The organism is Pontibacillus chungwhensis BH030062 (assembly GCF_000770675.1).
Classification (GTDB): domain Bacteria; phylum Bacillota; class Bacilli; order Bacillales; family BH030062; genus Pontibacillus; species Pontibacillus chungwhensis.
Genome location: NZ_AVBG01000003.1, coordinates 57175 through 114845, shown reverse-complemented (window position 1 = coordinate 114845; position 57671 = coordinate 57175). Strand labels below are relative to the sequence as shown.

Genomic DNA, 57671 nt, shown 5'->3' with positions numbered 1-57671 from the left:
TTCTGCCATCATTGCTCTTGTCGAAGCCATGTTTACTATTCTTCCATGAATGCCATGATCTCTCCAGTACGTTGCTGTTACCTGAGATAGTAAAAAGACACTTCGTAAGTTTGTAGATTGCACATCATCCCATTCAGATAAAGACATGTCGAAGAAATTTGTAAACCGACTTACTCCGGCATTGTTAATTAATATAGTAGGAGAATATCCATCTTCTAAAATAGAAGCAAAGCAAGATCTTACTGAGGATTCATACCGTACGTCACAAAAATAGAACGCAGCCTTTCCTTCCGTATCACATATTTCATTTACGAGTTTCTCCCCATTACCTTTGTCATTATCCATCAAAATCACAGTTGCGTCTTCTTTTGCATATGCATGAGCTAAAGACTTTCCAATTCCATGACTAGCTCCTGTAATGATTACTGTATCCTTTTTAAAATGATACTCCACATTTTTCATCTCCTCGTCCTAACTACTACATTCCTATAATACCATCACGGAGTCTCCCTTAAACGAGGTATTTTGTTTATCATTTGTTCAATCAGGTAAAGAATATAAGGAGGATTGTATGTACGAGAATCGTGTGGTATATTATTCTGAAAACAATCGGAGGGATTACGATGAGGAACGTAACATTAGTAGATCTATTTAAACACCATATCACTCGGAAATACCTTCGTCGCTCAGGGGTTCATCATGCGGTAACGGCCGCAAATTATGCCTTTGAAATTGCGCTTGAACGAGGCGTAGATGTGGATCAGGCCTCTAAAGCAGCACTTCTTCATGATATAGGACATTACGAATGGTACACAAATGATGGCGAATGGGATTATGATGACTATCGTCAAAATGATATTCACGCCATAAAGGGTGCAGAACGCGCTCATAAGTTATTGATAAGATTAGGAGAAGATCGGGTAGCTGCTAAGCAAATATCGGTGGCCATCCTTCTTCATACAGATTCTTATCTGCCGTTTAAGTTAGACGGGAAACAAACGCCTCTACAAGAAGTGGTGACCCTAGCTGATAATAAAGATGAGCAACCTAAAGGGATGCACCATTATAAACAAATGGAGATCAGCGATGCAATTCAAGAGCTTCATCAATTGGACCAAAAAATCGATGTCGTTTTTGCCAAACAGAATATCCCTAATGAACAATCAAGTTAAAAAAAAGATGCTCCGAAACCTTGGGCATCTTTTAAATTACCCAGTATAAGAGACAATTCGTAAAACGTGTTGACTACAAGGCTAGATAAGGGTAACAAGCCCGGAGGGAGTACAAAGTTCATACTCCCTAAAAACTACATATCAGTGGGGAGATAAAACTTTTTCAAGGAACACACCTGTCTATGGAAATAATGTGGAATGTTTGTTATGTTACATGTAAGAGAATGTAGATTCGCCTAGACTATTCGTTTTACATAATATTTACTATAGATTAAAAAAAGAGAGGGGGTTCTCTTATTGAAGACGTTCAAGTTGATTAAATTAAACATCCTTAAAGAAAGTGGAGAAGATTTTCAGAAAAGGTCTATACCACTTATTGATGGGTTAATTATAAACCGTGAAGACGAACAAAACCGTTGGATCATCGAAGCTTATTTGGACAAACAATACCTTGATGAATTCTTACGTTTTCGACAGAATGAAGAGGAAATGGTGTTAGAAGCTAAAATCACCAAGAGTTCTAACCATCCTGCTGTTTTCTTAGTTAAAGTTCTGGATGTAAATGAAATTGGTGAACATTTCAATGTGCTTTTCATGGGGAATATTGTTGATCATAAAAAGGATCAAGTCGAACACATGCTTCGTCGATTAATTGAAGAGGGATATCAAGGTGAAGAGCTTCTTGAAGAATTTAAAAATAGAGTAGAGCAAGCTGAAGCCGAGAACTCTGTATAAGTGAACTGGGATACCCACTAAAATGAGTGGGTATTTTTTGTCTTCTGGGAAACTATAGAATTCGTTTGCTCTGGTAAACAAATTAGGGTTAGTGAAGTTCGTTATTTCTGCGAAAAAGAAAACTTCTTATACATATACATTGGTCAGTGTTCAGTTTGACATGAGTCTGAAAATTAAAATTTACTCTTAGACACTTGATGTAGCATACAAAACCGCTAAAATAATAGTTGCTCTTTCCTTAGGGAGTAAGAAGTTTTATCTCTTCAGATTATATTAAATAGGAAAGTAGTAAAAACTAAAATATATTTTAAAAAAGAATGGGAATCCTTCAAAAACCAACAAATGAACCGATATTAAAAAAGAATTCTCCTTTTCGTATTGGTATAATGGTATAAAATGTTGGTTTAGTAAGGATTCTTGTAAGAAAAGGAGAAATTTGAATGTGGATTAGGCATCATAGCTTGCGCTGGCTTAACAATTTATCTCCCGTTCAAATCATTGTTCTGTTCTATGGATTTGCTGTCTTAACAGCTTGTATTTTGTTAGGGCTTCCAGTCGCTCATCAGGAGGGAGTTACGATATCATTTATTGATCTCGTGTTTACTGCTGTAAGTGCGGTGGCGGTTACAGGACTCAGTGTTGTGAATATCTCGGAAACGTTTAGTGTAACAGGCGTATTTTTACTCGCTTTTGTACTTCAGTTTGGTGGTATTGGCATTATGACATTGGGTACGATGATTTGGATCTTGTTAGGGAAGAAAATTGGTCTAAAAGAGCGAAGGCTAATCATGACGGATCATAACCAAACTACTTTCCAAGGCATGGTTCGTTTAATTAAACAAATTTTATTCTTAATATTTGTTATAGAATTTATAGGCTTTATTATTTTGGGAGTATACTTTATGCAGTATTTTCCCACCTGGTATGAAGCTTTTTATCAAGGATTTTTTGCCTCTATAAGCGCTACAACAAATGCAGGTTTTGATATAACGGGACAATCCCTTATCCCTTACAGGGATGATTATTTCGTGCAATTTATTCATATGGGATTAATTGTACTAGGCGCGATCGGCTTCCCTGTTCTCATTGAAGTTCGAGAGCATTTGTTTGCTTCTAACGAAGAGCGTAAATTTATGCGATTTTCATTGTTTACAAAGTTAACGACCTTTACATTCCTTGCTCTCATTATTGTAGGAACGTTAGTGATTATATTGCTTGAAACGAATTATTTCTTTGCAGGTAAACCATGGCATGAAATTTTGTTTTATGCACTGTTTCAATCTGTAACGACACGAAGTGCTGGTCTTACAACAATGGATGTTAACATGTTCACGGAACAAACTCATATTTTTATGTCTGTTCTAATGATAATAGGAGCATCTCCAAGTAGTGTAGGTGGTGGAATAAGAACAACTTCTTTTGCGTTAGTCATCATATTCTTGCTTACATATGCTAGAGGCCAGCAGCGCATACGCATATTTAGGAGAGAAGTGCACGATGATGATCTGATTAAGGCCGTTGTTGTTACGATGTTTGCATCCATTTCAGTGTTTGTAGCTGTAGTTATATTAACAATTGCTGAAGATTTCAGTTTAACCCAAATTTTCTTCGAAGTTAGTTCTGCATTCGGTACCACTGGACTCTCTTTAGGGATTACACCATATTTAACAACTGTTAGTAAAATTGTTTTAATGGCTTTAATGTTTATCGGAAGAATTGGAATCTTGTCATTCCTGTTCACCTTTAAGAAAGAAGAGAAAAAAGGCAACTATCACTATCCAACGGAACGCATTATTATTGGATAGACCTAGACCTATAGTTTGCAGGGTTAAGTTTTGGGAGGAATAAGACATGTCGAATCCATGTGATCACTCATCCCTTCCTATCCATAAGAAGCTCCTGGATCATCTCCGGGATGCCCTTCTTTTTGTGGATGAGAGGGGTGAGATAGTGGAGTGGAACCAGCCAGCTAAGGAGCTCCTGGATATTTCTGTTGTACAACCAACTTCTATTTATTCTTATTTTGACTTTGATCAATTGATAGTAGATGAAGATGTACAAAGGTTGATGAAAGTTATTGACGGTTCAGGTCGCCAACTCAGTGTGAAAGTACTTGGGCTCAACTGCAATAATAAGAAGCTTTACTGTTTATCCCTTCAAGATTCATCATTTTATGATCGGATTAAGGAATTGAGGCAACAGATACATCAGTTCATGGATTCTAGTCTTGAAGGAATGGTCCTTCATGATAATGGGATTATTGTAGAATGTGATGATACCTTTGCTGAAATCCTAGGTTATGAAAATGAAGAGCTCCTACATAAGAGTGTGTTTGATATCGTAGACCCTCAATATTCTAGGGCCTTAAAAGAAAAAATAGACATAATCCCAAATGAACCTTATGAAATCGCTGCTGTAACCAAAAGTGGCAAGCGAATTCATCTCGAAGTTATGGCTCACCCGTATCCGTATGACAATAAGATCCTTAGAGGTGCTGTCATTCGTGATATTACAGAACGCGTTGAGAACGAAAAGCGGATCGAATTTATGGCTTATTTTGATGAGTTAACAAACTTACCAAATCGTACATATTTCCTTCAAGAACTTATGGATGTTATCAATCAAGCTCAAGCAAGCGGGGAAATGTTTGCTGTATATTTTATGGATATTGACTATTTTAAACAAATTAATGACACGATGGGGTACGTATTTGGAGACAAATTACTTCAATCGTGTGCCCGCCGTTTAAAGTATTTACAAAATGAGCATACGTTCTTGGCACGGATGGGAGGAGACGAATTTCTCATTCTGCAACGCTATGTGAAAACGAAAGAAGAAGCAGAGGCGTTAGCACAAGAGATCATAGACCAGTTTCAAGAACCTATTCATATTGATGATTTTGAATTGTTTACCTCAGTAAGTATTGGAATTAGCTTGTATCCAGATGACGGTCAAGATGCAAATGAATTGATTAAGCATGCTGATTCTGCAATGAACGTGATTAAAGAACATTATAGAAATGATTACAAGATGTTTGAATCCTCTATATCGAAGGATTTTAAGAGCATTTTGACGATGGAAACAGAACTCCGCAAAGCACTAAAGGAGGGTCAATTTGAACTCCATTATCAGCCTCAGAAGAATATTGTAACAGGCAGAATAGTAGGGGTAGAGGCTTTGCTACGATGGAACCATCCTAAGGAAGGCTTTATATCTCCGGGAACGTTTATCCCCCTTGCTGAAAAAACAGGTCTCATATTAGAGATTGGGGATTGGGTTATGTATGAAGCATGTCGTCAAAATAAACAATGGCAAGATGAAGGATATGATCCAATTATCGTAGGGGTCAACTTGTCAGCTAAACAATTCCATCAAAGTGATCTTGTAGAGCGCGTGGCATCGATTTTGAACAAAACGGGCCTTCAACCTTCCCATTTAGAGTTAGAAATTACTGAGAGTATGGCAATGAGTAATGAGGAAGATATTATACAAACGCTAGAAGGATTAAGGGATTTAGGTGTGTATGTATCTATTGATGACTTTGGAACAGGGTACTCTTCTTTAAAATATTTAAGCAGATTTCCAGTTAATAAACTCAAAATCGATAAAGTGTTTATTCAAAATCGCAAACAAAATGAAGCCATTGTGAAGTCGATTATCCATATGTCCCACTCATTAGATATGAAAGTAATTGCAGAAGGGGTGGAAACAGAAGAGCAACTTACATTTCTTAAAAACGAACGGTGTGATGAGATGCAAGGATTTTTCTATAGTAAGCCACTTCCACCTAAACATCTTAACGAAATGTTTCAAAAACAAACCGTCTAATGAGAAAAAGGCAGTCCAGAAAGGGCTGCCTTTTTCTTTATAAATCTTATAAGAGGTTAGCAATAAAAAGCTGCACCAACGATGATTAAAAGGATGAATAGTACAACAATTAACGCAAAACTGCCTCCGTAGCCATAGCCGCCTTGGCCATATCCGCAACAATACATCCAAATCACCTCCTATCTAGTTATATGTATATGTGATAAGAGCTGATTTGGTATAGACGAGTGCCTAGTTCTATGTATTTGTTTTCATCCACACCTCCTTATACTGAAGTTTCGAAACTGGGAGAACGTTTCCGTTTGCTTTACTGGAGCGTAAGATGGGCCTTGAAACCACTCGCTTTCCGCGGGGGAAGGAGCCTAGGGACGACCCCGGACGGAGCGTCAGCGAAGGAGGAGGCTTCCAAGCTCCCCGCAGGAAAGCGAGTGGTCCAAAAGCCTGCCCCAACCGCACACGATACGGGCCTATCTCCATTTATGAGTCTCAACCTTACTAATCTCAAACAAATTTTCTAATAAACAACTGATTAGCTAGTTGCTTGAAGAGGCAAATGAGAAGGATACTTTTTGATTACTTGGACTGTATATAGCCATTAAGATATCAGGGGTTTCTTCAATCTCTCCTGTGTCTAAATAATGTTTTACATTAAAGGGAACAGCGTCGATCATGGAGTGCTTATGGAGATCACGCTTTGTGTAGCCTTTCTCACCATAATTGAGCTCATTCCATAATGAGTCATACATGGATTGCTTCTCCTGTTTACTCCACTGATCACTGTGCCATGTAGTCCTGGGCTTCTGTTTGAAATTCCCATAATAATCTAAATTCATTAACCCTTTGATGATGGCTAAGTGGCTAGGTGCTACTTCTTGTAAGAATTGGTATAGACGTTTAAATAAATCTGTTAATTGATGACCAATCTTGTCCCAATTTTGAAGGTGCCAGTATTCACCAAAGGATTGGAAAAAATCAAACGGACTTTCAAACACTTCCTTTGTAAGGTAATCAACAGTATGATCCATAAAGTGTTTGTTCCAATACTTCTCTAGTATATCTTCGACCCGTTTTATCGCTGATACTTCTGAAAATGATAATACATGGTTTGAAAGCATCTCATAAGGAGCGTTATCCATAAATTGATACTCCCACTTATGAGCGTCGTTTCGTAGCCCCGTTCCCCTCAACATTTTCAAGAAGCCTAATTGCAGCTCTTCTGGTTTCATAGCGAATACATCATTGAAGGTTTGTTTAAACGAGGGATAGTCTTCCTCGGGTAACCCAGCAATAAGGTCAAGATGTTGTACAACTTTCCCGCCTTCTTTAACCATTGTAATCGTTCGTTTCAGCTTCTTGAAGTTCTGTTTTCGCTTGATTAATTCATTTGTCTGTTCATTAGTAGATTGTACCCCAATCTCAAATCGAAACAATCCAGCAGGAGCATTTTCGTTGATAAATGTTAATACCTCAGGTCTCATAATATCGGCTGTGATTTCAAATTGAAAAACCGTCCCCGGGCGATGGTGATTAATAAGAAAGTCGAACATTTCAAGGGCGTATTTTCGGTTTATATTAAATGTTCGGTCTAAAAATTTTATAGTCTTCGCTCCATTGTCCATTAAATAGGTAATTTCGTCCTTCATTCGATCAATATCAAAGTAGCGAACGCCAAACTCAATTGATGAAAGACAAAACTGGCATGTAAAAGGACATCCTCGGCTTGTTTCTACATAAGTTATACGTTTTGCTAATTCCACTTTGTCTTCTTCAAACCGAAAGGGGGAGGGGATTTCATTTAAAGGGAATTTAGGTGCTGGTCCTGTTTCCTTAATGGTCATTCCTTTCTCTCTGTAAGTAAGGCCGTGTATAGAATGGAGCCCCTCTTTAGCGTCCAAAGCTTTCAGTACTTTTTTAAAGGTTTGTTCACCTTCACCTCGGACTATAATATCGACTTCTGGAATTCGTTCCATCCAATAGTTGCTATCGTAACTTACCTCAGGCCCACCAAGTATAATGGTTACATTTGGTAACACTTTTTTTAGGATCGATAGAACTGGAATAGTTTCTTCTATATTCCATATGTAACAGCTAAACCCAACAACGTCAGGGTTTTCAGCATAAATTGCGCTTGCAATGGATAGGGCGGGGTCATTAATGGTGAATTCTTGTATGAGCACATTGTAATCAGGCTCAGCAGCTGCTTTTAAATATCGTATAGAAAGGGACGTATGAATATATTTCGCATTTAAAGTAGAAACCATTACTTTCATTTTACGAACACTCCTTAAAATTTTCCTATTCAAATTTTACCATATTTTACATAAGGGAGGGAGAGAGCGAACTCAATATTGTACAAGTGTAAATAGAGAGAGCCTAACTTTTAAGATGAAGCAGAGTTTAAAATTGCGGTCTAAGGGAACTAGTTGTATAATTAATGTACAATAAATGTATAACGGTGGGTGAGAATATGAAGAAAGTTGCCGTAATTGGTGCCGGGCCAGGTGGATTAGCCTCAGCTATGTTGCTAGCAGCCAAAGGATATGATGTACATGTGTTTGAAAAAAACAGTGTCATCGGTGGAAGAAACGCAAAATTAACATTAGGAGAATATCAATTTGATGTAGGTCCTACGTTTTTCAGTATGCCACATATATTAGAAGAGTTATTCGAAGCGGCTGGTCGAGACCTCCATGATTATATGGATCTAATTGAGCTTGATCCTATGTATAACCTTATATTTGAAGATCAAAAGGTCACGATGTACAGGGACCCTGAGCGCATGACTTCCGAACTGAGCGAGCAATTCCCCGGTAGTGAAGAGGGGTACCATCGGTTTATGAATGAGACTAGAAAACGCATGAACGCTTTAATGCCCATGCTTCAAAATCGTCATCACCGACTTATAGATTATGTCCGTCCCAGAACGCTAAAGGCGCTTCCTCATTTAGCTTTAGGCAAATCTCTTCATGGGGTATTATCTCAATACTTTAAAGATGAACGGTTAAAGCTCGCTTTCACATTTCAAGCGAAATACTTAGGAATGTCTCCGTGGGAGTGTCCTGGTGCATTTTCAATACTCTCCTATATGGAGCATGAATATGGAGTATTTCACCCTATCGGCGGCGTGAATCAAATCTCCAATTCTATGGCGAAAGTTGTTCAGGAATATGGAGGTCACATTCATTTAAATAGAGGTGTATCAAAGTTAATAACAAACGGAAAAACCGTAACTGGACTACAACTAGAAGATGGTGAAGAAGTTCAAGCAGATGAGGTTATCGTAAACGCGGACTTTGCTCAAGCTATGGATCAGCTTGTGGATCAGGCCTCTTTAAAGAAATACAAAAGTGAGAAGCTCGAAAAGAAAAAATACAGTTGTTCGACTTTTATGATGTACTTAGGAATTGATGGAGAGATAGACCTTCCGCATCACAGCATAATCTTTTCAGACGATTATAGAAAGAATGTCGAAGAGGTTACCAAATCTCTTGATCTATCAGAAGACCCCTCAATATACGTTCATAACGCATCTGTTACAGACCCAACATTAGCTCCCAAAGGGAAGACAGCTCTATATGTATTAGCACCTGTCCCTAATAATTTCTCAGAAATTGATTGGGACCAAGAAAAGGGCACATTTAGAAATCTTGTCTTAGATGTGTTAAAAGACAAAGGTGGTATTACCATTTCAGAAGACCAAATTGAGGAAGAGAAGATCTTAACACCTAAAGGGTGGGAACAAGATTATAACGTTTATCGCGGAGCAACGTTTAATTTAGGCCATCAATTATCTCAGATGATGTATTTCAGACCCCACAATCGTTTTAATGAATTAGATCATTGCTGGATTGTCGGAGGAGGGACTCATCCTGGGAGTGGCTTGCCAACGATATTAGAATCTGCACGTATTACAGCGAACTGGCTATCAGAAACAGGGGAGGTGAAGCAAGCATGAAGCGAAAGATAGGTATTGTAGGAGGAGGAGTAGGAGGTCTTGTGACAGCTCTTTTACTATCTAAAGACGAACGCTATGATATTACCGTATACGAACAAAAAGATCACTTTGGGGGACGCCTCCAATTTGTTGAACATGAGGGATATAAAGTGGATGAAGGTCCCACGATTGTTCTTTTGCCTGAAATGCTTCTGTCTATCCTTGAAGAAGGTGGATTAACAAGAGACGAAATTCCACTGGTTGCTTGTGATCCTTTGTATTCTGTAGATTATACAAATGGTGAACAAATGCTTAAATTTCGTGACATTGAAAAACAAAAGGAAGAAATTGAACGACTTTTCCCTGGTGATGGTGAAGGCTTTGAACGTTTTATCCAAGATATGAAGTGGAGATTTCACATGGGACAGCAACATTTTCTTGAACAACAATTTGTGAAGAAGCGTCAATTCTTTACACCTAAAAACATTCAGATGCTCGTAAAACTCAGAGCGTATCAACATGTAAAGAGAATGATGAAAAGTTATTTTAAAAGTGAACAGCTTCAAAATACCTACGCCCTCCAAACCCTTTATATCGGTGGTCACCCTGGAGAATCTCCGGCCTTGTATTCTCTTGTTTCTTACAGTGAACATGAACATGGTATATGGTATTTAAAAGGTGGATATGCTAGTTTAGTAGACATTTTGCTTCAAAAATTGTCAGAGCGGGGGGTTACTTTACAAGCAAATAGCTCAGTAGAACACATTGGTGTACAACATAATCACTGTGATGGAATTGTTGTAAATGGAGAGTGGAAATCCTTTGATGACGTTGTATTAAATGGTGATTTTCCAATTATGGATAATCTCTTACCAAAAGAGAAGAAGCTTAACCGTACCTATACACCGTCTTCTGGTTGTTTCCTGGTTTATATGGGATTAGATCGTAATTATGATCAACCATCCATTCATAAATTCATTATGAGCAATGATTTCGACCAGCACATGTCTGATGTATTCCAACATAAAAAGTTGCCTGATGATCCGAGTATCTACACTTTTCACCCGTCCTTAGTGGATGATTCCCTCGCACCGGAGGGGAAAGGTGTGTTATATACACTCGTACCTGTACCTTCAGGGGAAGAATATGACTGGGACCTTTATAAGGAATCATTTACGGAGAAGATATTAGATCTTCTTGAAGCTAGAGGGTACCAAGATTTGCGTAAACATATCGAGTGGATCAAGGTCAAGACGCCGCAAGAGTCAATGAGAGAAGGGTTATTCGGCGGAGGCAGCTTTGGAATTGCACCCACATTATTCCAATCAGGTGTTTTTCGTCCTCAGCTCAAACCTTATGAAGTTGACAATGTTTATGCAGTAGGGGCATCGATTCATCCAGGGGGTGGTGTTCCAATTGTCATGCAAGGAGCCAAACTCTTATCAGATTACCTAAAGGACCATCATATGGTATACTACAACGTAAGTGAGGTGGTCGAGGGTTGAGACATATAAACAATGCATATTCCCATTGTAAGAAGATTATAGAAACACATTCTAAAACGTTCTCAAAGGCCTTCTCTTTATTGCCAAAAAAGCAAAAAAGAGCCGTATGGGCGATCTACGCTTTTTGTCGCAAAGTTGACGACATTGTAGATGAGGGAAGTGCACCTAAATCAGAATTAGATGAATTTGAAATGAATTTTCACAACTTTTTAAAAGGTGAAATACCAGGAAATGATCCAATGTGGATTGCGTTAGAGGATGTTTTTTCATCGTTTTCTATGGACCCAGTTTATTTCCAAGAAATGATAGATGGCCAGCGAAAAGACATTAATTCCCACGTAGTAGAAACAGAGGAGGAACTGCTTCTTTACTGTTATCAAGTAGCGAGTACCGTCGGACTTATGTTACTTCCGGTCTTAGCACCAGGGAAAGAAGCTGAACTAAGGCAAGGTGCGATTGATCTTGGTAAAGGGATGCAGTTAACAAATATACTAAGGGACGTAGGGGAAGATATAGAAAGAGGACGAATTTATATCCCCAAGTCACTTTTAGATACTTATGGCTATTCATATGAGCAATTACGTAATCATGAACGAAACGAAGCCTTTATACAATTGTGGGAAGATTTGGCCAGTAAAGCTGAGAAATTTTATGAATCATCCCTAATGAGCATTCATGAATACCCTCTATATTCCAGAACACCGGTAAAAGGTGCTGCCTACCTTTACAGAGCAATCCTGCCATCTATTCGTGATAATCATTACCAAGTCTTTCATGAACGTAATTTTGTTAGTGATCAAGTGAAAAAAGATATCTTATCTGATATTCAATTAATGAAGGCGTAAACCACAAAATGGTTTACGCCTTTGCTGTTAATCATACTTATTTATTGTGAATCGCTCTAGCCACATTACGACCGCTTAGTACGACCATAGGACTTCCGCCTCCTGGGTGGGTGCTTCCGCCTGCAAACCAAATGTTTTCAAGGTCCTGTGAGCGATTGAAAGGCCGTAGGAAGGCGTCTAGCTTCTTATTAGCTGCAGGACCGTATATAGACCCTCTGAAAGCTCCGAAATCAACTCGAATATCTTCAGGTGTATAAATTTGTTCAACCTTTACTTTATCTTTTATTGGAATACCGAATCGTTCTAGCTTGTTATAAATCACTTGCTTGTAGGCTTCAGGATCGATTGGCTCTTTATCCTTACTGGTTGCTGGGGCATTCACTAAAATAAAACAGTTATCTCCATCAGGTGAGACAGTTGAATCACTCTTGGAGGAGGTGCAAATATAAATGGTAGGATCGTCTGGATACTCTCCGTTTTGGAGCTGTGTGAACTCCTTCTTATAGTTTGTGGAGAAGAAGAGGTGATGGTGGTGGAGTTGATCCACTTTTCCATCAAGACCTGCTAGAATAACGAATCCAGAAATAGAAGGTTCGAAACCTCTTACTTTCTTATTAGGAAAGTTAGGGCGATCTTGTTCGCTTACGAGGTCAGGATAAGCTTTTAACAAATCCCCGTTTATCACAACCTCATCAGCTTCTACATACTCCCCAGATTCCATTTGCAGACCAGTTGCTCTACCATTTGAAGTTATGATTTCCTTTACTTTTGAGTGATTGTGTAACTCGACGCCTACATGTTTAGCTGCTTTCACAAGGACCTCGGCAATTCTTGTATTACCCCCTGGTACGTAATAAACGCCATCAGTAAGTTCTAGGTGTGCAATCATAGCAAATGTTGCAGGGGCTATATATGGATTGGATCCAATATAAGTTGCGTACCTATCAAGTGCCTGTATGGTTTTCGGGTTTTCGAAGTATGTATGAAAGAAATCGTGCATCGTTTGGTTTGGTCGTACTTTTAAAAATGCTTTACCTAATGAGGGAGATAAATAATCCTTCCAACTAGTAAAGGTACGATGTAAAAAATGTTTATGAGACAATTGGTACAATGATTCAATTTTATTGAGGAACTCGTCATATCTAGAAGCTCCTTTAGGATCTAGTCGTTTGAGTTGATCCTTCATAAAAGTAGAAGAGGAAGAGAAATCTAAAACAAACCCATCAGGGAAAGCATTTCTAGTATGGTGTTCAATTTTTTCAAAAGTAATATACTCTTCAGGGTCTAGACCGGCCTTACGAATCGTTTCTACAAAGACCTGCGGCATTGTGATGGTATTAGGACCAAAATCAAAATGATAACGATCTATATCTATAGATTTCATCTTTCCCCCGAAATGTTCGTTCTTCTCAAATACTTTAACGTGATGCCCATCAGCAGCAAGATGAATAGCAGCTGATAGACCACCTAAGCCTCCTCCTACGATTGAAATCTTCTTCATGAGTAAGACCTTCCTTTCCATGTGTAAGCTTTTCCTTTTATTGATGTGTACATAGAACGAGTTAAGACGAACACAAAGAGCAGAGCCGAAAAAGGCATAAAGAGACAATACACTAGAGACGTCTTATTCTTGTAATCTACTAATCCCTTCTGAAGCACGATTAGCAATAATGGGACTGCATAAAGAATTTGTCCACTTGTTATACTGATCATCAATAAGGCTACAGGCAATATATACAACAAAATATACCAAGTAATTAGTAATAGAGCTAGTCCAACGGATTTGTTAATTCCAATAAAAATATTTTTCGTAAAGCCTTCAATCGCTTCTTTTAGAGATTCATACATATAACAACTGACAGATGATGAAATGTTCATTAGCTTCATTGTATGGCCGCTCTTTTTTGTTTCACGAGCTAAGTGAACATCTTCTAAAAGGGAAGAGGAGACAGCTTCATGCCCTCTGATCGCATCATATGTTTTTCTAGTAAAACCGATAAAACCTCCACAAGCTGCAGTGAAGGAAGGATGATTGGTTGTGTTCGCTATGGAAATAGGAAGATGGGCGTACACAACGAAGTGTTGAAGTGTTACAAGGAATTGGGATAAGTGGCTTCTATCCGCGTAATGAGGGAAGCCACTTATCATCCCGGCTTCTTCCTTATTAAATGTTGCGACGGTTCTTTCAACGGTGTCAGGTGCTAACCGTACATCCGCGTCAATAAACAGAAGAAGTTCTCCTTGTGCATGTTGGCTAAGCTGGTGACAGGCATGAACTTTCCCATTCCATCCTTCTGGTAGAGATTTCCCTATTATAAGAGAAAAACGCTCATCATCCTTAATGGCTTCATTTGTGAGCTTTTTCGTTTGGTCTGTTGATTGATCATCTAATAAGATGCACTCAAATGAGGGATAGGTTAATGCTTGTAAAGACTGTATGAGTTCTTTTATATTTCGTTCTTCATTCCTCATCGGGATCAATAAAGAAACAGTTGGATTGGAAGCATCGTCTAAAGGGTTTGCTAATGGCTTTATAAACGTACTATTTAATAAGATCCATAGGAGGCAGAAGGCTTCTAGGCCGATAAGTCCCCATAAGTAAATTGACATATGTATGGCCTCCTTTAAAAAAGTTTATAGAAAGAAGTCTTCTCTATTACTTGTTTCTTCAAATGGTCTAATTGAGCCGTACATGTACTCTCTAGGAACTGAGTACGTTTATGTCGGTCTTGTTCCGGGGGAACTTGTGGCCAAAGATCTCCACCGATGCTGACATAAATGTTTGGTTTTCTCTGTTGTTCGAAAGCATAGTATAGCGAAACAGGAATGATTTGTATTTGCTCGCTTTTTTCAATGATATAAGACGCTCCCGCCTGAAATTGGAGGGGGCGTTGTTCTAACGGACGCTCATCTCCTTGGGGGAAGATCCAGACTGCTTTGCCCTCGTCAATACGATCCTTGGCATAATTTAAAGAGGCAATAATATCTTTTGGGTTTGAACGATTAATAGAAAAGGTACCTATCTTTCTGAAAATCGGAAACGACTTTAACCCCTCTTCATGCATCATGCCATATCCATTTGCTTTGAATAAGTGTTTGTTTAAAAGAAAAATAATTAGTGGATCCCACCAAGTGCTATGATTAACGAGAAATAGTGTATGTTTCGTTGAAGAAGGAAGTGTTCCTGTATAAAATAGGTTGTTAAATTGAGATTTGAACATCCGTTTTAATACAAGGTGAAATCCCCATTCCCAAAATGGGCTTTTGTTTGCTGGTATCATAGTAATCTCCTTTTCTGTATGTACCATCTGATGGTAATGACCATAATGATTCCTACTAATGTAGCTGCAAGCCAAAGGTTTCCAATAATAGCTAGCCAGACAAACATTCCTTGTACACCCTCAAACACAAGAAACATACGATATCCCCATTGAGGATCTGATTGGCTTTTTCTCATAACTGAATATCCAATTAAGTGAAAGAATAAGCTCAAGAAAAACCAGCCTGTGAAATTTGAAAAAGGGATGCTATAATACATACCCGGTTCATCCCAGATCCAATACTCTTTTACATGGAAAGCAACAGGATCTAAAATTAGATCAATAGATACAGCGAGAGCACTTCCGATTAATAAGAAAGAAATAAAGAAATATCGTCCGTGTGGAGATAAAACTCTAGCAATCTCATGTGAACCAGCAATTACCATTAGCCATGCAAAACCGATTGAGATGGGAACACCACTTACCATGGGCCCAAAATCTTGTTCATAATGATAACTTCCGAACCACAAATTATATTGAACCCCGTAATGCTCAACAGCTATAGAAAAAACCACAATAAATAAGCTATATAAGAAACCAATTGTTATTCCAAAGCGTTTAACGAAATAAATTCCACCTATTAATCCTGCCACGATTAAAAAGACAGCGTTAGCCCATTCAAGTGCCGGGGGGATTAAATCAAAGGTAAGCAGGAAAAACCCACAAACGTACCAAAATACAAAAAAGCGAAATATCCAAACCAAATCTCTTCCTCCTTTTAACCTAAACACTTCATGATCGTTTATATTTAACATATACATGATATAGGTGTGTTTACTTGATTGTATTATAAAACATTGATCCTGTAGAATAATTATGCTTTTCTGATAATCTGGGGAGTTATAAGGTTATTGCCTATCAGCCTTAACAAGAATTATGATACTATTAATATGAGACTTTCAAAGAAAAAGGATTGAATAGAGCGAGGGATTTGCATGGAAAAATTCCTTCAAAACTTTCACACTGCTCAGCTTCAGACACTTAAGCAATTTGCTGAAGTCCTAACAGACGGTATATTTATTATGAAAGTAAAAAGGAAGGAAACACAACAACAGTACCTCTACGAATATTTAAATGAAGCGGCTATGGACATAGCTAGGCTTTCATCATTTTACATAGGCTCATCCATTCAGGATTGTATGATTGAGGAAGATGCGAACTTTTTGCAAAAAAAATACGATCAAGCTTTTACTACTCAAAGATCTGTGACCTATTCAGATTACGTTATCTTACCAAATGGGCAATTCAAAGCCGAAACTTTTTTGTATCCAGTTCACAATAAAAACGATACGCTTACCCATATTATTGGAATCACGAGGAATTTGAGTCATTTGTCGATTAAGACGAGTGAAGTGCGTCATGTTGATCGCCTGTTTCGATCTTACATTGATAACACTGAAGAAGCACTAGTCATGTTTGATATGAATCAACATATTCTAAACGTCAACCATTCCTTTTACCAAATGTTTGGTTATAGTAAAGAAGAGTTATTGAATGTGAAATTAGAAAGAATACAACCTCAGTTAACAATGACTATTCGTTCTCATTTTGATTCTTTAAACGAGGGAAAAAACATTTCTCGGTTTTCTTCAAAGTGGAAAAGAAAAGACGGATCATCTGTGTGGATATCAACAAACTTCACAACACTACCGAATGAGTCCGGAGACCAAGTTGCTGTGGTAGCATTCATACAAGATATTACAAAGGAAAAGATGGCAAAGCAAGCATTAGTGGAATCTCAGGAGCGGTATCGATTGATTGCAAATAACACCCAAGATCTGATTCAAATGTTAGATTGTAATGGGACGATTACTTATGCATCCCCCTCACATGAAATTGTACTTGGCATTGGTCCCTTTCGTATGATTGGGGGCAACTTGTATGAGTATGTATACTCAAAAGACCGGGAAGATGTAAAGGCTGCAATTGATTATTCTATCCGATCTAAAAAAGGACAACGAATTGAATATCGTATGCCCAGATCATCCTCTAATGCGCTGATATGGATGGAAGCGAACGTAAAACCGGTTTCTGATGAAGAGGGGAATGTGGCAAAGCTCATTTTCACAGCCAGGGATATTACAAAGAGAAAAGAAGCAGAAATGTCATTAAAAGAAATGGCTTATACAGATTATTTAACCGGACTCACGAATAGAAGGGTATTTGAAGAATTCCTTCATAAAGCGATGGCTCGAGTGAAACGGTCTGATGATTATCATTTTGGACTTATGTACTTGGATGGGAATGGGTTTAAGAAAGTGAATGATACGCTAGGCCACGATGTAGGTGATGAATTGTTAGTTTCGTTATCTAATAGACTTTTATCTATAGTGAGGGAAGAAGATCTTGTCTCTAGAATAGGTGGAGATGAATTTGCTATCCTCCTTCCTGATATTGAAACACAGCAACAACTAGAGAAAATTGCTACTCGTGTAATAAATAAGATGAAAGAGCCTATTGCTGTAGACGGTCAATTCATTCATTTCAGCTTTAGTATCGGTATTGCTATGGCTCCTGATGATGCAACAAGTGAATCTGAATTGTTGAAGAAAGCGGACCAGGCTTTATACTGTGCTAAACAAAAAGGGAGTACCGGATATATGTTCTCATCTTGGTTTAATGGCTAGCAATATGAATGGGGGAGTGCTATGGCTGGATTTAAAGAAATAACAATGGAGCATGATTACGTATCTTCAGTTATTCTGAATGTCACGAATCAAGAAGTACATCTCACGCCAGACGTAGCCCTTAAAAGTGGAGAGTATCAAATGGTTAGAAGTGAAGAGGAGAAGGAAGATTGTGAGCCTTTATTTCACATTATCCATCCTTTTATGGAATCAACAATAGCTGTGACGCTATTTACCATTCCTTTAAGGGAGCCACCTATAGGAGAAACGTACTTTCAATTCCTTCATTTAAATCCTTCTAAACACCCAGTCATTGTGAAAGCCAGGTTTGGAGACGTATTACACAAGAGCCTTGATTACAAAAGCGCAATAGGACCTATTCTTTTGTATACCCCAATGGATGTGCCAATCGACATTAATCAAAGTAAGGAACTGAATACTGTTTCTCTTGAGGGTTATGTGACACGACCAAATGTTTACACAATAGGAATCTATGTGGAAGATGAAGCGGTCCCTTATTGGATCGTTCATATAAAAGGCGCAAGGTCAGATTGTTGACCTTGCGCCCTTTTTTATATTAACGATATGCTTCAGCAGTTTTGTGATGTATTTTTTTATCTACACTTTTACGTAAGAATGGAATTGCGTAGCGGTCTAATCCATACTTTCCAGCGTTGTATCCCGCAACAAGGATAAAGATGGTTAAGATCACCATTTGGGGATTTGTGCTGGTTGTTCCACTTAATAAGAAAGCGAAATTCATGGTTATTCCCATAAGCGCAGCGAATGTAGTAAAGATACCTAATATAAGGGCAGCCCCTACAAGAATTTCTCCCCACATAACAAGGAAAGTGAACAATCCGCTATTAGGGATAGCGACCGTATCTAGAAAAGCAGCCCACCAGCCTTGAACGGCAGGATGTTCACCACTTGCTTTTCCAACAGCCCCTTGTAAGTAACCGTTGGCGTCAAAACCTGGACCAGTCAATTTGTGTATACCTGCCATAAACCATGTGTAACCTAAATATACTCGTATAATAGTTAATAGTGCAGCTACAATATTGTTCTCACGCAATACTTTGTTAAACATAAGAACCACTCCTTGGGTACAATATAGTACCATTCATTTTTTGGTCACTCAGGATGCGCCGGCTGTTGGTGAGTGATGTTTTCTCTACACTTATAATATATCATTAAAATAGCTTAAACGAACGGGATTGTGAATCAGTTCACAAACTGTTCAAGGTTTTATGACTAATGTGTGACAGGAGGATGGAGCGAGTAACAACCCCTTAATATAGTTATGATTTTTAAGGAAGTGAGGAGAGAAAAAAGTAGAAAAGGATATACCTTTTCTACTTAGAGGCTTGAGTAGTTATTTTATCTTGACGTGGTTTTCTCTTTAGTTCCTTTCAATAACTTTAATTGATCATTTTCATAGCCTATAAGGAATGTGACATCATATGTTTTAGTTATACGTTCTTTGGTGTTGCTGTCTTGATGATTCTCTTGGTTCTTCTTATGAACTGTCTCTTTAGCTTCAAGGGTTGCATTGACCTGATTATTTGCATTCACGTTCAAAGAAAGATCTGACAAATCAATATCTATAGTATGAATGTATTGATCTCGGAACTCTTGATAAGATTGTTTAGATTGCCATGTACTTCCAAGCATAGAGTATGCACTAATGTAATCTCGCATGAGGAGGCTCTCGTGGAAGTAATGAACTAAGTACTTAGCGTCTTCTTTTAATTGTGACTCAGTAAGGTTGCGATTTTCTGAAAAGCTTTCATACGTTAGATCCTTCGAGTCAGCATCCTTTGACCACTTATCTAACTGGTCTTTAACGTTTTGCAAGGGAAGGCTGAAACCAATAGCTCCTTGTTCAGCACCTGCTGAGTTGATCGCGAGAACTTCCCCAGTTTTTTGGTGGATTAAAGGCCCACCGCTATTCCCGTGAGTTATCGGTGCAGAAATCTGATAAGCATCATGATAAGTGAAGTCATTAATGGTGAATTCTCGATCTGTTCCAGAAATTGTACCCATGGTGACCGTGTTCTGCAATCCAAGTGGACTTCCTACGGCAATAATATCATCACCGATCTCACCACTTTCCTTTAAGTCCATATTCATAGGTGTTCGGTTAGATAGTTGTGGAATACGCAAAAGGGCAATATCTTTTTCTTTACCTACTCCGATCACAGCAGCAGGATACATTCTGGCATTCGTAGTTTTAATGAAAACAGAGTCATAACCTTCAACTACGTGAGCATTAGTAACAACGTCACCCTTTTCGTTATATACGAATCCTGAGCCGATACTTGACTCCGTTTCATTTGAGGCTTCGATTTGGACGACACTCTTTTCAGCTTCATGGATGAGTGTCTTTAAATCAATTTGTCTTGACTGTTTATTCCCAGTGACTTCCTGAGCCAGTGCACTTGGCTTTTTTATAGGCTCTTTGTATGTTGTTTTATAGATGGATACGAGGGCTATAGCTGTAATGGCAACAATGAAAAGTGTAATGGTAATTGGAAGTCTTTTGCTGTTTTTTTCCATAGTCTCATCCTTCTGTGTTAATTTAAGAACCACTTTACTTTGTTAATTTTCACCTGTAGAGCCTTTTGTAAATCGTAGTGAGTGAATTCAAATTGGCCCACCTCGTCAGGATATAATGTGTCTGGGTAGATATAGACTTCGTTCGTATCGACTACCATTCCATCTTTATTTAACAAATTGTAAGAGAGGGAAACGGAAGTGATCGGTACAGTCGCGACACTTTTCATTTTTCCTTTTACAACAAGGTTGTCTTGCTTATTTAGATTCTTTTCGATTTTAACAATTTCTACAGCATCATTTTTATTTTTCTTATGTTCTTCTTCGGCTGTAATCATAGCTTGTTCGATTCGATTTTGCTGTGCTGTTTCAAAGGCTGCTTTTTCTTTCTCAACTGTAGTTTTTAAACTTTGAAGTTTCTGGCTTTCTGGTGCATAACGTAGTCCTTCTTCTACAAAGCTTCGAGCTATAGAGAATTGGTTTTGTTTTAAAGCTTCATTGGCATTTGAGAAAGCATGAGAGATAATTTGTTCTTGTATAGTGTTGGCCATAGTTTGAGCTTTCTCATTTTGTATAGCTTCAATTTGCCATAAAACACTTTTTAATTTTGATATGGAGGAATCCTGATTAATATTGGCTTTGATCTGAGCTACTTTTGCTTTATTGCGAATCGTTACAATATCTTCTATAAGCTTTTGAATTAACTCACCATCCATGTTGTTTAGTTTTCCTTCAGCTCTCTCTACCTTCTTTAGAGCTTCTTGAAATTGTTCATTTGCTATATGATATTTGGCGTCCTTAATGAGGGAATCAATTTGTATAGCGAGATCCATATATTGTTTATTCTGATTGGCGGCAGGGAATTTATATGTGAGTCTTAAGCAATCGTTAAAATACTTTTTAGCAGCTTCATATTTTCCTTCTAATGCCAATTGTTCCCCTTTTTCTAGTTTTTCTTCTGCTTTACTAGATTGATAATCAATGAACCAATAAGAACCAGCTGTGAATGTAATACAAAAAAGAAGAACAGATAAGGGAAGCACCCACCATGTGTTAAAGCTTTTCTTATACTCTTTTGACCTTGTATGTATATCTTCAGGAACAGATTTACCGCAAGAGACGCAATAGATCTCATTGCTATTAATTCTTGTTCCGCAATAGGGGCAATATGCCATAGTTTCACCATCTTCCGAGCATCTAATGTTGATACTAGTAGTTTATCATAATCCTTCTGGAAGAAGCACCCATATTTTGGGGATAAATTATAGGGCAAACGTCGAGGGGGAACTTAACACATTTTGTTTTTAAAAAAGTAAATAATTTGTGGCATTTTCTGATAAAATACAAATGAATGTACATATTAGGGGGTGGACTTAATGGGTGAAATGTTTCAAGTCGTGTTTGGGATTGTTTCCTTAGTGATCCTGCTAGTAAATATTGGTTTTTGCATTTTTGATCATGGTTAAAATAAACAAAAGTCCCTTCATTACAGAAGGGGCTTTTTTATTTAGAGAGGTACAGTTTAATCATGTTTTTAATAGAAAAAAGGAGAACCGTATAACGGGTCTCCTTTTAAAGATAGTATTAGCGTGTCCAGTTCAATTCATCGAATGGGTAAATAACAAGTTCTGATCGACCTATAACTTCATCATGATTAATAAATCCGAGTCCATTACGGCTGTCCTTAGAAACAATACGATTATCTCCCATTACAAAGTACTCATCTTCTGGAACTTCCTTTTCAGAAAAAGGAAAAGTACCTTGAATAGCCTGTTTATTCAGATAATCTTGTTCTACTTCTTTGCCATTTACATATAAAGAGTGGTCTTCACTTACTTCAACCGTGTCCCCTGGTAAACCGATGATACGTTTGACATAGTTTTTAGTTGGGCGTTGGATAATCACAATATCTCCACGTTCTGGTTCGCCCACCAAGTATACGAATTTATTATACATGACACGTTCTCCATCTTCTAAAGTGGGGTCCATGCTTGTGCCCTCTACAATAGATGTGGCAAAAACAAAGTGTCGAATTGCAAAAGCTAGTACAAGGGCGAAACCAATGGCTTTTGTCCAGTCCAATATTTCTTTTAGAATTTTATTCTTCAAGTATGATCTTCCTTTCGTCTCCTGATGAGCTCTTCTTTGTCTATCGTATCATAGATTAGGAAATGTCTAGATATGTTTTTTAGCATATTGCTTTAATGTTTGTACTAAATTGTTGCGCCATGTACGATCAGTGTCTAGGTCAATACCCGCTTGTGGTACACCGGCGATGGATTTGTTCCACCTAATGGTTCCAGGTGCAGAGAACTCCTGATCAAGGAGGGTGAAGAAAATATGAACGGTTTCTTCAGTTTTCAAGTCTAATGATTCTAATGGTTCAATCCGAATTCCGTGTTGACTAATATCCCATATCTTCATTTCGACTTCTTCTTCATTTGTGGGATTTTTCAATTGGCCCATAACTGGGGTACCAAACGTGTATCGGAATGGTTCATTTCTTTTAAAGTACATCGAATACCTCCTTGAAGATAAAATGGAAAAGCATTCTTTATAGCATAAGCTTAGAAGAATGCTTTTTGTTCAATTATGAAAGTGGGCTTTTGTGCGTATGAATCTTGGAATTCTTAAAATGTTGCCAGCCCAACTTCCTTTCTATAATTTAATCATAATACCAAAACTAAACAAATTATAAAAAGATTCTATTAAAATAGCAATAGGAATATTTGTCGATAATTGTAAATAGATTGGAGCCGAATTAGGAGTTTATGGGATGATTTGTCTTATTTTGCGATCAGCTTTACAAGGGGATCATTTGTTTGGCATAATGAGTTTATATACAATATATGGTGTTTAGTTCGTTGTTCTTTATCAATATGTTACATTTTTGAATGGATATTCGTATGGGATTAAGGGGCAATACATCATTTCTTTAAGACATTTAAGTTAGTGCTTTTTATAACAATGCTGAATCTGTAGAAAGAACACGTCTACTTGTCGTTTTAATACTTAATTTAAGGATATATAGTTGGTGGAGAGGGTGGGGGATATGGTTGCTTGCTTATTAACAAGAGGTCAATTATTAGAGCGGATAGAACGGTTACGGCACAGAATGATCGTAGTAGCAGAGGTAAAAGGCTTTACTTGTGAGGAATCACTAAGGCTTAGCCAGCAGTTGGACGAGTTATTAAACCTATATCATCAACAGGGTAAAAGCAGAAATCATATAACAAACCAGTAGGATAAGCCTACTGGTTTGTTTTTTGGTCTTTTTCTTCACTTAGTTCCTCGAAGCTTTTTACTTTGCCATGAGGGTTTTGCTTCTCTTTTCGTTGACGTAAAGCACGCTCTTTTCGTCGTTTTTGATGACTCATCTCCTAATCACCTCATATATAGGATGCCTCACTTTTACTGTTATATGAGAGTTGATTTAGTCAAGTACGCCTCTAATCGATCTAATCCCTCTTTCAAGGTATCAATATTATAGGCATAAGATATGCGCATATAGCCTTGGCCATGTGAAGAAAAAGCATCACCTGGGACAAGAGCTAATTTTGCTTCTTCAACTAAGTCTACACCAAAGTCAAAAGAGCTTTTTTCAAGTCCAGGGAAATAAGGGAATACATAAAATGCTCCACCTGGTTTCGTGCAAGGTACTCCCATGTTTGTGAGGCGCTGGTAAACATAGTCTAACCGTTCTTTATATTCTGCCCGCATTGCTTCTGTATCTGCTTTACCACCTTCAATTGCTGCTAAGGCAGCGTGTTGGCTGATAGAAGTTGGGCAAGATACATTATACTGATGCACCTTTAACATTTCTTTTGAGAGCCAAACAGGAGCTAATGTATAACCAATACGCCAACCGGTCATAGAATGCGATTTAGATACCCCGTTAATGACAATGGTTTTTTCCCTCATCCCTTCTTGAGTTGCTATGGAAGTATGTGGTTCATCGTATGTTAACTGGCTATAGATTTCATCTGAGAGTACGAATAGATCTCTTTCTTTCAAAAATGTAGCAAGGGCTTCTATTTCTTCTTTTGTAAGTGTTGCACCTGTTGGGTTAGATGGATAAGGCAACACAACACATTTGGTTTGGTCTGTAATATGTTTTTTTAAAGTATCAACCGTTAATTTGAAATCGGTATGAGTTGTATCAGCATGGACTGGAATTCCTCCAGCAAGACGAATACATGGTTCATATCCAGGATAGACAGGAGCTGGAAGAATGACTTCATCTCCAGGTGTTAGAATTGTTCGAAACGTAAGATCAATAGCTTGTGAAGCACCTACGGTTGTAATAATTTCCGTATCCGGCTGATAGGAAAGACCGTATTCTTGTTCAGCAAATTTAGATATAGCTTTTCGAAGTGGCAACATACCTGCATTGTGGGTATACGAGGTTTGATTGTCATTGATGGCTTCAATTCCAGCTTGCTTAATATGCTGGGGTGTTGGGAAATCTGGTTGTCCAATTGTTAATGAGACAACACCCTCTTTCCCGGAAACCATATTAAAAAATTTGCGAATTCCTGATATCTGTATGGATTGTAAGTGCGGATTTATTAAATGATGCACTGTTGTCACCTCCGGTTGTCATATACACGTCATCCATAGTGGTTGACGTTTTAATAACCATCTTAACATGATTTTATTGTTTGAAGGAAATTAGGTTGTATAGAGCTTGTAAGATTTGAGGAATGGCTTTCAGTTTATCCGTGACATTGTCTATACATTTGAAACGTGTATTTTTTTATTATGTCAAGAGTTGTTGTTATAATAAGTACAATATATGAACGAAGAAAGGGGAGGCCTGTTATGAATGGAACTGGACTTGTGTTAGAAGGTGGAGGCATGAGAGGTGCTTACACAGCTGGTGTATTGGATTTCTTTCTAGATGCAGAGCTACATTTCCCGTATGTTGTTGGGGCATCAGCAGGGGCTTGTAATGGTACTTCTTATGTAGCCAGACAAAAAGGACGTAATTATAAAGTTTTGGTAGAGTATGGTGGTCATCCTGAGTACATATCTTATAAAAGGGCTATTACCAAGCGTGAGTTGTTTGGGATGGACTTTATCTTTAATAAGCTTCCAAATGAACTTGTTCCCTTTGACTATGAAGGGTTCTTTCATTATTCAAAGCAAACGAAATTCGTTGTCGGAACGACAGATGTTCATACTGGCCAGCCTACTTATTATGACTTTTTTGAAGATGGACCTACTTTAATTTCACTCATTCGTGCTTCAAGCTCCTTGCCTTTTATTGCTCCCATGATCTCTCATGAGGGCAAACAGCTTCTTGATGGTGGTATTGCAGACCCTATACCTATATCTGCTTCTATTCAAAATGGAAACACCAAGCACGTTATAATTTCTACGCGTAATCCAGGCTATCGTAAGGAGAAGATGAAGTTTTCTTGGTTGGTAAAACAGAAATTTAAAAGCTATCCCAATTTGACGAACGCTTTAGAGAGAAGACACCTACGCTATAATGACACCGTAGAAGAGGTAGATGACCTAGTGGAACAAGGGAAAGCCTTTGTTATACAGCCTAAAAAACCGCTTGCCGTGAGCCGAATTGAACGCAATCGGAACAAACTGCATTGCTTATATGAACAAGGATATGAAGAGGCAAAAGAGCAATACGGCGATTTGATTCACTTTCTTGAATCATCTATGAGCCCTGTTACATTATAAAATGATCACAGTTGTATAACGATGAATTTGAGAATTTAAATAGAATCACTGTTATATCTACAATAGATCCTTATTCGTTCTATTCTCAAATAGATAACGCCCTTCTTGTCTGGGTATAGGTATATCTGTTCTACCTGGTGACGATACTTGTACTAATTACGGGTAGGAGGTATGGGAATGGAAGAATTTTTAACGTTTAATTGGCTTATAAAAGAGGCTCAATTAACCCCTCTTGGTATCACGGATCTCCATTTGCACTTTTTTTTCGGGATGATTTTGATTGTTTTATTCTACAATATCGTTCGTCCTATTATATACTGGATGATCTTATTAAAATGGGATAGATTGTTAAGCTATATGGTTGCAGGTCTGACCGTATTATTTATACTAACATTTTATGAAGTGTACCAAGGGGCTACTGAAACTGGAGACGTTGAGGTAAGGGACGTAGCAAATGGAGCATTTGCTTTAATATGTTTTGGTGGGTTTGTTATTTGTTCCTACGCTATTGAACGAGTCATAAAATATGTGAAGCAATCTAAAAAGCAAAAGCCCAAAGGTGTGTGAAGATTTTAAGTTTCCTTCTTTTTGTTTGAATGATATGGTGTACAGGGTACAAAATAAGTGGAACTTAGTATCCTAAGAATACGTACATATAGGTAATGAGAAGGAGGAGATGACATGCTAGGAGCAGCAACTGGTTTAGGTATTGCTGGATTGTTTGTCGGAATCACAGCGTTTATTCTTATAGCTTTATTTATATTGAATATTGTTACAAGTATTTGGGCATATAGAGATGCTCAACGTAAAGGGAAAAGTAAAGAGTATGCTATTATCGTATTAATTCTAACAATAATTTTTCCTTTCATTGGACTTATTGTCTATTTCTTTATCCGCAACGACTAAGGTCTAATAATGTAGATACGATTTATGACGAAACCCTTTATGGTTTCGTCTTTTTTTGTTGTGCTAGTTTCAGGCAATTCCTTAATGATGAGGACCCGCTTATGTGGTGATTCCTTCTTTAGAGGAATAATTTAGTACTAAAAACCTATGAAAATATTGGGGTTCCTTCTATAATAGAGAAGTGTAAGCCATTTTTAGGGAGGTTTCAGCATGGATTCATATGATAATGGTATTTTATTAGAAAGTGGAACAAATGAATTAGAGGTTGTTGAGTTTGGCATTGGGCAAAACAAGTTTGGAATTAATGTGATCAAGGTTAAAGAAATACTTAATCCTATACAAGTAACAAAAATTCCTCATGCTCATCATTCGGTAGAAGGGATTATTGAAATTAGGGGGGAGGTTGTACCGGTAGTTGATGTAGCTCATGCATTAGGATTTCCGGAATCCGACCAACCAGAGTTAGATAAGTTTATCCTAGCTGAATTCAATAAAACGAAAATTGTCTTTCACGTACATACCGTTACACAAATTCATCGTATATCCTGGGAGAATATAGAGAAACCTGGTAAGATGTACCAAGGTTTAGAGACTCAAATAACGGGTGTTATTAAAAGGGAAAGTGAAATGCTTCTTATGCTTGATTTTGAGAAGATGGTGGCGGATATTAACCCTGAATCAAGCATAAACATCGATCAAATGAAGACATTAGGTGTGCGTGAGCGTTCCCAAAAGCGCATATTAATAGCTGAGGATTCTGCGATGTTAAGGGGCATGTTAGAAGAAACTCTAGGGGAAGCTGGATATGAAAATGTTCATTTGTTTGAGGATGGTAAAGAGGCAGTAGATCACCTTTATAGTGTAATAAATGAAGGGAAAGCTGTGGAAGACGAATACCAACTCATCATAACGGATATTGAAATGCCACGCATGGACGGGCACCACTTTACGAAGCAAGTTAAAGAAGATCCTTCTTTGCAACATATTCCTGTTATTATTTTTTCTTCTCTTATTACGGATGACTTAAGACATAAAGGGGAAATGGTGGGAGCGAACGACCAAATTTCGAAGCCTGAAATTGTAGAACTAGTTAAGAAGATCGATCAATTAATCCTATAAAAAAATCGGCTATAGTAGCCGATTTTTTTATAGCTTATTTTTTGTCTATCAATACGAGACCTTTTCGTGCATACTTTCATACCATTTTGTAACTTCTTTATTTAACTGCCTTGGAGTTTCTGTGAAAGGGGTATGTTTATTTACAAGCAACTGTTCCTCTTCACTAAGACGTTCATATGCATCCTTCATTTCTTCAGACCATTTCATAAACTGATTGAGCTCATACATGAAATTCTTCATTTCGCTCACATTTCATCCCTCCTTATGGTAGGAATTCCTTCCCTTGGAGGAGTTGAAACCTTTAAATAGGCTGTTATCTTCGTCTATCCTTTTGCTCCCAGGAAACAAGCTGCCCCCAAGGTGCATAGTGAGGATTACTGTATGGAGACCTTGTATGTCTTTTGTTTCTTTGTTCCGCAGTTACTTTGCTTTCTTCCTCCCAATTTAGATAGCGATAAAGCACTTTTTTTGCTTTTGATAAAGAAAGACTTGGTTTTGGGTTTCGATAGGATTGATCGATGTTACCTAAGTGCTTAAGCGCTTGGAAGTCTTCTTTTCGAGGGGGAATATGGAAATAGTAATTAGCAACTTGTACCAAAAGAGTGGAGTGCTGATGGCTATATTTCGGGTGGTCGGAATAGTGGAGGCCGATCTTTTTCGCATGTTTTTGGGCGATTAGTTGCTGAATCGCTTTTTTCTTAAGTGTATACAAATGTCTGGGATCTGGCGCCGTTTTGGCATGGCGGTTAACGACATATATAGCTTCCGCAATTTCCTTTGTAGAAGAATGTTTTACATCATTTTTCAAAAAACTTCCTCCTTTATCATAACTATTACCATCGTACAAAAGGTGGTCGGAAAAAGCAAATTTAAAAAATGATGAGAGCTCTTTAATAGAAGAGACCCTCACCTTTAAGTTATTGAATATAACCTTTTAAATCCTCGAATAAAGGTTCCATGTTATTTATGTCTGTTCCAATATACCCTTTTATGGCGTTGCCTTCAGGGGTGATAATATACATCCGAGAAGAATGCATAAAGTCATAATCAGGTTGACCTTCAGGGGCGTCTTTTAAAGGTAATTTCTCAACAGGAGCTTTAAAGGATTTTAAGGCGAACTCTTTAATCGTTTCAGGCTCATAACCAGTTAAAAAATCCCAATTTGAAAAGTCGGCCTGAAATTTATTAGCGTAGTCTTTTAAAACTTCAGGTGAATCATATTCTGGATCAATGGAAAAAGAGACAAAGCGAACCTGGTCCTCCAGGCCAGCCTCTTCCACCATAGTTTGTAATCTTGCCATATTATTCGTCATAGGAGGGCAGGCACTTGTGCAATTTGTAAAAATAAAGTCTGCTACCCAAAAATCCCCTTTTAAATCTTCTTTAGAAACGGTTTCCCCGTCCTGATTTGTAAACTCAAATTCTTTGACATCGTACGAGTAATCTCCTTCATAGCCTTTTGAGTTAGAACAGGCCGTTAATAAAAGAATCATTAAAAGAAACCCAATTCCTATAAACCTTCGTTTCATATCGTATCCCCCATTTTGCCTCAAGTTTCTACCTAAAGAATAGTTTAACATGAAGCTTAGAATGGAAGCTATGAACATTTCGTGAAACGGTTTTGAAGGTTAAAAATACGGCCTGTAATAGGGAGGGCAAGCATATGGGCGGCATCCGTATGGCGGATAATATGGATATGGTGGATAAGGGTATGGTGGTCTGAATGCACCGTAAAATAGCGGAGCAACGGCTAACCCTGTTAAAAATGGTATAAATGGTCCGACAAAGCGCTGATCTCTTTGTCCTGCGTGAGGTATAGTTCTGTACATTCCTTGATGATTAAAGAGTTGGTTTTGATGCATAGGTGACTCTCCTTTCACTATAGACTCTTTAATCAGTCTATGTGAATGTGGGTGATGTTGAGTCTGTCCTTTTAAGTATCGTCTATATTTATACTTAATATTGAATTTTCAATTCTTTCACATAAGCTCCGATATACAAAAGGATTGAAGGTGTAAGGATGTTTCCGTTTGCTTTATTAGAGTGTAAGATGGGTATGGAAAGCGAGTCGTTTCTAAGCCCCCCTAACACTCAATAAATGTAAAGGCTCCATTTAAATCCTATTGTGTCAGTTGCAAGTCTCCCATATTACTATCCTATTCTTGAAGAAAGCTATTAAAAACATCACGACAAAACTTTAATAGAGCCTACGGAAAAAGACTACTTTCGTGTGAAAGTAGTCTAAGTTTGTTTAAGCGTATGGATGGTGTATTCGGGCCGGCATAGGAATCTATATGGTTCACGAGTGGTACCAATACCACGGCTAACGTATATAGATAGTGGGTAATTGCCTGTTTTGTACCAACCTTCAACATACCGTTCAGCGAGTGGAGGAGTAATAAGGTGTCCGATGAAGGGGATTTGTACTTGGCCACCGTGACTATGTCCTGAAAGCTGTACATCTACTTCATATTGTTTAACTGATTCTGCGTAATCTGGTTCGTGACAAAGAAGTAGAGTGAAAAAGTCTCTTTCTCTTCCTTGTAGCGCGTTGGCAATATTCGGCCTTCCGAGCATAACGTCATCAAGGCCAGCTAATAAAATTTGATTACCTTGCTCTTCAATAAGAGTTTGACTATTTTGGAGGAGTTGAAAGCCAGCTTTCTTCATTGTATCGGCTATTATTTCTGTTCCATAGCCACCGTGATCGTGATTTCCATAAATCCAAAACTTGCCCATTGGAGCATCCAATCTGCTTAATATAGTTGCTACTTTCTCAAAAGTAAGAGTTGGCACTTCGTCTGGAGCGTCAATTAGGTCCCCGGTAAATAGTAACAAATCAGGCTGTTGCGCCTGAATGGATGTTACTAGTTTTTCAAACTGTGCTAGATCGTAATGAAAACCAATATGTGTATCGCTAAATTGTAAAATCCTTTTGTTATGGAAAGAGGATGGTATACGAGAAGATTCAATGACCTCTTCTTGAACTGTAAGCATGGAAGGCTCAATATGTCTAGCATAATAATAGGTCCCTCCACCAATCCCGAACAAGCTTAAAACGCTACCAAAAAGGCGCTTCATGAATGTTCGACGAGTAATAGGTTTTGACATAAGTTGTTCACGCCTTTTTACGAATCTGTTAATCCCTTAAGTAGGGATAGTAGCATTATAGCATGTATGTTTATTTAAATTGGAAAATTTCCTGAGATGAAATGAAATTGAAAAAATACACAACTTTGAAAGGGTTTTCAACAGTTTATAAAGAATTCATACAAAAAGGAGGAATAGCTGATGAAAGACGAGGTCGTTATTGTTACAGGTGGATCAAGTGGAATGGGGAAATACATGGCTCAAAAATTTGCCAATGAAGGCGCTAATGTAGTCATTACTGGACGTAATCAGGAACGGTTAGACCAAGCAAAGAGTGAGATTATGATCGGCGCAGAAGGTTCCGTACATACGATAGTGATGGATGTAAGAAAACCTGAGGATGTAGAACGAATGATAAAAGAGACCGTTGAAACATATGGAGGTCTCCATCATTTAGTTAATAATGCTGCAGGAAATTTCATTTGTCCCGCTGATAAGTTGTCCGTTAATGGATGGAACTCGGTTATTGATATTGTATTAAATGGAACGTTTTATTGCTGTCGTGCCGCAGGGGACTATTGGATGAAAGAGGGAATAAAAGGAAACATTTTGAACATGGTCGCTACATATGCATGGGATGCTGGAGCAGGAGTTATACATTCTGCAGCTGCAAAATCGGGTGTTCTTTCAATCACGCGTACATTAGCTGTTGAATGGGGATACAAATACGGTATTCGGACGAATGCGATTGCCCCTGGGCCTATTGAACGTACTGGAGGAGCTGATAAGTTATTTGAGTCAGAAGAAGCGGCAAAGAGAACCTTGGAGTCAGTTCCATTGAAACGGTTAGGGCAACCTGAAGAAATAGCTGAATTAGCTCATTTCATTCTTTCAGATAAAGCTTCTTATATGAATGGAGAAGTTGTTACATTAGACGGTGGTCAGTGGTTAAATAAATTCCCGTTTTAATTTAAGTGTCTAAAAAAGTGGGTCATACGTAAAAAGAGGCAACTCTAAGGAGTTGCCTCTTTCTTATATTACATAAAAGAAAATGGTGAAGAAATGCATAGCTGATCCGGCCAGCACGAATAAGTGCCACACAGCGTGGTGAAATGTAAAACTTCTCCAGACATAAAAGATTGTCCCGACAGAATACAGCACGCCGCCGACAACCAAAAGAACTAATCCCCCAAAAGCAAGTTTTGTAGCAAGAGGATTCCAAGCAAGAACAATAATCCACCCCATTAATACGTAAAAGACAGTAGATAAAACAACAAATTTCTTAACAAAGAAAAATTTGAACACGACTCCGAAAATCGCTATTCCCCATACAATACCAAACAACGTCCAACCGAGTGTACCTCGTAAAACGACAAGTAATAAAGGAGTGTACGTGCCTGCAATAAACAGGTAGATTGCAGCATGGTCAAAGATCTCGAATAGGTCTTTCCATTTTCCTTCTGGCATTCCGTGTACCATCGTTGATGATAGGTACAAGAAGATCATTGTTGCTCCATAGATGGATACAGATACAATGTGCCATGCATTGCCATTTATAGACGCATTAACGACTAAGAGGACTAAAGCAGCAATGCTTAATAAGACTCCAATCCCGTGTGTAACAGCATTCACAATTTCTTCGCGCCTTGTATACGTATGTGTTTCCACATTCAGAACCTACCTCATAAATATAATTTATTTAATTATAACGCTTTTTAACCATTTCTACCAAATGTTTCTCTCTGCTTTATTTAGTTTAGTTGATAAAGATTAGAAAATATCAATAAATATATAATTTAATTAAATAATAGGAAACACTAAAAGTAATACGAAAAGGAGTGAGTACATATGAAAAAATGGATTGTTTATATCGTTGCTACCGTAATGATGGGATTTGCTGTAATCCCTCCCACTTATGCACATGAGTATAAAGAAGATTGTCATCAACATCATCACAAAACAGAGGCAAAGCAAGCTCTCATTGACGAATTAGGGCTTACAGAGGAAGAGTTTAATAAGTATCAAGAGGAGGGTCACACTTTAAGGGAGGTCATCATAAAAGCTGGAAAGACGCCTGAAGAAATAAAGCAGTCTTTAAAGAAAAAGCATGAAGAATCATTACAGAAGAAAGTGGATGAAGAGTGGATGACAGAAAAGAAGAAACAAGCAATTTTACAGAAATTTGATGAGAACTTCGAAAAACACCTTGATCATAAACGTACTAGTTATAAAAAAGAAGATTGATGAAAGTAAAAGGCCAGTTTTGTTGCTGGTCTTTTTTGATTCAATCTTTTAACTGCACCTATCTCTTTTCACATAATTCCGATAAAATAGTATAATAGAGTAAGCGTTTATAGTGAAATTCTTGAGATAACCAGGAGGGATGCGCGCGTGGATCCATTAGATGTAGTCAGTCACTTAGAAAGAGTCAAACCTGTGTACCAGCCTGTATTCTCTGCCGTGAAGCATGATATTATCGGATACGAAATATTAGGGAGATATTGGCATGAGGGCGAATGGGTTAGTTTAGGTGGGTTCTTTCATGATGCCCAAGTACCAGAAGATTTTAAATTAGAAGTTGATCAACATATTCTTCATCTTGCTATTGAAGATATGGTAGAACACGATATGAAAGGCGATTTATTTATTAATCGCAATGCAAAACAACTTATGCTTGAGAGTGGAGAGCCATTACTTACAACTTTACACCACTATGAAGAAAAAGGGTTTGATATGAGTCGGATTGTTCTTGAGATTACAGAGCACGATTTTGATGAGGACTTTGAAATGTTGAATCATTTACTGCTTTATTACAAAACATACGGCATACAAATTGCAGTTGACCATGTCGGTGCTAAAAGCTCTAACTTAGACAGGTTGCGGCAGTTGGAGCCTCATATTCTTAAAGTTGATTCAAAGATTCTATCAGGTGTAGATTCAAGCGGTTATCAAGATATTATTTATTCTCTTTCTATGCTTGCTAGAAGAATTGGAGCAGCACTTATATTTGAGAATATCGAAGATGCTTATCAATTATATTATGCTTGGAAGCATGGCGGGCGTTACTATCAAGGATTTTATTTAGCTCGACCTTCTTTTTCATTTCTTGAGCCCTTTAGTCAACAGCCACTTATAAAAGAACACGTAGACGGGTTTATTAAACGAGAGAAGAACTTAATAGAGGAAAGGCTTGCCCACGTATTAAAGTGGGACCAACGAACAAGAGGACTGTTGGATCATTGGGACGGCCCAAAGAGGGTAGACTCTTTTCTTGAGAAGGTAACAAGATATTTCGATGAAGAAAGCTTCCGTATGTATGTATGCGACAGTAATGGGCGTCAAATCTCATCTAACTTTAGGAAGCGTGAAGAAACATGGAAAAAAGAAACTGATATACTAGGAACAAACTGGGCGTTTCGTCCTTATTTCCTTGAGAATATGGTCCAAATGAGGCTTTGGAATAAAGGGAGGTTATCTGATTTATATTCTGATATCGAAACAAGAGAAATGATCCGGACCTTCAGCTTTCCACTCTCTGACCATCATTACATATTTATTGATATTAAATATGCCTATATTTACGATCACGAATCTTTGTTGATTTAAATATCTAGTTTATTTAATGGGGGATTATTCAAAATTTAGCCAGGGGTGGCTGGGGAACGGGGAGACTCCCGCGGGAGAAAGAGGTCGACGAGAGACAGCAGGGTGGTTTTCCCGAGGAGGCTGCTAACAGGTAGAGGAAGTTCGACTAAGGTCGTCACGTCGTGTGGGGCCGCGGTAAGCGAGTCGTTCCCCAGTCACCCCAACTACTTAAAAACGTTACGGCCCAATCCACATAAACATAGTACTGTATACAAAAAAGAGCTTGGTGATCCAAGCTCTTTTTTATTAATTACAACAGTCATCATCCTCATGCGGAAGCACTGACTGACCTTCTATTTGAATAGTGGAGTGGGTGATGTGATAGTCGTTTTTTAATAAACCAACGGCTTTTTGTAGTAAAAGGTCTCGTTCACAGTCTTGATCGACTACAATATGACAACTCAAAGCTGGAAATTCGCTTGTAATGGACCATACGTGTAAATCGTGAACATCAACTACATTAGGTAATCCCTTTAAGGAGTTATGCAGTTCTTCGACATCAATTCCTTTTGGCTTACCTTCCATTAAAACATGGAAAGAATCTTTTGCCACTCGATAACCGCTCGTTATAATAAGTAAGGCTACAAGAACACTTGCGATTGGGTCTGCTATATTCCAGTTAAAGAAATAAATTAAAAGTCCAGCAATAATAGCGCCAACGGAACCAAGCAGATCTCCTAGGACGTGTAAGAAGGCACTGCGAAGATTTAGATTTTCCTCTGTGTCCCCTCTCATTAAGATCCAAGCTACAAGTATATTCACTATTAGACCAATAATGGCAACGATCATCATTCCCATACTGACGTTTGGTGGATCTAGAAAGCGTTGATAAGCTTCCCAAAATATATAAAGGGAAATAACGATTAAAGTTATCCCGTTTAAAAAGGCGGCTAAAATTTCAAACCGTTTATATCCATACGTTTTTGCCTTCGTGGCTGATCTTTCTCCGATTTTAAATGCCACTAAACTCAATCCTAGTGCTGCAGCGTCACTTAACATATGTCCAGCATCTGAGAGAAGAGCAAGGCTGTTAGTTATAAGTCCCCCTATGACTTCAACTATCATAAATCCAAATATAAGAATAAAACTCCATAATAAAGCTGTTTTATTAGCGCCATGTCCATGGTTGTGTCCGTGGTCGTGAGAGTGTCCCATGAGTGTACCTCCTGTTTAAGTGTGTTTAGCGTGTTCGATCGCCTGGTTTAGTAAATGAAAGACATGATGATCCTCAGGGGAGTAATAGTATGTTGTTTTATGTCTTCTATACTTAATGAGTCGCTGCTGCTTCAAATAACGTAACTGATGAGAAACGGTAGATTGTTGAAGACCTAGAGATTCTGCAATCTCATTAACAGAACATTCTTTATAAAATAACAAATGCAATATGCGTATCCTTGTTTGATCTGAAAGTGCTTTGAACGTTTGAGTTGTTTTAACAAGCGTGTCTTCTTTCAAATCTTGATTATGGTTATTCATATCCATCCTCCTAAATATCTGTATATGATCATATACTCATATTAACTCCATATTTTCTAAAGTCGAATGTTAGAATCTATCGTATTGTTTCCCCAAAAATAAGCAAAATATGCTGATAAATTTAAATTATGTTTGAAATATTCACTACTTCGCCAAGTATCTCCAATATGTGTTTCGTTCCTATACAAAGGTTAGGGATGCTTGTCTACCATTGGGGGGATTTTACGAACGAAAGTACCTACACTGCATACTGTATATTGATAGAATAAAGATAAAGAAAAGAGAGGAATGCTTATGCATTATCACTGTGATCGATGCTGTGTGTTGTCTACACAGAATAAGCAATGTCCTGCTTGTGGGCATGATGGTTTAAAGCCTATTAAGATTGAGGTTCATAACAATTCACAAGAAAAAAAGTAGGTCTTAGAGGGTGTGCCTTACTAGCAAAAATGTCTAATATAAGGTGCGCCCTGGTTTAAATTAAAGGGGGATGGGGTATGAGAAAGTCGTTATTGTTCGGAGTAGTTCTTATGCTTGCGATTGTATTTTTATCATTTAAAACGGTACAAGCAGGTCAAGACCGTGACGTCGAATGGCAACAAATTCTCAAAGAAGCCCATCAAGTACAGTCAGAACATGCTTCGAAACAGTCTACTTATAGCGAGATTCGAAGCTCTTTTATCGAGTTGTTCACCAAAGAGAGCATGATGACGGTCTTTACAGAGCATCTTATAATGGACGGGGAAATGTTTCAATTTGGTGGAACTGACTTTTCGCCTTACGTAATTCCAAAGAATATAGAAGGTTTCTCGGTCATAAAAAAACAAAAACACCAAATTATCATTAAGGAAGAAAAGAAGGAAGGATCTGAGCTCTTAGGTGAAAGTGAAATTAGAAGAATCATTACGATTTCCAAAACAGATGAAGGTTGGCGGATCTCAAATCTTGATTGGGATAAAGAGGTGTAAGTTATGTTATCGTTTTCTTATAGATTGTGTTATAATATTCTTCGGGATTTATAGAGCATATAACAATTGCTTACTCCTCCGTGTGTGAACAAGAAGGAGTGTACGAACGTATGATTAGTTTGCAAAGAGAAGAATTAGAGAAGTATTATGTAGGAGAATTGATGATTCCCTCGGAGATTGTAGCTCATGTTCAAGGAGGTAATCCTCTTGAACACGCGCTATTAGTACTTGTGAAATCAGGATATTCTGCTGTTCCAGTTCTAGATGCAAAATACAGATTACAAGGAACAATTAGTAAAACCATCATAATCGAAAATATGCTAGGAGTAGAGCAATTTGAGCTCGACAAACTATCTTCTGTACGCGTAGAAGAAGTTATGAATACAGATATTCCGTGTTTAAAGAAAGAGGATAGTTTTTCAAAAGCGTTAGGTGAAGTAGTCAACCATCCATTCGTATGTGTAGCTGATGAAAATGGATATTTCGACGGAATTCTAACAAGAAGAGCCATCTTAAAACCATTAAACAAACACTTTCACACTTATAACAATAAAATGTAGCAGATAAGAGGTGTTCTCTTTTGAGGACGCCTCTGTTTTTTATAGATAGGAGGTGAGATAATTGGAAGCGCATACATCGATTGCACCAAACCAAAAGACGTCTAAAAGACCCCTTGTGCTCGCTTCAATTATGCTAGCGATGTTTTTGGCAGCGATAGAAGCTACGATTGTCTCTACAGCAATGCCAAGTATTGTAGCAGCGCTTGGAGGATTCTCTCTATATAGTTGGGTGTTTTCAGCTTACTTATTAACAAATGCCAGCACGGTTTTAATTTTTGGGAAACTTTCCGATTTGTTTGGGAGAAAGCCTATATTCTTAATTGGAATTAGTTTATTTTTAACGGGCTCCTTGCTCTGTGGTTTTGCTACTTCAATGACTACTCTTATCGTATTTCGTTTTCTGCAAGGAATCGGTGCAGGGGCTCTTATGCCCATAGCATCTACCATTGTAGGAGACCTTTACACCAAAGAGGAGCGAGCCCAAATACAGGGCTACCTTTCTAGCGTATGGGGAATTTCAGCTGTAACAGGTCCTGCTCTTGGGGGTTTTTTCGTAGACTACTTAAATTGGCGCTACGTGTTTTGGATGAACCTACCTTTAGGAGTATTAGCTATAATTGGAGTAGTATGGTTCTTCCATGAAAATGTCGAGAAAAAGAGCCATTCAATTGACTTTGCAGGTTCAGCTTTACTGATGATCGGAATTTCATCATTAATGGTCCTTTTAGTAGAAGGGGGGATAGGTATACCTTGGCAATCTCCATTAGCTATAGGGTTATTGCTGATATTTGGCATATGCTTGATCGGTTTTTATATTCAAGAAAAGCGTGCGCTTGATCCAATGATGCCATTTTCTATATGGGAATACCGCTCTATTACGATTGCGAATGTAACATCTCTTATTACGGGTATGATTCTAATAGGTGTATCAAGCTATCTTCCGGCTTTCGTTCAAGGCGTTATGGGAATGTCGGCAACGGTTGCTGGTTTTACGCTCACCACAATGTCCATTGGATGGCCTGTTTCATCTATGATTGCAGGTCGCCTGCTATTAAAAATAGGGTTCCGTGCAACTTCTCTAATTGGAGGGGTAGCTTTGGTTGTGGGAGGACTCTTCTTCTTCCTTTTATCTCCTGACAAGGGCCCTGTCTGGGCAGCGATAGGATCGTTCTTCATTGGGATAGGTATGGGAATGTCAACCACTTCATTTATTGTTTCTATTCAAAGTACAGTGGACTGGAAGACCCGAGGAATTGCTACTGCCTCTAATATGTTTATGAGAAGTATTGGAAGTGCAATAGGAGCTGCAATCCTTGGTGGGGTGCTAAATAGTGTCATTCAGACGACAATTGAAGAGAAACAGTTAGGCGAATCAGTTACACTTGATACGGTTAACCAACTGCTAGACAAAGAAGGAAGAGCTAATTTGTCTTCAAGTACACAAGTCGCGCTAAAGGAGGCTCTAACGCTTGGTTTACACCAAGTATATTTAGGCTTATTGGTTTTGGCAGTTATCTCACTCGTATTGATATTATTTTTGCCAAAAGGTGAAAAAACCTAATGCCTTGTCACCCCCTCTTGAGTCTGATAAAGTAGTAAAATAACGTTGTACTACATAAAGGAGGAGCAGCCATGGAAATGATGGATGCAAACGAAATTATTTCGTTTATTTCAAATAGTAAGAAATCTACACCAGTGAAAGTATATGTTAAAGGGGAAAACCTAAAGTCAATTGATTTTGGCGAAACGGTTAAAGCCTTTGTTGATAATGAAACAGGCGTTCTATTCGGTGAGTGGAAAGATGTTGAACCTGCATTAGAAAGTAATAAAGGTTCTATTGAAGATTACGTGATTGAAAATGATCGCCGTAACTCTGCAATCCCAACACTTGATCTAAAGAACATAAATGCTCGTATTGAGCCTGGTGCGATTATTCGTGATCAGGTTGAAATTGGTGATGGAGCCGTTATTATGCTTGGCGCTGCCATTAATATTGGTTCTGTAGTAGGCGAAGGTACAATGATCGACATGAACGTTGTGCTTGGTGGACGTGCTACAGTCGGTAAGAACTGCCACATTGGTGCAGGAGCTGTATTAGCAGGAGTTATTGAACCACCTTCCGCCAAACCAGTTGTAGTAGAAGACGAAGTAGTAGTTGGTGCTAACGCTGTAATTTTAGAGGGCGTGACGGTAGGTAAAGGTTCTGTTGTAGCAGCAGGTTCTATCGTGACTCAAGATGTTCCTCCGAACACAGTTGTGGCAGGAACGCCTGCTAAAGTCATCAAAGAAATTGATGAGCAAACTAAAGGGAAGACAGAAATCAAACAAGAATTGCGCAAATTAGATAATTAATTAGTATGAGGTTCTCCTTAGGGGGAGCCTCATTTTTAAAGAGGTGACAAGAGATGAACAGTGAAGCTTTACAGAAGGTTCGCAGAGATCTTCATAAGATCCCTGAACTAGGTTTTCAAGAAACAAAAACTCAAGAGTACCTTCTCCAATTTATTGAAGAGCTACCGCAAGATTATATTGAGGTTAAAAAGTGGCGTACAGGACTACTAGTTAGAGTGCAGGGGACAGATCCTTCGAAGACGATTGCTTATCGCGCTGACATTGATGGACTTCCGATTGTTGAAGAAACGGGGTATGCTTTTGCCTCAACTCATGAGGGACAAATGCACGCTTGTGGTCACGACTTTCACATGACAATTGCGCTTGGAACACTTGCGCGAGTATCACAGTCGCCACCTCGTGAAAATGTTTTATTCCTTTTCCAACCCGCAGAGGAGAATCCAGGGGGAGCATTACCAATGCTTCAAAGTGAAGAGATGAAAACATGGTGGCCAGATGAAATTTTTGCCCTACATATTGCTCCTGAACATCCGGTAGGAACCGTAGCTACAAAAGAAGGTTTGCTATTTGCAAATACAAGTGAGTTGTACATTGATTTTAAAGGGAAAGGTGGACATGCAGCCTATCCCCATCTAACTAGAGATATGGTCCTTGCTGCGAGTCAGTACACTGTACAAGCCCAGTCGATTGTGTCCCGTGCTGTTGATCCCCTTGATTCAGCTGTTGTGACTATTGGGAAGATAACAGGGGGAACCGTACAAAATGGTATTGCGGAAACAGCTCGATTAGAAGGGACGATGCGAACATTTAAAGCTGATACCATGGATCTCCTAAAGAATAAAATAGAAGGATTAGCTAAAGGAATTGAACATAGTCATGAATGTGAAATTAAAATTGATTATGGTTCAAATTATTATCAAGTAAAAAATGATGGAACCTATATGCAACCTTTCCAGAGAATTGTGGAGGATTTGGGATATTCGTTTGTTGAGTCAAAAGCAGCCATGACAGGGGAAGACTTTGGCTATATGTTAAAAGAAATCCCTGGCTTTATGTTCTGGCTTGGTGTTGATTCTGATTATGGCCTTCATAATGGAAGTTTAAAGCCAAAAGAAGAAGCATTAGAAGTAGGGGTGAATATTGTAGAGCGGACGATCAGGTCTCTGTAAAAAAGCAAGACGTATACCCGAACTTAATGTGGATACACTACTCCTTGAAGGACTCGTTCCTAAATAAAAAGGAGGTGGGTTACTTTGGCACGAATTGGTGTAGAAGGTACCCTTTCTGACGTACGTGAAGCTTTACAATCAAAAGGTCACGATATTGTTGAATTGAAAAGTGAGCAGGATACACAAGGCTGTGATTGCTGTGTCATTTCCGGTCAAGATAAAAACGTGATGGGCATGGCTGATGCAGCTATGCAAGGATCCGTTATTAATGCGAACGGGATGACAGCAGAAGAAGTTTGCCAAGCTGTAGACTCTCGCGGCCAGCAACAATAATAAATAGCTGAGCCACTATTGTGGTTCAGCTATTTTTTTATACCTAACGAGACGTTCAGTATCCCTTTTGTATTCTAAGGGGGAAATTCGTAATAGAAGATTGATGCTGTAAAGGGAGAGTTCTGATGATTACATTAAATTTAATTTTGGTAGCTCTACTTATCGTTTTAACAGCTTTTTTTGTTATTAGCGAGTTTGCCATTGTGAAGGTGCGGAGGTCTAAGGTTGAATCGAGAGTAAAAGAAGGTGACAAAAAAGCAGAAGCTGTTCTTCATTTATTAGACCGATTAGATGATTATTTATCGGCTTGTCAACTAGGTATTACCATAACCTCACTAGGTCTTGGGTGGTTAGGTGAGCCAACTGTAGATAAACTATTACATCCTTTAATTGAACAATCCCCTGTTCCGGAGGCGTTAAGCCATACGATCTCCTTTGCAATTGCCTTTTTCATTATTACCTTTTTACACGTTGTTCTTGGTGAACTGGCCCCAAAGACGATTGCCATTCAAAAAGCAGAAGCAGTAACACTAATTATAGCTAAGCCACTTATATGGTTTTACAAAATCATGTTCCCATTTATATGGTTGTTAAATGGAAGTGCAAATGTATTAACAAGGATGCTCGGTTTTGCTTCAGCGAATGAATCAGATGAAGTGCATTCAGAAGATGAGTTAAGACATATTTTATCGGAAAGTTATGAACAAGGTGAAATTACACAAGCGGAATACAAGTATGTAGACCGCATTTTTGAATTTGATAATAGGACTGCCAGAGAGATTATGGTACCACGAACAGAAGTAGTCGTTGTAGATATAAATGATACGATGAAAGTTAATATGGAAATCATGCGTGACGAGCGATACACCAGATACCCTGTTATAGATGAAGATAAAGATGACATTGTCGGTGTTATCCATATGAAAGAACTGTTCTATGATGATTGTAATGAGTCGAGTGACATTTTATCTTATGTAAGACCTGTTCCGAAAATCTTCGAAAACGTGCCTCTTAGGGATTTGTTGCTTAAAATGCAAAAAGACCATATTCATTTAGCTGTCCTTGTGGATGAATATGGCGGAACATCTGGTATTGTAACGGTTGAAGATATTTTAGAGGAGATTGTTGGAGAGATTCGTGATGAATTCGATAACGAAGAAGAATTACCTATGGATACGCTTGAAAATGGACATAAATTGTTAGATGGGAAAATGGCCATTCAAGATGTAAACGATTATTTTGACCTTGACCTTGATCATGATGATGTAGACACAATTTCTGGCTGGTTCTTAACTCAAAATATTAATTCAGTAGAAGGGACAGAGATTAATGTAAGTGGCTACCGTCTGAAAGTCAAAGAAATGGATGATTCCCATATACAAAAAATAGAGTTATGGAAAATAGAAAGGGAATGAGCTCTGTTTGCTCATTCCCACTTTGTATTAGCTTTCTTTTTTCTCGATATAAACTTGATGTGGGAATGGAATTTCAATTCCTGCTTCATCAAATGCTTCTTTCATCCGTTTTCGTAAGTCACGCTCAACAGCCCATTGTTGCATGTTTTCCGTTTGTCCAAGAACGCGAAGGACAACATCGGAAGAACCAAGGCTTTGAACACCTAGTACGTTTGGGCCTTCTTTGAAACGCTCATCATTTTGAGCGAACTCATCACATACATTTTGAAGTACCTGCATAGCTTCATCAATGTTCTCATCATAGGCAATGCCAATATCAACAAGCGCGCGCATATTCCCGCGTGAATGGTTACTAACAGTAGAGATGTGACGGTTCGGCACAAAATTTAATGTCCCGTCAAAGCTTCTAATCTTCGTTGTACGAAGACCAATCTCTTCAACAACACCATTCATTCCACCGGCTGTTACATACTCATCTACCTCAACTTGCTTCTCTAATAATAGGAAGAAACCAGTAACAACGTCACTAACAAGACCTTGAGCACCAAACCCAATAGCCAGCCCAATAATACCAGCCCCGGCAATTAACGGAGCAAGGTTAATATCTAATAAGCCAAAAATCGTTGCGATTAGGATGAAACCTAATACATACGAATAAATACTAATCATGAGTTTTTCCAACGTCTTAGCTCTTGCTTCTGTAAGCTTTTGATTATTACCAGCTTTATAAAGAGAGCGTTGGATTAGTTTCTTCCCAATAGGAGAAATAATTAAGTAAACAAGTAAAACTAATACAATTTTTAATGCAATCATTGAGATATTGACAAAGTCAATATTACCTAAAAAATCAAGCATCGTATACTCCTTTCCCTAACCACATACAATTTTTAATACGTTTTCTATCATACCTCAAGGTGGTAGATTCCATCAAATAGAAAATGGTTCATTTAAACGCATCCAGTAACGCTGTTCCATATAAGCCCCCTTACGCTGAACACTAGAAGCTGAGAAACTGTATGTGAAGATAGGTCCGTTACGCTTGTCGAGTGGTTGGGGAGTATGGGAAAGCGAGTGATTTCCCGAACCGGCTTACTCTCAAATAACGCAAGCGGAAATATTCTCTCATTTTCGAGTCTTCGACAACCCTGCCCTTTTATGGAATATAAGGGGAGGGTAGAGTTTTGAATATGTTAGAAATAAAAATTTTCAAAAAAATAAGTCAAATGGGTGGAAATTTATTTCGGAACTCGATATATTTATATGTACGTGAAAAATTTTACATTAAAAGGAGGGGTCATTTTGGATACATTTAAAAAGCTAAAAATGTATTACTTACCATTCAAACGGTATTTCTTTATATCCTTATTTTTTCTGCTTATTGTAACAGGGGTAACGGTGGTCTATCCCATTGTATTGAAGTACACGATTGATGATGTCGTAGATCCAGGACGTTATAATCTTATACCATATTTAGCAGCTATATTCTTTGGTCTTATGATTCTAAAAGGAGTAGCGACTTACATTCAACAATACTTAGGGGATTTATTTGGAATAAAATCAGTTTATACCCTTCGAGATGGTCTTTATAAAAAGCTTCAGCGCTTACCATTTCGTTATTATGATAATGCTCGTACGGGAGATTTGATGTCTCGTCTGACAGCTGATGTAGAAGCGTTCCGTTTCTTTTTATCTTTTGGGTTTGCAGAATTTATTAGGATTGTTTCCTTAATAGTCATAAGTTTAAGCGTAATGTTCTATTATTCTATCCCCCTTGCATTAGTAACGATGGCCTCTATGCCATTCTTGGCAGTAGTAGTCTACCGTTTTGATAAAAGAGTACACCCCGCCTTTAGAGGGATTCGTAAAGCGTTTGGTCGGTTGAATACACGTGTTCAAGAGAATATTAGTGGAATGAATACGGTGAAATCATTGTCACGAGAAGATTTTGAAGTAGGACGATTCACAGATAAAAACGATGACTATCGTCAGAATTATCTTTCTACCTCAAATATTTGGGCTAAGTATTTCCCGCTTATGGAGTTTATAGGGAATATTAGCGTTGTAGCGTTATTAGGTTTCGGTGGCTATTTGTATATTCAAGGTGAGGTAACAATTGGAGTGCTGGTGGCTTTCTTTAACCTAATCTGGTACATTCTAGGGCCACTTATGAACTTTGGATTCGTAATTAATTTGTTTTCTCAATCAAAAGCTTCAGGAGAACGATTATTAGAGATTCTTGAAGCAACAGAAGACATTCAAGAGATCCCGGAAGCCATTCGTCAAAAACGATTGAATGGCCATGTGACGTTTAAGGACGTTACGCTTTCTTATGAGGAAGATGATGATTCAGCATTGAAAGATATAAGCTTTGACGCTCCACCTGGGAAAACCATTGGCTTGATCGGAGCTACTGGGTCTGGAAAAACAAGTATTACTCAGCTAATCACTCGTTTTTATGAGCCTGAACAAGGTCAAGTTTTAGTGGACGGGAAGCCTGTTCAAAATTATGGTCTGAAAGAATTAAGGAGTAATATCGGATTTGTTCTACAAGAATCTTTCTTATTCTCTACAACGATTAAAGAGAATATTGCGTATGGAAATCCAGAAGCTTCAATGGAAGACATTATTGATGCAGCTAAAAGAGCACAGGCACATGACTTTATTCTCGAAATGCCGAATGGTTACGATACTTTATTAGGAGAACGAGGTATGGGGCTATCCGGTGGTCAAAAGCAGCGCGTTGCCATTGCTCGTGCGATCTTAATTGATCCGAGTATTCTTGTGCTGGATGATGCAACATCGGCAGTTGATATGGAAACAGAACTGCAAATTCAAAAAGCATTAAAAGAGGTAATGGAAGGTCGTACAACATTTATCATTGCTCACCGTATATCATCTTTAAAACACGCGGATGAAATTTTAGTTTTAGAAGATGGTCGAATCGTAGAGCGTGGTGTTCATGATGAGTTATTAGGCAACGGAGGTCCGTACCAGCGTATCTATGATATACAATATCAAGATAAAGAAGCTATATTGCAAGCTTCAAGTCAAGTCTAAGGGGGGAGAAAGATGGCGAAAGCACCAAAGCAAGAATACAAGAGTCCTCATTTACAACGGTTCAAATATACACAAGACCAAGCAATCGAAAAGCAGTTTAACTGGAAGCAAATGGCTCGTATGCTTCAATATGTAAAGCCTTATTCTAAACGGCTGTTACCAGCTGCTATCATAGCGATGCTCATTTCCACCATCGTAAGGCTTATAGTTCCAGTGTTAATTGGTAAAGTTGCGATTGATATGGCTATAAAAGGGGAAGATCCTAATCTTTTAGTTCAACTTGTTGTAGGAATCTCCATTTTATACGTGCTGAGCTATGTGGGGAACACGTTACGTATAAGGTGGGTAAATATTTTAGGGCAGAATGTCATATACGACTTACGTAAACATTTGTTCTCCCACGTTCAACGATTGAGTCATAAGTTTTTTGATAACCGATCAGCGGGATCGATTCTCGTTCGAATTATGAACGATATTAACTCACTTCAAGAACTGTTCACCAACGGAATTATCAATTTGTTAATGGACGTCGTAACTTTAATTGGTATTGTTGTTATCCTGCTAGTATTGAGTCCTAAGCTTGCGCTAGCGATTATGGTTATCTTGCCGATTATGTTCTTTATTTCAACCAAACTTAGACGAAATATTCGTAGGTCTTGGCAAGATGTTCGCATACAGCAGTCTCGTTTAAATTCTCATTTAAATGAAAGTATACAAGGGATTCGGATAACTCAGTCATTTTCACAGGAGAAAGAGAATACTGAGTATTTTGACGGGGTCAATAGTGACAACTTTGAATCTTGGCGTAATGCAACTAAGAAAAGTGCGATGTTCCGCCCGTTTGTAGAAATGAGTAACGCAGTCGGAACGGTTATCCTTATTTCGTATGGTGCGTTCCTCATCATTAATGGGCAAATAACAGTAGGTACTTTTGTTACGTTCTCGACCTTCTTGGGTATGTTCTGGGAACCAATCTCAAGACTTGGTCAAATGTATAACCAGCTTCTAATGGCGATGGCTGCTTCAGAGCGTATATTTGAATTTTTAGATGAAGAGCCTAATGTTGAAGAGCGAAAAGATGCGATTGAATTGAAAGACATGAGAGGGCACATTGATTTTGATCATGTCCGTTTCTCTTATGACGAAGATCGCGTTGCTTTACATGACATCTCTTTAGAAATTAAGCAAGGTCAGACAGTAGCTCTTGTTGGTCATACTGGTAGCGGTAAATCAACAATTGCCAATCTTATTAGTCGTTTTTATGACCCTACGAACGGGTCTGTTAAAATAGACGGGCAAGATTTGAGAGATGTCAAGTTAAATAGCGTCAGGCAACAAATTAGTGTAGTTCTACAAGATACATTCATATTCTCAGGAACGATTATGGAGAATATTCGATTTGGACGTCCGGATGCTACAGATGAAGAAGTTATGGAATCTGCTAAAGTAGTCGGGGCTGATGGCTTTATTCAACGGCTTGCAAATGGTTATGAGACGGAGGTAGAGGAAAGGGGAAATATACTCTCTGCTGGGGAACGTCAACTATTATCCTTCGCCAGGGCATTGCTGGCTGATCCAAAAATATTAATATTAGATGAAGCAACCTCATCAATAGATACAGAAACAGAAGTGAAAATTCAAGAAGCGTTAAACCGTTTATTAAAAGGTAGAACAGCAATAATTATCGCTCACCGCTTGTCTACGATCCGTGACGCCGATAATATCATAGTGCTTGAACACGGCAGGATTTTAGAACAAGGGAATCATAGTGAGTTGATGGAGCAAAAAGGAGAGTACTTTGATTTAGTAAAGACTCAATTCCAAATGCTTGATGCGATGTAATCTCTAAAAAAACCTCTAACTTTATAAAAAGTTAGAGGTTTATTCTTGTGTAATTAGGTTTAATTTCTAAACTAGGACAGAGCTAGGACACCGTTTGTTGTAAACGAGACCTTTTACTTTAATAAGTTCTGGTCTTTCGAACCTCCCCTAATTGGAGAGTGGGCATATTTTTTGAAAAGAATAATGGTAGATCGTTATAATATCTGAAAATGAAGTTAGAAGGAAGGGGATTGCTAATCACTTGATTGACAGTAAACATGAAAGAGAAGCTTTTTTTATTTAAATGAGTTTGTGAAATGTGTCACAAAACTGTCATTCGTTCATTCCCAACGGGCTAGTTAGAGGGTTTATACTATTATTACGATGGAAATAGAGTAATGAAATAATAAAATAATAATGAACTTTACTTATATAGGGGAGGTCATACTCAATGGAATTAGATAGTGCCATGATGAGCCGGATGTTAACGAGTTTAACACTGGTTTTCCATATTATATTTGCAACAGTAGGTGTTGGGATCCCAGTCATGATCTCAATAGCTGAATTTATAGGTATTAAGAAGAAGGATGCTAATTACACATTGCTTGCAAGAAGGTGGACGCGTGGTTTCACCATTACTGTTGCGGTAGGTGTTGTAACTGGTACTGCCATAGGGCTACAGCTTTCTTTGTTATGGCCTAAATTTATGCAGTTTGCCGGAAATGTCATAGCACTTCCTTTATTTATGGAGACATTTGCATTTTTCTTTGAAGCTATATTTTTAGGAATCTACTTGTATACATGGGACCGTTTCAAAAATCCAATTTACCACTGGTTACTCTCCATACCAGTTGTAATAGGTGCTACAATGTCTGCTTTCTTTATTACCACTGTGAATGCGTTTATGAATACACCACAAGGATTTGACCTTGAAGGTCGAACGCTTACGAATGTCGACCCTTTAGCAGCTATGTTTAATCCCGCAACACCAACGAAAGTGTTTCACGTCGTATCTTCAAGCTACTTAACATCTGCTGCAATACTAGCAGCTATAGCAGCTTTTGCGATCTTGAAAAAGAATGCTTCTGACTATCATAAGAAGGCCTTGAAACTTACGATGATAGCTACGTTTATTTTTGCTATTACTACAGCTATTGCCGGAGACCTCTCAGCTAAATTCCTAGCTAATGAACAGCCAGAGAAATTAGCAGCAGCGGAATGGCACTTTGAGACAGAGAAGAATGCGGATTTAATCTTATTTGGAACGTTGAATGAAGATAATGAAGTGGAAAATGCACTTCGTCTTCCTAATGCATTAAGCTTCCTTGCTCATGGATCATTTGACAGTGAAGTAACGGGTTTAAATGAATTTCCAGAAGATGAAACACCTCCACTATGGATTCATTACATGTTTGACCTTATGGTGATGCTTGGAATGTACGCTTTAGGCGTTTCCTTCTTGTACTTGCTGTTCTCAAAACTTAAGAAGTGGAATGAGAATAATAAATGGCTTCTATGGCTTATTGTCATTAATGGACCTGGTGCAATGCTTGCTATTGAGTTTGGTTGGATCTTTGCGGAAGTAGGCCGCCAACCTTGGATATTGAGAGGGTTTATGAAGGTGGCAGAAGGAGCGACTACTTCTCCTCACGTAGGCTGGATGTTCATACTATTTCTTGGCTTGTACATTGTACTTGGAGGAGGAGCTATATCTGTCTTACGTAAGATGTTTAAGAATAATCCCGCAGAGCTAGAGTTAGAGAAAAGGTATCCAGATGTAGCGAAGCGAGGAGGTCAAAAATGAGTTATGAAATGATAGGGATTACGGTGCTGTGGATTTTTTTATACGGCTATTTAATCGTAGCATCTGTTGACTTTGGCGCAGGCTTCTTTGCTTACTACGCCAAAACGACAAAGCAAGATCATATTATTAATCAGTTAATCAGCAGGTATCTTTCGCCGGTATGGGAAGTAACAAACGTGTTTTTTGTTTTCTTTTTCGTTGGTCTTGTAGGCTTTTTTCCGGATTCCGCCTATTACTTTGGACAGTCTTTACTCATACCAGGAAGTATTGCTATTGTTTTAATTGCAATCCGGGGTTCATTTTACGCATTTGAAAACTATGGGTCTAAGAAAAGTAATTTCTTTATGTTTTTATATGGAGCAACAGGTTTACTAATTCCAGCTTCATTAAGCACAGCCATGACCATATCAGAAGGAGGCTTTATCGAAGAAACCGAAGATGGAGTGCGCCTACTAACAGGTGAGCTGTTAACGAGTCCCTATTCATGGAGCGTGGTATTCCTTGCCATTGTATCCGTCTTGTTTATTAGTGCAGCCTTCTTAACTTACTATGCATCAAAAGCTAATGATCAGCCAGCTCTTGAATTAATGAGGAAATATACGCTTTTCTGGGGATCCCCGACTATTATCGCTAGTTTGACTACATTTATAGCTATGAGTCAGCATAACGCTCGTCATTTTGAGAATATGCTTGATTTATGGTGGATGTTTGGTCTTAGTGTGGCATTCTTTTTAGGTGCTTTACTTCTTGTTTATCAACAAAAACGTTATGGTCTAGCCTTTATATTTGTTATGTTCCAGTTTTTCTTTGCTTTCTTTGGATACGGAGCTGGGCACTTACCATATCTGTTAGAACCGTTTATTACGATAGAGAGTTCTGTTACGAATGAAGCAATGGGGCTTGCGCTTGTAATTGTATTTATTGCAGGGTTGCTTCTTCTCATCCCTTCTCTTATTCTTTTAATGCGCATGTTTTTATTTGATGCAGAATATGTAAAAGGGAAAAAGTAATTTAATGAGAGGCGTTCTTAATAAGAACGTCTCTTTATCTATGGGCTGACTTCACTTTTGTGAGCTGTGGTTGTTTTATCCGAGATGAACTTTCCATATCAAAGAGATCTATGATAATATGATGTAAGGTAAATGTGAAAGAATGGGGGAACAGGCATGAAGAAAGAATATGCAGTTATCGGTCTTGGCCGATTTGGCGGTAGTATATGTAAGGAATTAAGCCGCGAAGGAATGGAAGTTTTGGCTATAGACCTTGATGAAGATAAGGTGAATGAATATAAAGATATCGCCTCCCATGCTGTCATTGCGGACTCTACAGATGAAAACGTTCTAAAAGAATTAGGAATACGAAATATTGACCACGTAATCGTAGCCATAGGTGATAATCAGCAAGCTAGTATCCTTACTACACTAATGTTAAAGGAATTAGGTATTAAGAAGATTACTGTTAAAGCCCAAAATGATTATCACGAAAAAGTGTTAAATAAGATCGGTGCTGACCAAGTGGTTCACCCGGAACGAGATATGGGTAAACGAATTGCACATAATATCATTTCAAATAACGTTCTAGATTACTTAGAATTATCAGATGATCATTCAGTTGTAGAAGTTAAGGCCGGAAAGAAAATGATTGGAAAAACGTTAGTAGACTTGGACATTCGTGCTCGTTACGGTTGTAACGTAGTCGGCATAAAGAGAAATAAAGAAATCAATGTTTCTCCACTAGCATCAGAAGTAATTTTAGAAGAAGATGTACTCATTATTATTGGGGAAGATAAAGATATTTCTCGTTTTGAGAAGAACTTAGTAGTAGAAGATGATGAATAAAAATGTTTAGAAGACAGCGCTCTCATTTAGAGTGCTGTCTTTTTTCTATCATAAAAAAGTTTTTTTCTGCCTCAGAACGGGCATAGCATTAAAGTATTGTACTTAGAAAGGATGAATCGCTATGTTCGAAAAAAGAACTGGAGAAATTATAACCAACTTACTTATAGATGACTGGGGGATTGACCATATTTATGGGATGCCTGGAGATTCCATAAATGAACTTATGGATGATTTCCGCAGTCGTCAAGATGAACTACAATTTATTCAAGTTCGACATGAAGAAGTCGGGGCACTTGCGGCTTCATCCTATGCCAAGTTAACAGGGAAAGTTGGCGTTTGCTTATCAATTGGTGGTCCAGGGGCTACTCACCTAGTAAATGGCCTTTATGATGCAAAAGCTGACAGTGCTCCAGTACTCGCTCTTGTTGGTCAGGTTCCAAGTGAAGAAGTAGGGACAGGGGCTTTCCAAGAAGAGAATTTAGAACGTATGTTTGATGGTGTTGCTGTATTTAATAAACGGGTGCAAAGCGCACAACAGCTCCCAGACTTAGTCAATCAAGCGTTAAGGGAAGCATATGTAAACAACGGTGTATCCGTTCTTGTCATTCCAGATGATCTATCAGCTGTAAAGCAAAAGTATGAAGAGAAATTAACGTCATCTGTCTATGCAAAAACAGAAGTCTTTCCGTCTGAGAAATCCCTGATTGAAGCAAAAGAGGCAATTGCTGCTGCAGAGAAGCCTGTTATCTTAGCGGGTAAAGGTGCCGCTCATGCACAAGAGGAATTAGTGAAATTTGCAGAGACGATTCATTCCCCTGTCATTTTATCGTTATTAGCCAAAGGGATAATTCCAGACAACCATCCCCTTTGCATGGGGCAACATGGTCAAATTGGAACACAACCAGCTTATAATGCAATGAAAGATGCAGACTTGCTTCTAATGATTGGTACATCATTCCCTTATCGTGATTTTCTGCCTAAAGATACAAAGGCCATACAGATAGATATCGACCCAAGTAAAATCGGCAAACACTATCCTGTCCAAATTGGCCTTGCAGGAAGCACGAAAGATACACTTCAATGGTTGAATGATCATATAGAAACAAAGGATAATCATGAACATCTTGAAAAATATCAAAGACAGATGGATGAGTGGCGTGTAAGTATGCAAATGCAAAAGCGTGCAAACACCGATCCAATTAACGGACCTCAAGTTATGTATGAACTAGAGAAAATTATGCCTGAAGATGCCATCATATCAAGTGATGTAGGAAACGTGACGGTATGGGTCGCAAGATATCTATCTATGGTTCGCCAGAAGATGGTGATATCAGGTTGGTTAGCCACGATGGGGTGTGGTTTACCAGGTGCAATCGCCGGACAACTAGCATATCCTAATCGTCAATCTATTGCTGTATGTGGTGATGGTGGTTTTGCCATGAACATGCAGGACTTCATCACAGCGGTGAAATACAAATTACCCCTTAAAGTTATTGTTTTAAATAATAGTAAGATTGGTATGATTCAATACGAGCAGGAAGCTATGGGACACCTTCATTATGCAACAGAATTAGGTGACATGGACTTCGCTAAATTTGCAGAAAGTTGTGGTGGTGAAGGCTATCGTGTTGAGAAAAGGGAAGACCTTGAAGGAGCTATGCAAAAAGCCTTCCTCTCTGACAAACCAGCTATTATTGACGTTGCAATAGAGGACCAAGCGCCACTTCCGGGGAATATTGGATATAAGCAAGCGGTTCATTATACAGAGTATTTAATTAAAGAGTTCTTTGAAAGTGGTAAAATTGAATTACCACCGTTGAAGACAGCGACGAAACGTTTGTTTAACTAATTCTTTTCGAGTGTGGGACATATAGTTCCACACTCGTTTTTTATGACTCTGTTCAAATTTGTTGTTAGTTTTTCTACCATATAAGCCCCCTTATATGGAAGACTTGAAACTGTGATAGAGATGTATTGCGATATATGGAAAGAGGTTTCCGTCAGCTATAATGGAGCGGAAGGTGGGTCTGGAAATCACTCGCTTTCCGCGGGCGAGTTGTCGAGCCTCCTCGGGAAAACCACCCTGCGGGGTCTCGCCTACCTCTTTCTCCCGCAGGAGTCTCGCAATTTCCAGGCCCACCTTTGCCAAAGGGGGAGAGACGGAAATTCACCACGTTTGGAAGATTTGGAGGCTTTAGAGCAACTATAATAAGCTGGTCCGTTCACCTCATTAACGTCAGGGCAGGCTTGGGGACTGCGAGACTCCCGCAGGGTAAGGAGCCTAGGGGAGACCCCACAGAGAGCGAAGCGAACGAGGAGGCTTCCCAGCTCCCTGCAGGAAAGCGAGTTGTCCCCAAGCCTGCCCAACCACTCTTCAGGCAACGGACCAAACATAACCAAGTATCTTAGCCGCGAGTCTTCAACAATCTTATTATAAAGAAATAACGACAAGGGAAAAAGGAAGCCCCCATCCTAATGGATGGGGGCTTGTTGTATGACATATTGTTTTACGATTCGTATAAGGTAAACCGTTAAGAGGGTGTCTTACACTTCCATAATGATAGGTAAGACCATTGGTTTACGTTTTGTTTTCTCGTAAAGGAATGGAGCGATGGTGTCTGTGATTTCGTTCTTAATCTCAGACCACTGAGTTGTGCGTCGTTCCATAACTTTATCAAGATGCTTGGAAACAATTTTTTGAGCTTCGTTAATAAGGTCTTCTGATTCTCTCATGTAAACGAACCCGCGGGATATGATGTCAGGTCCTGAAGCAATTTTGAATTCTTTCATGTTAATGCTTACAACGACAATCACAAGTCCTTCTTCAGAAAGGATGCGGCGATCGCGGAGAACAATGTTACCGATGTCACCGATACCGCTACCATCTACATAGATGGAGCCAGATGGAATTTTACCAGCAATCATAGCATTATCTTTACCAAGGGCAAGGACATCACCGTTGTCTGCGATAAAGCAATCACTTGGGTCCATTCCGATTTCTTGAGCTAATTTAGCGTGCTGTTTCTGCATCCGGAACTCTCCGTGAATTGGCATGAAGAATTTCGGTTGAATTAAACGTAGCATAAGTTTTTGCTCTTGCTGACCACCATGACCAGAGGTATGGATGTCGTTTAATGAACCGTGAATAACTTCTGCACCAGCACGATATAACATGTTAATGACGCGGCTTACACTTACAGTGTTCCCTGGAATAGGGGAAGAGGAGAATACTACAGTGTCTCCTGGCATAATTTGAATTTGGCGGTGTGTGCCGTTGGCGATACGAGATAGGGCAGCCATTGGCTCGCCTTGAGAACCTGTACAAAGAATCGTTACTTCGTGTGCTGGAAGTCGATTGATTTGTGAAGGTTCTACGAACGTATCTTTAGGAGCGTTAATATAACCTAATTCAATACCAATATTGATTGAGGCTTCCATACTACGTCCAAAAACAGCTACTTTACGATTATGTTGAACGGATGCTTCCACGACTTGTTGTAATCTGTGGATGTTTGAAGCGAAGGTTGCAAAGATTACACGACCTTTTACTTTAGTAAAGATATCGTTAATGCTTTCGCCTACGCGACTTTCAGAAAGTGTGAAATCAGGGATTTCACTGTTTGTGCTGTCAGATAAAAGGCAAAGTACACCTTCTTTTCCGATCTCAGCCATCTTTTGCAAGTTTGCAGGTTCGCCCACTGGTGTGAAGTCGAACTTGAAGTCTCCAGTGTGAACAACGTTCCCTGGAGGGGTTTTTACTACGATACCATAGGAGTCAGGAATACTGTGCGTTGTACGGAAGAATGTCACAGACGTTTTACGGAATTTAACGATTTCATCTTCTTGAATCGTATGAAGTTTCGCATTTCGTAAAAGACCATGCTCTTCTAATTTGTTCTTAATTAATCCGATCGCTAATTTGCCACCGTAGATCGGGATGTTTAATTCGCGAAGCAAATAAGGAATCCCGCCAATGTGGTCTTCGTGGCCGTGGGTAATGAATAACCCTTTAATTTTATCTTGGTTTTGCACTAAGTAAGTGTAGTCTGGGATGACGTAATCAATTCCAAGTAGTTCATCTTCAGGAAACTTAATCCCCGCATCGATCAAAATGATCTCATCTTGGAACTGAACGCCGTACGTATTTTTACCGATCTCACCTAGACCGCCTAGTGCAAATACAGCGGTTTGGTCGTTTTTAACAAACTTCATAGGTTATATATTCTCCACTTCGAAATCTTCAGATTGTTTTTCATATGCTAAGTGGTCTTCCTTTAACCCTTGAACATATTCGATATTGATATTGCGATCGGCCAGTTTTGTTCGTACTTCACGTTCTGTATTTGCTTCTACATAAAGACTCTTGGTTCGTTCTCGAACAGGAGCTTCTTCAGCCCTTTCTTGAAATAATACTTTAAAGATCATAATTATAAATCTCTCCTAACTTCCTAGTAATTTCCGTATTCTTGTCCTGTAAATATAATAGCACGTTTTGCACCTATATGGTAACAATAGAATGTTATAGCTAAGAGATTGTAGTAATCCACCGCATCATAAAGTGAAAGCTTAAGCATACAATTTTCGACTCAAGATATCTTTCCAACGATTTTTAAGCTTTTTCTTCAAACGTTTTAACATTATGTCATACAACTCCTTTCCTTATACGAAGAAAAGCTGTAAAAAAACGTATTGCCGACCATATCCCTCTTATCTCTAGTATAGTACCTTTTAAGCTAGAAATGAATAGATAGGTTAAAGAGAATTTTACTTTTTCTTATTCTTTCTTGTAGTATGCTCCACAAAATAGTTCTTTAAGGGTGTTTTTCTTAGAATTTTTAGCCCTTATTGAATTTGGATGGAAATTCCTTTACATTAAAAAGGATTATAGGAAGGAAGGGGTTATTTGAAGAGACTTTATATAGGTTTAGTAGCACTTTCTCTCATTTGGGGTACGTCGTTTTTATTTATTAAAATTTTGGTCTCGTCTATGATGATTTGGGAAGTTGTGTTTTGGCGCTGTACATTTGGTGCTACTGTGTTATGGGGAATTTATATTTGGCATGGGAAGCATCAGTTATCTAAACTTCCCTGGGGGTCCTTGCTATTAGTCGGTCTGACAAATAATGCTCTACCTTGGGGGCTCATAGCCTTAAGTGAAACGAATATTTCCTCAAGTTTAGCATCTGTTTTAAATGCAACAACACCGATATGGACAGGGATCATCGGGTTGCTGTGCTTTGGGATTAGAGTAAGTGGAAAACAATGGTTTGGTATTATGGTTGGTTTTATAGGGATCATTATTCTCTCAGACCTTGGTAATTCGAGTTTGTTTAAAAACGGCTTGGCAGGTATAGGTACTATGGTTGCTGCTGCTGTTTGTTACGGTTTCTCCTCTCAATACATAAAAAGGCATTTGCATGAGGTATCTTCAATAACAGTTGCAGCCGTGACATTGACCCTGGCATCTTTATATGCATTCATTTTTGCTGAGATGAGTGGTACGATTAAGTGGAGTTTAGTATCAGATCCTTCTATATTTGGTGCTTTAATCGGCTTGGGCGTATTTGGTTCTGGCGTGGGCATCTATATTTTTTATTATCTCATTCAAAGAGGGTCTGCTGAATTTGCAACTATGGTAACTTATCTTGTGCCCGTGTCTGCTCTCGTATGGGGATCTGTTTTTCTGAACGAAACACTTACCTATCAAATGGTATTTGGGCTTGCTCTTATCCTTATAGGAGTATACTTAGCTCAAGAGATGAAGGATTCAAAAAGGGGGAAACAACATGAGCAACAAACTCGTGTTTCTTGATATTGATGGAACAATAGTGGATCACAATAAAGAAATTCCGGTGGAGGCAAAAAAGTCCATCGCTCGCCTCCAAGCTGAGGGAGT

At 38.5% G+C, this 57671-nt stretch carries 57 protein-coding genes (2 of these 57 only partly in view); 32 read left to right on the top strand and 25 right to left on the bottom strand.

Annotated features, from left to right (window positions below):
- On the bottom strand, positions 1 to 453 hold the 5' portion of the coding sequence (locus N780_RS05270) for an SDR family NAD(P)-dependent oxidoreductase (RefSeq protein ID WP_232299496.1). 303 nt of this gene lie to the left of the window's left edge; the window shows 453 of its 756 coding nt (coding positions 1–453); it begins with the start codon at positions 451 to 453; the stop codon falls past the left edge of the window.
- A 170-nt stretch (positions 454 to 623) separates the two neighbouring features.
- On the opposite strand from N780_RS05270, the gene N780_RS05265 reads away from it, so the two are divergent.
- The 4 genes from N780_RS05265 to N780_RS05250 all read left to right on the top strand — a co-directional run bounded on the left by N780_RS05265 (position 624) and on the right by N780_RS05250 (position 5735).
- Entirely contained in the window at positions 624 to 1172 is a 549-nt protein-coding gene (locus N780_RS05265; protein WP_036781640.1) for an HD domain-containing protein, read from the top strand.
- Positions 1173 to 1469: 297 nt separating this feature from the next.
- The gene (locus N780_RS05260; RefSeq protein WP_036781065.1) at positions 1470 to 1907 is read left to right on the top strand and encodes a YwpF-like family protein; all 438 of its coding nucleotides are present in this window, start codon (positions 1470 to 1472) and stop codon (positions 1905 to 1907) included.
- A 440-nt stretch (positions 1908 to 2347) separates the two neighbouring features.
- A complete protein-coding gene (locus N780_RS05255) occupies positions 2348 to 3712 on the top strand; it encodes a TrkH family potassium uptake protein (protein ID WP_036781063.1) in 1365 nt (454 codons plus the stop codon).
- A 46-nt stretch (positions 3713 to 3758) separates the two neighbouring features.
- Entirely contained in the window at positions 3759 to 5735 is a 1977-nt protein-coding gene (locus N780_RS05250) for an EAL domain-containing protein (RefSeq protein WP_052114899.1), read from the top strand.
- Between the two features lie 56 nt (positions 5736 to 5791).
- On the opposite strand, the gene N780_RS19430 is transcribed toward N780_RS05250, so the two are convergent.
- Positions 5792 to 5902: a YjcZ family sporulation protein gene (locus N780_RS19430; protein ID WP_084599356.1), complete on the bottom strand. Its 111-nt coding sequence runs from the start codon at positions 5900 to 5902 to the stop codon at positions 5792 to 5794.
- Between the two features lie 366 nt (positions 5903 to 6268).
- Entirely contained in the window at positions 6269 to 8005 is a 1737-nt protein-coding gene (locus N780_RS05240) for a B12-binding domain-containing radical SAM protein (RefSeq protein WP_036781059.1), read from the bottom strand.
- Positions 8006 to 8202: 197 nt separating this feature from the next.
- Between N780_RS05240 and N780_RS05235 the strand changes: the two genes are divergently transcribed.
- The 3 genes from N780_RS05235 to N780_RS05225 are packed head-to-tail and all read left to right on the top strand — an operon-like array spanning position 8203 to position 12019.
- The gene (locus tag N780_RS05235; RefSeq protein ID WP_036781058.1) at positions 8203 to 9690 is read left to right on the top strand and encodes a phytoene desaturase family protein; all 1488 of its coding nucleotides are present in this window, start codon (positions 8203 to 8205) and stop codon (positions 9688 to 9690) included.
- Positions 9687 to 11174 carry a phytoene desaturase family protein gene (locus N780_RS05230; RefSeq protein ID WP_036781057.1) on the top strand — a complete coding sequence of 496 codons (1488 nt, stop codon included), beginning with the start codon at positions 9687 to 9689 and terminating at the stop codon, positions 11172 to 11174. Before N780_RS05235 ends, N780_RS05230 begins: the two co-directional genes overlap by 4 nt.
- Positions 11171 to 12019 (top strand): phytoene/squalene synthase family protein, encoded by an 849-nt coding sequence (locus N780_RS05225; RefSeq protein ID WP_036781054.1) that lies wholly within the window; start codon positions 11171 to 11173, stop codon positions 12017 to 12019. Before N780_RS05230 ends, N780_RS05225 begins: the two co-directional genes overlap by 4 nt.
- A gap of 37 nt (positions 12020 to 12056) precedes the next feature.
- Here N780_RS05225 and N780_RS05220 read toward each other — a convergent pair whose 3' ends face one another.
- Genes N780_RS05220 through N780_RS05205 form a run of 4 tightly spaced genes read right to left on the bottom strand, consistent with a single transcriptional unit; the run spans position 12057 to position 16043 of the window.
- Positions 12057 to 13520: a phytoene desaturase family protein gene (locus N780_RS05220; protein WP_036781050.1), complete on the bottom strand. Its 1464-nt coding sequence runs from the start codon at positions 13518 to 13520 to the stop codon at positions 12057 to 12059.
- Positions 13517 to 14629 carry a glycosyltransferase family 2 protein gene (locus N780_RS05215; RefSeq protein WP_036781048.1) on the bottom strand — a complete coding sequence of 371 codons (1113 nt, stop codon included), beginning with the start codon at positions 14627 to 14629 and terminating at the stop codon, positions 13517 to 13519. Before N780_RS05215 ends, N780_RS05220 begins: the two co-directional genes overlap by 4 nt.
- Positions 14630 to 14643: 14 nt before the next feature.
- The gene (locus tag N780_RS05210; protein ID WP_036781045.1) at positions 14644 to 15300 is read right to left on the bottom strand and encodes a lysophospholipid acyltransferase family protein; all 657 of its coding nucleotides are present in this window, start codon (positions 15298 to 15300) and stop codon (positions 14644 to 14646) included.
- Positions 15297 to 16043, bottom strand: coding sequence for a carotenoid biosynthesis protein (locus N780_RS05205; RefSeq protein ID WP_036781043.1), 747 nt, complete (start codon positions 16041 to 16043; stop codon positions 15297 to 15299). Before N780_RS05205 ends, N780_RS05210 begins: the two co-directional genes overlap by 4 nt.
- 231 nt (positions 16044 to 16274) lie before the next feature.
- Between N780_RS05205 and N780_RS05200 the strand changes: the two genes are divergently transcribed.
- The gene (locus N780_RS05200; RefSeq protein ID WP_036781041.1) at positions 16275 to 17966 is read left to right on the top strand and encodes a sensor domain-containing protein; all 1692 of its coding nucleotides are present in this window, start codon (positions 16275 to 16277) and stop codon (positions 17964 to 17966) included.
- Between the two features lie 21 nt (positions 17967 to 17987).
- Positions 17988 to 18524 carry a hypothetical protein gene (locus N780_RS05195; protein ID WP_036781038.1) on the top strand — a complete coding sequence of 179 codons (537 nt, stop codon included), beginning with the start codon at positions 17988 to 17990 and terminating at the stop codon, positions 18522 to 18524.
- 19 nt (positions 18525 to 18543) lie between these two features.
- Here N780_RS05195 and N780_RS05190 read toward each other — a convergent pair whose 3' ends face one another.
- The 5 genes from N780_RS05190 to N780_RS05170 all read right to left on the bottom strand — a co-directional run bounded on the left by N780_RS05190 (position 18544) and on the right by N780_RS05170 (position 23039).
- Positions 18544 to 19056 (bottom strand): DoxX family protein, encoded by a 513-nt coding sequence (locus N780_RS05190; RefSeq protein WP_036781036.1) that lies wholly within the window; start codon positions 19054 to 19056, stop codon positions 18544 to 18546.
- Between the two features lie 290 nt (positions 19057 to 19346).
- Positions 19347 to 20525 (bottom strand): S1C family serine protease, encoded by a 1179-nt coding sequence (locus tag N780_RS05185; protein WP_036781034.1) that lies wholly within the window; start codon positions 20523 to 20525, stop codon positions 19347 to 19349.
- A 17-nt stretch (positions 20526 to 20542) separates the two neighbouring features.
- Positions 20543 to 21697: a zinc ribbon domain-containing protein gene (locus tag N780_RS05180; protein ID WP_036781031.1), complete on the bottom strand. Its 1155-nt coding sequence runs from the start codon at positions 21695 to 21697 to the stop codon at positions 20543 to 20545.
- 409 nt (positions 21698 to 22106) lie between these two features.
- Positions 22107 to 22631, bottom strand: a complete 525-nt coding sequence (gene lepB / locus N780_RS05175) for a signal peptidase I (protein ID WP_036781029.1) — start codon at positions 22629 to 22631, stop codon at positions 22107 to 22109.
- 66 nt (positions 22632 to 22697) lie between these two features.
- Positions 22698 to 23039, bottom strand: coding sequence for a PilZ domain-containing protein (locus N780_RS05170; protein ID WP_036781027.1), 342 nt, complete (start codon positions 23037 to 23039; stop codon positions 22698 to 22700).
- A gap of 535 nt (positions 23040 to 23574) precedes the next feature.
- Between N780_RS05170 and N780_RS05165 the strand changes: the two genes are divergently transcribed.
- Positions 23575 to 23766, top strand: a complete 192-nt coding sequence (locus N780_RS05165) for an aspartyl-phosphate phosphatase Spo0E family protein (RefSeq protein WP_036781024.1) — start codon at positions 23575 to 23577, stop codon at positions 23764 to 23766.
- Between the two features lie 7 nt (positions 23767 to 23773).
- Here the strand turns inward: N780_RS05165 and N780_RS20130 are convergent, their stop codons facing one another.
- The gene (locus N780_RS20130; protein WP_232299495.1) at positions 23774 to 23899 is read right to left on the bottom strand and encodes a DUF6254 family protein; all 126 of its coding nucleotides are present in this window, start codon (positions 23897 to 23899) and stop codon (positions 23774 to 23776) included.
- A gap of 40 nt (positions 23900 to 23939) precedes the next feature.
- The gene (locus tag N780_RS05160) at positions 23940 to 25103 is read right to left on the bottom strand and encodes an aminotransferase A (RefSeq protein ID WP_036781020.1); all 1164 of its coding nucleotides are present in this window, start codon (positions 25101 to 25103) and stop codon (positions 23940 to 23942) included.
- 240 nt (positions 25104 to 25343) lie between these two features.
- Here N780_RS05160 and N780_RS05155 point away from each other — a divergent pair, with 240 nt between their 5' ends.
- From N780_RS05155 to N780_RS05140, 4 genes are all read left to right on the top strand, one after another.
- Complete coding sequence (locus N780_RS05155) at positions 25344 to 26222, top strand: patatin-like phospholipase family protein (RefSeq protein WP_036781018.1); 879 nt, start codon at positions 25344 to 25346, stop codon at positions 26220 to 26222.
- Positions 26223 to 26399: 177 nt separating this feature from the next.
- Complete coding sequence (locus N780_RS05150) at positions 26400 to 26789, top strand: hypothetical protein (protein WP_036781017.1); 390 nt, start codon at positions 26400 to 26402, stop codon at positions 26787 to 26789.
- 114 nt (positions 26790 to 26903) lie between these two features.
- Positions 26904 to 27128, top strand: coding sequence for a PLDc N-terminal domain-containing protein (locus tag N780_RS05145; RefSeq protein WP_036781014.1), 225 nt, complete (start codon positions 26904 to 26906; stop codon positions 27126 to 27128).
- A gap of 210 nt (positions 27129 to 27338) precedes the next feature.
- Positions 27339 to 28247, top strand: coding sequence for a chemotaxis protein (locus N780_RS05140; RefSeq protein WP_036781011.1), 909 nt, complete (start codon positions 27339 to 27341; stop codon positions 28245 to 28247).
- Between the two features lie 48 nt (positions 28248 to 28295).
- Here the strand turns inward: N780_RS05140 and N780_RS05135 are convergent, their stop codons facing one another.
- The 5 genes from N780_RS05135 to N780_RS05120 all read right to left on the bottom strand — a co-directional run bounded on the left by N780_RS05135 (position 28296) and on the right by N780_RS05120 (position 31358).
- Positions 28296 to 28496, bottom strand: coding sequence for a hypothetical protein (locus tag N780_RS05135; protein WP_036781009.1), 201 nt, complete (start codon positions 28494 to 28496; stop codon positions 28296 to 28298).
- Between the two features lie 64 nt (positions 28497 to 28560).
- Complete coding sequence (locus N780_RS05130) at positions 28561 to 29055, bottom strand: YkyB family protein (protein WP_036781007.1); 495 nt, start codon at positions 29053 to 29055, stop codon at positions 28561 to 28563.
- A 109-nt stretch (positions 29056 to 29164) separates the two neighbouring features.
- On the bottom strand, positions 29165 to 29776 hold the full coding sequence (locus N780_RS05125) for an SCO family protein (RefSeq protein ID WP_036781005.1): 612 nt from the start codon (positions 29774 to 29776) through the stop codon (positions 29165 to 29167).
- Between the two features lie 99 nt (positions 29777 to 29875).
- Complete coding sequence (locus N780_RS19695) at positions 29876 to 30109, bottom strand: hypothetical protein (protein ID WP_198135832.1); 234 nt, start codon at positions 30107 to 30109, stop codon at positions 29876 to 29878.
- 379 nt (positions 30110 to 30488) lie between these two features.
- On the bottom strand, positions 30489 to 31358 hold the full coding sequence (locus N780_RS05120) for a metallophosphoesterase (RefSeq protein WP_036781003.1): 870 nt from the start codon (positions 31356 to 31358) through the stop codon (positions 30489 to 30491).
- Between the two features lie 180 nt (positions 31359 to 31538).
- Between N780_RS05120 and fadH the strand changes: the two genes are divergently transcribed.
- On the top strand, positions 31539 to 32306 hold the full coding sequence (fadH, locus tag N780_RS05115) for a 2,4-dienoyl-CoA reductase (protein WP_036781000.1): 768 nt from the start codon (positions 31539 to 31541) through the stop codon (positions 32304 to 32306).
- 63 nt (positions 32307 to 32369) lie between these two features.
- Here the strand turns inward: fadH and trhA are convergent, their stop codons facing one another.
- Positions 32370 to 33005 (bottom strand): PAQR family membrane homeostasis protein TrhA, encoded by a 636-nt coding sequence (gene trhA / locus N780_RS05110; RefSeq protein ID WP_036780997.1) that lies wholly within the window; start codon positions 33003 to 33005, stop codon positions 32370 to 32372.
- A gap of 180 nt (positions 33006 to 33185) precedes the next feature.
- Between trhA and N780_RS05105 the strand changes: the two genes are divergently transcribed.
- Both N780_RS05105 and N780_RS05100 read left to right on the top strand, forming a co-directional pair.
- Complete coding sequence (locus N780_RS05105) at positions 33186 to 33581, top strand: hypothetical protein (protein ID WP_036780995.1); 396 nt, start codon at positions 33186 to 33188, stop codon at positions 33579 to 33581.
- Positions 33582 to 33728: 147 nt separating this feature from the next.
- The gene (locus tag N780_RS05100) at positions 33729 to 34943 is read left to right on the top strand and encodes an EAL domain-containing protein (RefSeq protein WP_036780993.1); all 1215 of its coding nucleotides are present in this window, start codon (positions 33729 to 33731) and stop codon (positions 34941 to 34943) included.
- A gap of 285 nt (positions 34944 to 35228) precedes the next feature.
- Here N780_RS05100 and N780_RS05095 read toward each other — a convergent pair whose 3' ends face one another.
- Positions 35229 to 36137, bottom strand: a complete 909-nt coding sequence (locus N780_RS05095; RefSeq protein ID WP_036780990.1) for a cation diffusion facilitator family transporter — start codon at positions 36135 to 36137, stop codon at positions 35229 to 35231.
- 15 nt (positions 36138 to 36152) lie between these two features.
- Positions 36153 to 36464 (bottom strand): ArsR/SmtB family transcription factor, encoded by a 312-nt coding sequence (locus N780_RS05090; protein ID WP_036780988.1) that lies wholly within the window; start codon positions 36462 to 36464, stop codon positions 36153 to 36155.
- A gap of 491 nt (positions 36465 to 36955) precedes the next feature.
- Between N780_RS05090 and N780_RS05085 the strand changes: the two genes are divergently transcribed.
- The 7 genes from N780_RS05085 to N780_RS05055 all read left to right on the top strand — a co-directional run bounded on the left by N780_RS05085 (position 36956) and on the right by N780_RS05055 (position 43255).
- Positions 36956 to 37426, top strand: a complete 471-nt coding sequence (locus N780_RS05085) for a DUF3993 domain-containing protein (protein ID WP_036780985.1) — start codon at positions 36956 to 36958, stop codon at positions 37424 to 37426.
- 110 nt (positions 37427 to 37536) lie between these two features.
- Positions 37537 to 37986 (top strand): cyclic-di-AMP-binding protein CbpB, encoded by a 450-nt coding sequence (gene cbpB, locus N780_RS05080; protein ID WP_036780983.1) that lies wholly within the window; start codon positions 37537 to 37539, stop codon positions 37984 to 37986.
- Between the two features lie 130 nt (positions 37987 to 38116).
- Complete coding sequence (locus N780_RS05075) at positions 38117 to 39547, top strand: MDR family MFS transporter (RefSeq protein WP_084599403.1); 1431 nt, start codon at positions 38117 to 38119, stop codon at positions 39545 to 39547.
- Between the two features lie 71 nt (positions 39548 to 39618).
- Positions 39619 to 40338, top strand: coding sequence for a 2,3,4,5-tetrahydropyridine-2,6-dicarboxylate N-acetyltransferase (dapD, locus tag N780_RS05070; RefSeq protein WP_036780981.1), 720 nt, complete (start codon positions 39619 to 39621; stop codon positions 40336 to 40338).
- 53 nt (positions 40339 to 40391) lie between these two features.
- On the top strand, positions 40392 to 41507 hold the full coding sequence (locus N780_RS05065) for an N-acetyldiaminopimelate deacetylase (protein WP_036780979.1): 1116 nt from the start codon (positions 40392 to 40394) through the stop codon (positions 41505 to 41507).
- A gap of 84 nt (positions 41508 to 41591) precedes the next feature.
- Positions 41592 to 41840: a YkuS family protein gene (locus N780_RS05060; protein WP_036780978.1), complete on the top strand. Its 249-nt coding sequence runs from the start codon at positions 41592 to 41594 to the stop codon at positions 41838 to 41840.
- A 125-nt stretch (positions 41841 to 41965) separates the two neighbouring features.
- A complete protein-coding gene (locus tag N780_RS05055; RefSeq protein ID WP_036780976.1) occupies positions 41966 to 43255 on the top strand; it encodes a hemolysin family protein in 1290 nt (429 codons plus the stop codon).
- A gap of 27 nt (positions 43256 to 43282) precedes the next feature.
- Here N780_RS05055 and N780_RS05050 read toward each other — a convergent pair whose 3' ends face one another.
- Positions 43283 to 44110 (bottom strand): mechanosensitive ion channel family protein, encoded by an 828-nt coding sequence (locus N780_RS05050; protein WP_036780974.1) that lies wholly within the window; start codon positions 44108 to 44110, stop codon positions 43283 to 43285.
- 444 nt (positions 44111 to 44554) lie between these two features.
- Between N780_RS05050 and N780_RS05045 the strand changes: the two genes are divergently transcribed.
- From N780_RS05045 to N780_RS05020, 6 genes are all read left to right on the top strand, one after another.
- On the top strand, positions 44555 to 46312 hold the full coding sequence (locus N780_RS05045; RefSeq protein ID WP_036780971.1) for an ABC transporter ATP-binding protein: 1758 nt from the start codon (positions 44555 to 44557) through the stop codon (positions 46310 to 46312).
- A 12-nt stretch (positions 46313 to 46324) separates the two neighbouring features.
- Positions 46325 to 48154 (top strand): ABC transporter ATP-binding protein, encoded by a 1830-nt coding sequence (locus N780_RS05040; protein ID WP_036780968.1) that lies wholly within the window; start codon positions 46325 to 46327, stop codon positions 48152 to 48154.
- A gap of 430 nt (positions 48155 to 48584) precedes the next feature.
- The gene (locus tag N780_RS05035; RefSeq protein ID WP_036780965.1) at positions 48585 to 49937 is read left to right on the top strand and encodes a cytochrome ubiquinol oxidase subunit I; all 1353 of its coding nucleotides are present in this window, start codon (positions 48585 to 48587) and stop codon (positions 49935 to 49937) included.
- Complete coding sequence (locus tag N780_RS05030; protein ID WP_036780963.1) at positions 49934 to 50947, top strand: cytochrome d ubiquinol oxidase subunit II; 1014 nt, start codon at positions 49934 to 49936, stop codon at positions 50945 to 50947. Before N780_RS05035 ends, N780_RS05030 begins: the two co-directional genes overlap by 4 nt.
- 156 nt (positions 50948 to 51103) lie before the next feature.
- Positions 51104 to 51775 (top strand): potassium channel family protein, encoded by a 672-nt coding sequence (locus N780_RS05025; protein WP_036780961.1) that lies wholly within the window; start codon positions 51104 to 51106, stop codon positions 51773 to 51775.
- A gap of 121 nt (positions 51776 to 51896) precedes the next feature.
- Positions 51897 to 53624: a pyruvate oxidase gene (locus tag N780_RS05020; RefSeq protein ID WP_036780959.1), complete on the top strand. Its 1728-nt coding sequence runs from the start codon at positions 51897 to 51899 to the stop codon at positions 53622 to 53624.
- A gap of 695 nt (positions 53625 to 54319) precedes the next feature.
- Here N780_RS05020 and rnjA read toward each other — a convergent pair.
- Together rnjA and N780_RS05005 are read right to left on the bottom strand one after the other, a co-directional pair.
- Entirely contained in the window at positions 54320 to 55987 is a 1668-nt protein-coding gene (gene rnjA / locus N780_RS05010) for a ribonuclease J1 (protein WP_036780954.1), read from the bottom strand.
- Between the two features lie 3 nt (positions 55988 to 55990).
- The gene (locus N780_RS05005) at positions 55991 to 56200 is read right to left on the bottom strand and encodes a DNA-dependent RNA polymerase subunit epsilon (protein WP_036780953.1); all 210 of its coding nucleotides are present in this window, start codon (positions 56198 to 56200) and stop codon (positions 55991 to 55993) included.
- 478 nt (positions 56201 to 56678) lie between these two features.
- Between N780_RS05005 and N780_RS05000 the strand changes: the two genes are divergently transcribed.
- Both N780_RS05000 and N780_RS04995 read left to right on the top strand, forming a co-directional pair.
- Complete coding sequence (locus N780_RS05000) at positions 56679 to 57587, top strand: DMT family transporter (protein ID WP_036780951.1); 909 nt, start codon at positions 56679 to 56681, stop codon at positions 57585 to 57587.
- A protein-coding gene (locus tag N780_RS04995) for a Cof-type HAD-IIB family hydrolase (protein ID WP_036780948.1) crosses the window boundary here: on the top strand, positions 57562 to 57671 show its 5' portion. The gene runs 673 nt beyond the window's last position; the window shows 110 of its 783 coding nt (coding positions 1–110); the start codon lies at positions 57562 to 57564; the stop codon falls past the right edge of the window. The genes N780_RS05000 and N780_RS04995 overlap by 26 nt, the downstream gene beginning before the upstream one ends.

Bases quoted from the DNA above. Each gene is read 5' to 3' on its own strand.
- N780_RS05250 (WP_052114899.1), top strand. From the start codon at position 3,759: ATGTCGAATCCATGTGATCACTCATCCCTTCCTATCCATAAGAAGCTC.
- N780_RS05155 (WP_036781018.1), top strand. From the start codon at position 25,344: ATGAATGGAACTGGACTTGTGTTAGAAGGTGGAGGCATGAGAGGTGCT.
- N780_RS05215 (WP_036781048.1), bottom strand. From the start codon at position 14,629: ATGTCAATTTACTTATGGGGACTTATCGGCCTAGAAGCCTTCTGCCTC.
- N780_RS05090 (WP_036780988.1), bottom strand. From the start codon at position 36,464: ATGGATATGAATAACCATAATCAAGATTTGAAAGAAGACACGCTTGTT.
- N780_RS05210 (WP_036781045.1), bottom strand. From the start codon at position 15,300: ATGATACCAGCAAACAAAAGCCCATTTTGGGAATGGGGATTTCACCTT.
- N780_RS05170 (WP_036781027.1), bottom strand. From the start codon at position 23,039: ATGTACTTTAAAAGAAATGAACCATTCCGATACACGTTTGGTACCCCA.
- N780_RS05005 (WP_036780953.1), bottom strand. From the start codon at position 56,200: ATGATCTTTAAAGTATTATTTCAAGAAAGGGCTGAAGAAGCTCCTGTT.
- N780_RS05190 (WP_036781036.1), bottom strand. From the start codon at position 19,056: ATGTTTAACAAAGTATTGCGTGAGAACAATATTGTAGCTGCACTATTA.
- N780_RS19430 (WP_084599356.1), bottom strand. From the start codon at position 5,902: ATGTATTGTTGCGGATATGGCCAAGGCGGCTATGGCTACGGAGGCAGT.
- N780_RS05050 (WP_036780974.1), bottom strand. From the start codon at position 44,110: ATGCTTGATTTTTTAGGTAATATTGACTTTGTCAATATCTCAATGATT.
- N780_RS05145 (WP_036781014.1), top strand. From the start codon at position 26,904: ATGCTAGGAGCAGCAACTGGTTTAGGTATTGCTGGATTGTTTGTCGGA.
- N780_RS05075 (WP_084599403.1), top strand. From the start codon at position 38,117: ATGCTAGCGATGTTTTTGGCAGCGATAGAAGCTACGATTGTCTCTACA.
- dapD (WP_036780981.1), top strand. From the start codon at position 39,619: ATGGAAATGATGGATGCAAACGAAATTATTTCGTTTATTTCAAATAGT.
- N780_RS05255 (WP_036781063.1), top strand. From the start codon at position 2,348: ATGTGGATTAGGCATCATAGCTTGCGCTGGCTTAACAATTTATCTCCC.
- N780_RS05065 (WP_036780979.1), top strand. From the start codon at position 40,392: ATGAACAGTGAAGCTTTACAGAAGGTTCGCAGAGATCTTCATAAGATC.
- N780_RS05105 (WP_036780995.1), top strand. From the start codon at position 33,186: ATGAAAAAATGGATTGTTTATATCGTTGCTACCGTAATGATGGGATTT.
- N780_RS05120 (WP_036781003.1), bottom strand. From the start codon at position 31,358: ATGTCAAAACCTATTACTCGTCGAACATTCATGAAGCGCCTTTTTGGT.
- N780_RS20130 (WP_232299495.1), bottom strand. From the start codon at position 23,899: ATGAGTCATCAAAAACGACGAAAAGAGCGTGCTTTACGTCAACGAAAA.
- N780_RS05220 (WP_036781050.1), bottom strand. From the start codon at position 13,520: ATGAAGAAGATTTCAATCGTAGGAGGAGGCTTAGGTGGTCTATCAGCT.
- N780_RS05030 (WP_036780963.1), top strand. From the start codon at position 49,934: ATGAGTTATGAAATGATAGGGATTACGGTGCTGTGGATTTTTTTATAC.
- N780_RS05125 (WP_036781005.1), bottom strand. From the start codon at position 29,776: ATGAAACGAAGGTTTATAGGAATTGGGTTTCTTTTAATGATTCTTTTA.
- N780_RS05185 (WP_036781034.1), bottom strand. From the start codon at position 20,525: ATGGAAAAAAACAGCAAAAGACTTCCAATTACCATTACACTTTTCATT.
- N780_RS05240 (WP_036781059.1), bottom strand. From the start codon at position 8,005: ATGAAAGTAATGGTTTCTACTTTAAATGCGAAATATATTCATACGTCC.
- N780_RS05165 (WP_036781024.1), top strand. From the start codon at position 23,575: ATGGTTGCTTGCTTATTAACAAGAGGTCAATTATTAGAGCGGATAGAA.
- N780_RS05235 (WP_036781058.1), top strand. From the start codon at position 8,203: ATGAAGAAAGTTGCCGTAATTGGTGCCGGGCCAGGTGGATTAGCCTCA.
- N780_RS05200 (WP_036781041.1), top strand. From the start codon at position 16,275: ATGGAAAAATTCCTTCAAAACTTTCACACTGCTCAGCTTCAGACACTT.
- N780_RS05140 (WP_036781011.1), top strand. From the start codon at position 27,339: ATGGATTCATATGATAATGGTATTTTATTAGAAAGTGGAACAAATGAA.
- fadH (WP_036781000.1), top strand. From the start codon at position 31,539: ATGAAAGACGAGGTCGTTATTGTTACAGGTGGATCAAGTGGAATGGGG.
- N780_RS05085 (WP_036780985.1), top strand. From the start codon at position 36,956: ATGAGAAAGTCGTTATTGTTCGGAGTAGTTCTTATGCTTGCGATTGTA.
- N780_RS05095 (WP_036780990.1), bottom strand. From the start codon at position 36,137: ATGGGACACTCTCACGACCACGGACACAACCATGGACATGGCGCTAAT.
- N780_RS05150 (WP_036781017.1), top strand. From the start codon at position 26,400: ATGGAAGAATTTTTAACGTTTAATTGGCTTATAAAAGAGGCTCAATTA.
- N780_RS05020 (WP_036780959.1), top strand. From the start codon at position 51,897: ATGTTCGAAAAAAGAACTGGAGAAATTATAACCAACTTACTTATAGAT.
- cbpB (WP_036780983.1), top strand. From the start codon at position 37,537: ATGATTAGTTTGCAAAGAGAAGAATTAGAGAAGTATTATGTAGGAGAA.
- N780_RS05230 (WP_036781057.1), top strand. From the start codon at position 9,687: ATGAAGCGAAAGATAGGTATTGTAGGAGGAGGAGTAGGAGGTCTTGTG.
- N780_RS05265 (WP_036781640.1), top strand. From the start codon at position 624: ATGAGGAACGTAACATTAGTAGATCTATTTAAACACCATATCACTCGG.
- N780_RS05035 (WP_036780965.1), top strand. From the start codon at position 48,585: ATGGAATTAGATAGTGCCATGATGAGCCGGATGTTAACGAGTTTAACA.
- N780_RS05180 (WP_036781031.1), bottom strand. From the start codon at position 21,697: ATGGCATATTGCCCCTATTGCGGAACAAGAATTAATAGCAATGAGATC.
- N780_RS05025 (WP_036780961.1), top strand. From the start codon at position 51,104: ATGAAGAAAGAATATGCAGTTATCGGTCTTGGCCGATTTGGCGGTAGT.
- N780_RS05055 (WP_036780976.1), top strand. From the start codon at position 41,966: ATGATTACATTAAATTTAATTTTGGTAGCTCTACTTATCGTTTTAACA.
- N780_RS19695 (WP_198135832.1), bottom strand. From the start codon at position 30,109: ATGCATCAAAACCAACTCTTTAATCATCAAGGAATGTACAGAACTATA.
- N780_RS05195 (WP_036781038.1), top strand. From the start codon at position 17,988: ATGGCTGGATTTAAAGAAATAACAATGGAGCATGATTACGTATCTTCA.
- rnjA (WP_036780954.1), bottom strand. From the start codon at position 55,987: ATGAAGTTTGTTAAAAACGACCAAACCGCTGTATTTGCACTAGGCGGT.
- N780_RS05040 (WP_036780968.1), top strand. From the start codon at position 46,325: ATGGCGAAAGCACCAAAGCAAGAATACAAGAGTCCTCATTTACAACGG.